We start from the raw sequence: 55,625 nt of genomic DNA, 5'->3' as shown, positions 1-55,625 counted from the left end.
GTTGACGATCGCGCCGCCGCGGCCGCCACGGTCGGTGGCCAGCCGGCGCGCGGCTTCGCGCGCGCACAGATAGGCGCCGAGCACGTTGGTATCGAACATCCGCCGCAGCCGGTCGACCGGCATGTCGGCGAGCGGCATCGACGGCGCGACGATGCCTGCATTGTTGACCAGCGCGTCGAGGCGCCCGAATTCGGCGGCAACGGTGTCGAACATCGCGACGACGTCCGCCTCGTTCGCGACGTCGCCCGCGACGATGCACGCGCGGCCGCCCGCGTCGCGCACGGCCTGCGCGGTCCGTTCGGCCGTCGCCGCGTCGCGCGCGTAGTTGATGCCGACGTCCCAGCCGCGTTCGGCCGCGAGCACGGCGGTCGCGCGGCCGATGCCACGGCTCGCGCCGGTGATGAGGACGGCCTTGCGCTCGGACGGTGCGGTCATCGCGTGCGGGTTCCGGTGAGGATTACTTCGCGGCGTCGGATGCCCACTTGTCGCGGGCGGGCGGCTGGTAGCGGCGCAGCCGCTCGATCAGCCCGGCGGGTTCCGATTCGACGCACAGCGCGTCGAAATAGGCCGGCCGCATGAAGCCTTCGTCGACCGTATGGCGCAACAGCGCGATCAGCGGATCGTAGAACGAATCGATGTTGTAGAGCGCGACGGGCTTGCGGTGATAGCCGAGCTGCGCCCACGTGTAGACCTCGAAGAGCTCCTCGAGCGTGCCGGCGCCGCCGGGCATCGCGACGAACGCATCGGAGAGGTCGGCCATCATCTTCTTGCGATGGTGCATGTCGGGCACGACGTGCAGTTCCGACAGCCCCGTATGGCCGACTTCCTTGTCGACGAGCAATTCGGGGATCACGCCGACCGCACGGCCGCCGGCCGCCATCACTTCGTCGGCGATCACGCCCATCAGGCCGACGCGGCCGCCGCCGTACACGAGCGTGAGGCCTGCATCGACGAGCGCGCGGCCGAAGGCGCGCGCGGCATCGGCATAGACGGGCCGCACGCCGGACGACGAGCCGCAGTAAACGCAGACTGCCTTCATTGCTTGGCGTCCTTGGCCGGGGGCTGCCCAACGGTGACCGGCCCGCCGGCGGGGCGCGGCGAACCGTCGCGCGGCGGCAGGTAGTCGGTGAACTGGCGCTTGGGCAGCTTGCCGGAGACCAGATCGTCGAACAGCTGGCGCGAACGGCCGCGCAGGTACGGGGCCATCACCGAGATCACGTGCATGCTGACCTGGTGCAGCTCTTCGCGAATCGCGTCCTGGTCGTTGTATTTGCGCGGGTGCATCACGTACTGGTACGACAGCCAGTACGTCGAGATCACCGCCATGTTGGTCGCGATGACCTCGATCTCGGCGGGCGTCGCGACCATTTCGGCATCGGACACGAGCAGCTCGCACATGTCGTGCGCGAAGCGCACCTTGTGGCTGATGATCTGCTTGAAGTGCGTCTCGAGCGTGCGGTTGCGGGCGAGCAGGTCGTTGAGGTCGCGATACAGGAACCGGTAAGTCCACATGAAGTCGGCCATGTACTGCAGGTACGACCAGGTTTCGTCGATCGTCGGACGATGATCTTCGGGGAAGCGCAGCCGCCGTTCGATCTGCTGCTCGAACTGCGCGAAGATGCTGTTGATGATGTCGTCCTTGTTGCGGAAATGGTAGTACAGGTTGCCTGGACTGATTTCCATTTCCTCGGCGATCGTCGTGGTGGTGACGTTCGGCTCGCCGATCTCGTTGAAGAGTTTCAACGACAACTCGAGAATCCGTTCGCGGGTGCGGCGGGGAGGTTTCGCTTCCATGTCGTCCGGCCCTGTGTGTGCCGGACTGGCGGGCGCTGCAATCGATGCTGCGTGATTCGTCCGGCGCGGGTTGCTGTTCTATGTCTAGCGGACGATTATAAACCGGGGTTTCGCCACATCGGGGCATTTCGTGATCGCGGCCCCGCGCGGCGCATGGTGCAGCGCCGCACGCGGGCGGCGGGGCGGGCGCCCGGGGAGTGCCTAGGGCCAGCGCAAGCCCGTTATTGGCGTGAACAGGCCCTAGAAGCCGAGCCAGCGTGCGACGACCGGGCCGAGCACGAAGCCCCAGGTCGTCACGCACGCGAACAGCGCGACCGTCACGGCCGCGCTGCCGAGGTCCTTCGCGCGCTTCGAGAGTTCGTGGCGCTCGAGCGAGATGCGGTCGATCGCGGCTTCGACGCTCGAGTTCAGCAGCTCGACGATCAGCACCAGCAGCACCGACGCGATCAGCAGCGCGCGCGACGGGGCCGGCACCGGCGCGAATGCGCCGATCGGCAGCATCAGCGCGGCGAGCGTGAGCTCCTGGCGAAACGCGCTTTCCTCGCGGATCGCGACGCGAAAGCCGTTCAGCGAATGCTTGAGCGCGAACCACGCGCGCGTGATGCCGCGGTGGCGCTTGTACGGGTTCGGCGGCAGCGGCGTCAGCTGATCGTCCGGGCCGAGCGGCTCGTGCGGATGCGCGTCCGTTTCGGCGTGCGACTCTTCCTCGTCGAACGGGTGGTGCCGTGGCGGCGTTGCGGCGGGGGGCGGGATCTTGTCGTTCAGGTCTCGTTTCAAACGGCGGCACCTTCGGCGGGCGAGTACGCGGTCTTCGGCAGCGGCTTCAGATGCGACGCGAACTGCTCGGATGCCGCGCGCCACGAGAAGCGTTCCGCCCACGCGCGCGCAGTCGTGCGTTCGATCTTCAGCGCCTCGAGGCAGGCTTCCTGCAGGTCCTCGTGCATCGCGCCGGCGTCGCCTCCGCTGAGCACGTCGATCGGGCCCGTGACGGGATACGCGGCCACCGGCGTGCCGCAGGCGAGCGCCTCGAGCAGCACGAGGCCGAACGTGTCGGTGCGACTCGGGAACACGAACACGTCGGCCGCAGCATACACCTTCGCGAGCTCGGCCTGCGACAGCACGCCGAGATAGTTCGCCTCCGGGTAGCGCGACTTCAGTTCCGCGAGCGCGGGGCCTTCGCCCGCGACCCACTTCGAGCCGGGCAGATCGAGGCGCAGGAACGCCTCGACGTTCTTCTCGATCGCGACGCGGCCCACGTACAGGAAGATCGGCCGCGCGGTATTGAGCACCTTCGACTCCATCGGCCGGAAGATGTCGAGATCGACGCCGCGGGTCCACAGCACCACGTTCGTGAAGCCGAATTTCTCGAGGTCCTCCTTGACGACCGGCGTCGGCGCCATCACCGCGAGCGACGGGCCGTGGAACCAGTGCAGGAAGCGGTAGGTCGCGGCGAGCGGAATGCCGAAGCGCGCCTGCACGTATTCCGGAAAGCGCGTGTGATAGGCGGTCGTGTACGGCAGCTTGTGCGCGCGCGCATAGCGCCGGGCGGCCATGCCGAGCGGGCCTTCGGTCGCGATGTGCAGCGCGTCGGGTGCGAACGCATCGATCCGCGCGCGCAGCTTGCGGTACGGCAGGATCGACAGGCGGATCTCGGGGTAGGTCGGGCAGGGCACCGTGCGGAATTCCAGCGGCGTCAGCAGTTCGACACGGTGGCCGAGCGCCGTGAGTTCGCGCGACGTGCTCTTCAGCGTGCGCACGACGCCGTTGACCTGCGGTTCCCACGCGTCGGTGACAATCATGATCTTCATCGCGGCATGTCCTGGAAATAGGGTTGAGTCAGGCAGTGGCCTTGGCCTTGCGCGACGTGATCTCCGACGGTGCGGAGCGCATCACCGTCCAGTAGACGATCTTCAGTTCGCCTTCCATCGTTTCGACGAGCGCGGACAGGCTTTCGACCCAGTCGCCGTCGTTGCAGTACAGCACACCGTCGATGTCGCGGATCTCGGCCTTGTGGATGTGGCCGCACACGACGCCGTCGCAGCCGCGGCGGCGGGCCTCGTCGGTCATCACGGTCTCGAACTGCGAGATGAAGTTGACTGCGTTCTTCACCTGGTGCTTCAGGTACTGCGACAGCGACCAGTACTGGAAGCCCAGCCGGCTGCGGATCCGGTTGAACCAGCGGTTCAGCACGAGGATCAGCGTGTAGAGCGTGTCGCCGAGGTACGCGAGCCATTTCGCGTGCTGGATCACGCCGTCGAACAGGTCGCCGTGCACGATCCACAAACGTTTGCCTGCAAGCGTCGTGTGGAATGCCTCGCCGCGCACCTGGATGTCGCCGAACGCGAGATCGCAGAACTGCCGCGCGCCTTCGTCGTGGTTGCCGGGGATGTAGACCACCTGCGTGCCCTTGCGCGCCTTGCGCAGGATTTTCTGCACGACGTCGTTGTGCGCCTGCGGCCAGTACCAGCCTTTCTTCAACTGCCAGCCGTCGATGATGTCGCCGACGAGGTACAGGTATTCCGAGTCGTTGTGACGCAGGAAATCCAGCAGGTAGGGCGCCTGGCAGCCGCTCGAGCCGAGGTGGATGTCGGACAGCCAGATGGTGCGGTAGCGATGGGCGGACGGCTCGGGGTCCTCGTGCTGCGTGGTGTGCGCGACGGGCGGTTTTTGCGACACCACGCCGTCGGTTGCCCCCGAGCCGGACAGGAACGCAGTGGCGGCGCGAGCGCCGATGGGATGACGAAACAGTGAGGTCGCGGACGTTTTCTGGCCCATGCATGACTCGCGCCGGTTGACAGTACCGGCATTGCGCCATGCGGGCGTGACTGTGCCATGACAGTCACGAGACGTTCTTATTACGACCGTTGAAGGGTGTTTAGCAGTGAATGGACAAGTGTTGAGTAACCTGCCGCACTGAACGGTCGTCGCTTGTCCGGCAAGGCCATCCGGGTCGACGAGGGCGCGCCGAACGTGCGGCTTTCGTCTGGCGAAAGCCGCGCGTCAGCGCGGGATCGCGACGACGCGCGTGCGCGCGATCCGGTCGTGCGGGAACTGGCGATCGGCGTGCAAGCGGGAGGCACCGGCCCACGCGACGATCCATGCGGCGGTGAGCGCGAGCGTGACGGGTACCGACAGGCCGACGAGCGGGTGCAGCGCGAGCGGCGGCAGGAACCACAGCCAGCCGAGCACGTAGCGGACGAGCGCGTGGCCGGCGCTCAGCGGCCGGCCGCTCGACGATTCGAGCCGTAGCCGCCAGGTTTTCATCGGCAGCGTCTGGCCGCCGTGCGTCCAGAACCACACGAAATACGCGCCGACGACGAGCGCGATCCACGCGGCGAGCAGGTTGTGATGGACGAGGCCGTTGCGTTGCTGGGTCGCGAGGCTGAACGCGAGCCCGGCGAAGAACACGACGCCGAACAGCAGCACGCCTTCGTAGAGCAGCGCGGCGAGGCGCCGCCGTACGGACGGCGCGGCGGCCTGGGTCTCGGGCGCGCGGGCGTTCGCCACGGCCGCTCAGGAGCCCTTGAACAGCGAAGGCGCGTCGGCGGGCGACACCGGCGCCACGGCGGCCGGTGCGGATGCGGTGCCGGAGGTCGACGACGCGGGCACCGGCTGCGCGGCGGCGCCGGCCGACGCGGGCGCCGGGGCAGCGGCCGCGCCGCTCGCCGGGTGTTCGTGCGCGTTGACGAGGCGGCGCACGTCACGGTCGGCGACGGTCGGCGGCGCACTGACGACACTCGGCTTGCGGCGGCGCTCGGCGGCGGCAAGCCGTTCCTTCTGCTCCTCGGGGAGTTGCTGGTAGGCCTTCCAGGCGCGCTCGCGCGCCTGCGCGGACAGTTCCTTCGCGCTCTGGTAGTTCTCGCGCGCGACGCGGCGCTGCTCGGGCGTCATCTTCGCCCATTCGGTCATCCGCTCCTGCAGCCGCTTCTGGTCATCCGGCGACAACTTCGCGAAACGCGATGCGATCTTCAGCCATTTGCGCTTTCGGGCGTCGCTGAAGCCGTCCCACTGGTCGGCGAACGGCGCGAGGGCCGCGTGCTGCGCCGGCGTGAGGCGCGCCCACGACAGCGGGCCGGCGGCGGCCGGCAGCGGCAGGGGCAGCGGAGGGAGTTCGGTGGTCAGCCCGGTCGCGGTCGACGCGGGCGCGGCGGTGCTGGTGGTCGCGACGGGAGCCGTTGCGGGGGCCGGGTGGAATCGGGGATACGTGGCGACGTACGAAACGGCGATCGCGATCACGCATCCGAAAAATACGGCCAGGCCGCGCTTCTGACTCACCCGTACGATCCCCTCGTTATTGTCTGTTAGTGAGCGCGCGAAAGATACGCGTTGAACCCGTGGTCGAGATACGCATTGAGCGGCAGGTCGTCGCTGAGCATCGCCGCGTCGATGTCGGCGAGTTCGGCGGTGCGCTGCATGTCTTCCCAGTACGCGATGCCGACGAGCCCCGCGAGCAGCAACGCGAGCGGCCATGCGCGCAGCAGCCGGCGCGCGAGCGACGCGTGCGGGCGGCCGGTCGGCGCGTGGTTCGCGGGCGTCAGGCCGTAAGCGCCGGCCGCGCCGGCGAAGGCCGGCACGAACACCGGCGCGGTCGCGGCTTCGGGCTTCTTGCGCGCGAGCGCGGCCCGGCGGGCGACGGCCAGCCGATCGGTGGTCGCGGCAGGCAGGGCGGCCGCGCGCTCGTCCAGCGCGCGGCGCACCTTCAGCGCGAATTCGTGTTCTCGGTTTGCGGGAGCGGAGCTCATAGCGTGATTCCTTTGGCCTTGAGCGCTTGCGCCAGAGTGTGGGTGGCTCGCGAGCAGTGCGTCTTGACGCTGCCCTCGGAGCACCCCATCGCGGCGGCAGTCTCGGCGACATCCATATCTTCCCAATAACGCATCAGGAACGCTTCCCGTTGACGCGTCGGAAGTTTCTGGATTTCTTCGTCGATCAGGGCCAGAACCTGCTCTCTCTCGAGGCGGTGCTCGCTGCTCTCGACGCCCGCGTTGTCGTCCGCGGATTCGAGCGTTTCGAGCGGGTCGAAGTCGTCGTCGTCGGTGTTGTTCAGCGACGAGAAGAGCGTCACCCACGTGTTGCGGACCTTCTGCCGGCGGAACCAGTCGTGGATCGCGTTCTGCAGGATCCGCTGAAAAAGCAGCGGCAGCTCGGCCGCCGGCCGGTCGCCGTATTTTTCAGCGAGCTTGATCATCGCGTCCTGCACGATGTCGAGCGATGCATCGTCGTCACGTACGGCGTACGCAGCCTGCTTGAACGCGCGCCTTTCGACGCCCGCCAGAAAGTCGGCGAGTTCCTTGTCTGATGCCATTCCGTGAAGGTATGCGCTGCGGCCCGCTGCGTGGTGTAAAAGGTCGAAAAATTTCGTAAAACCCGCGGATGCTATCAAATTTTCGTCCGACTTGGCAGCGGGTCGGGCGCCGCACGTTGCGCGCGGACCGCGCCGGCGGGGCGCCGGGCGGCGCGCATGATGCGCTGCGGGATATTTTGCTTGACGGCTCAATCGTGAGCCGCTATCGTCGGCGGTTCGCAACATGAAGTGATGGTCTCATTTGAGGCTGGCCCAAGAAGCCCGCCCTTCAAACTGGACGCGCCGCTTGAACCCGAGCCACAAGCCCGGCAGAGAGCACCCGATCAATTTTTTGCCGAAAATTCGAAAGGTCAAAATGAACATGCCCAGCGCGGAATTCTCCACGTCGGAACCCCTTTCCCCTCCCGATAGCGACTCCATCGGCGGTACCGTGCTCATGAAGGCACTGGCCGACGAAAACGTCGAATTCATCTGGGGCTATCCCGGCGGCTCGGTTCTCTACATCTACGACGAGCTGTACAAGCAGGACAAGATTCAGCACGTGCTGGTGCGCCATGAACAGGCGGCCGTGCACGCAGCCGATGCGTATGCGCGCTCCACCGGCAATGTCGGCGTCTGCCTCGTGACGTCGGGCCCCGGTGTCACCAACGCGGTGACCGGCATCGCAACGGCCTACATGGATTCGATCCCGATGGTCGTGATCAGCGGCCAGGTGCCGACGGCCGCGATCGGTCAGGATGCGTTCCAGGAATGCGACACCGTCGGCATCACGCGTCCGTGCGTGAAGCACAACTTCCTCGTGAAGGACGTGCGCGACCTCGCGGAAACCGTCAAGAAGGCGTTCTATATCGCCCGCACCGGCCGTCCGGGCCCGGTGCTGATCGACATCCCGAAGGACATCTCGAAGACGCCGTGCCAGTACGAGCCGATCAAGAGCGTATCGCTGCGTTCGTACAACCCCGTCACGAAGGGCCATTCGGGCCAGATCCGCAAGGCCGTGTCGCTGCTGCTGACGGCGAAGCGCCCGTACATCTACACGGGTGGCGGCATCATCCTCGCCGACGCGTCGCGTGAACTGAACCAGTTCGCGGACCTGCTCGGCTACCCGGTCACGAACACGCTGATGGGCCTCGGCGGCTATCGCGCGTCGGACAGGAAATTCCTCGGCATGCTCGGCATGCACGGCACCTACGAAGCGAACATGGCGATGCAGCACTGCGACGTGCTGATCGCGATCGGCGCCCGCTTCGACGACCGCGTGATCGGCGACCCGGCGCACTTCGCGTCGCGCCCGCGCAAGATCATTCACATCGACATCGACCCGTCGTCGATCTCGAAGCGCGTGAAGGTCGACATCCCGATCGTCGGCGACGTGAAGGAAGTGCTGAAGGAACTCATCGAACAACTGCAGACGGCCGAGCATGGCCCCGACACCGAGGCGCTCGCGCAATGGTGGAAGGACATCGAAGGCTGGCGCGCGAAGGACTGCCTGAAGTTCGACCGCGAAAGCGAGATCATCAAGCCGCAGTACGTGGTCGAGAAGGCGTGGGAGCTGACGGACGGCAATGCGTTCGTGTGCTCGGACGTTGGCCAGCACCAGATGTGGGCCGCGCAGTTCTACCGCTTCAACAAGCCGCGTCGCTGGATCAACTCCGGCGGCCTCGGCACGATGGGCTTCGGCCTGCCGGCGGCGATGGGCGTCAAGATGGCCCATCCGGACGACGACGTGCTGTGCATCACGGGCGAAGGCTCGATCCAGATGTGCATCCAGGAACTGTCGACCTGCCTGCAGTACGACACGCCCGTGAAGATCATTTCGCTGAACAACCGCTACCTCGGCATGGTCCGCCAGTGGCAGCAGATCGAATACAGCAAGCGCTATTCGCATTCGTACATGGATGCGCTGCCCGATTTCGTGAAGCTCGCCGAAGCGTACGGCCATGTCGGCATGCGGATCGAAAAGACTTCGGATGTGGAGCCGGCGCTGAAGGAAGCGCTGCGCCTGAAGGACCGCACCGTGTTTCTCGACTTCCAGACCGATCCGACCGAAAACGTCTGGCCGATGGTACAGGCCGGCAAGGGCATCACCGAGATGCTGCTCGGATCGGAAGATCTGTAACGGCGCGACGCGCGCCCGGCCCGATGCGGCCGCCTTCACGAAGGGCGGTGCGGCACGCGGCGGCGCGCGGCGCGAGTGAATCGACACGGACACATTCTGGAAGAAGCGAACATGAGACACATCATTTCCGTCCTGCTGGAGAACGAACCGGGCGCGCTGTCGCGCGTGGTCGGCCTGTTTTCCGCACGCGGCTACAACATCGAAACCTTGACGGTGGCGCCGACCGAAGACCAATCGCTGTCGCGGCTCACCATCGTTTCCATTGGCTCCGACGACGTGATCGAACAGATCACGAAGCATCTGAACCGCCTGATCGAGGTGGTGAAAGTGGTGGACCTGACCGACGGTGCACACATCGAACGCGAGCTGATGCTGATCAAGGTACGTGCAGTGGGCAAGGAGCGCGAAGAAATGAAGCGGATGTCGGACATTTTCCGCGGCCGCATCATCGACGTGACCGAAAAGACCTACACGATCGAATTGACGGGCGCGAGCGACAAGCTCGACGCATTCATCCAGGGGCTGGACGCCAGCGCGATCCTCGAGACCGTGCGTACCGGCAGCTCCGGCATCGGACGCGGCGAGCGCATCCTGAAGGTGTGATGCCGAAATTGCCAATGAGGCACGCCGGGTGCGCCGTCATGTCCCGGCCCGCAGTACTCCATCCGAACGAATTGTTGAATTTTTGAATTAGCGAAGGAACCATCATGAACGTTTTCTACGACAAAGACGCCGACCTCTCCCTCATCAAGGGCAAGCAAGTCACCATCATCGGCTACGGCTCGCAAGGCCACGCGCACGCACTGAACCTGAAGGACAGCGGCGTGAACGTGACGGTCGGCCTTCGCAAGGACGGCGCGTCGTGGAGCAAGGCCGAGAACGCCGGCCTGTCGGTCAAGGAAGTCGCGGAAGCGGTGAAGGGCGCGGACGTCGTCATGATGCTGCTGCCGGACGAGCAGATCGCCGACGTCTACGCGAAGGAAGTGCACGCGAACATCAAGCAGGGCGCGGCGCTGGCATTCGCACACGGCTTCAACGTCCACTACGGCCAGGTGATCCCGCGCGCCGACCTCGACGTGATCATGATCGCGCCGAAGGCCCCGGGCCACACCGTGCGCGGCACGTATGCACAAGGCGGCGGCGTGCCGCACCTGATCGCGGTTGCGCAGAACAAGTCGGGCGCGGCACGCGACATCGCGCTGTCGTACGCGGCGGCCAACGGCGGCGGTCGTGCCGGCATCATCGAGACGAACTTCCGTGAAGAAACCGAAACCGACCTGTTCGGCGAGCAGGCCGTGCTGTGCGGCGGTACCGTCGAGCTGATCAAGGCGGGTTTCGAGACGCTGGTCGAAGCCGGCTACGCGCCGGAAATGGCGTACTTCGAGTGCCTGCACGAACTGAAGCTGATCGTCGACCTGATCTACGAAGGCGGCATCGCGAACATGAACTACTCGATCTCGAACAACGCCGAGTACGGCGAGTACGTGACCGGCCCGCGCGTCGTCACGGAAGAGACGAAGAAGGCGATGAAGCAGTGCCTGACCGACATCCAGACGGGCGAGTACGCGAAGAGCTTCATTCTCGAGAACAAGGCAGGCGCGCCGACGCTGCAGTCGCGCCGCCGCCTGACGGCCGAGCACCAGATCGAGCAGGTTGGCGCGAAGCTGCGTGCGATGATGCCGTGGATCGCGAAGAACAAGCTCGTCGACCAGACGAAGAACTAAGCACCACGTGCTGTTCCGGCCCTTCGAACGGAGGGCCGGCATCAAAAAGCCGTCCGAAGGCAGCAGTGCCCCGGGCGGCTTTTGTTATGCTACGGGCTTTGCAATTCACCGAACACAGAACGAATCCATGAACTATCCTCATCCGATCATCGCGCGCGAAGGCTGGCCGTTCATCGCGATTGCAGCCGTCATCGCGTTGTTGATCCATGCCGTCGGGGGCTTCGGCTTCGCGTGGCCGTTCTGGCTGCTGCTCGCCTTCGTCGTCCAGTTCTTCCGCGATCCGCAGCGCCCGATCCCGGCGCAGCCGAACGCGGTGCTGTGCCCGGCGGACGGCCGCATCGTCGCGGTCGAGACCGCGCAGGATCCGTACGCGAACCGCGAAGCGCTGAAGATCAGCGTGTTCATGAATGTCTTCAACGTCCATTCGCAGCGTTCGCCGGTCGATGGCGCGATCAGCAAGGTCGAGTATTTCCCGGGCGCGTTCCTGAACGCGGCGATCGACAAGGCGTCGACCGAGAACGAGCGCAATGCGGTCGTGATCCAGACGGCGAGCGGCAAGACCGTCACCGCCGTGCAGATCGCGGGCCTCGTCGCGCGCCGGATTCTCTGCTACGTCCGTGCCGGCGAGCCGCTGTCGCGCGGCCAGCGCTACGGTTTCATCCGCTTCGGTTCGCGCGTCGACGTGTACCTGCCGCTCGGCAGCCGCGCGAAGGTGTCGATCGGCGAGAAGGTCTACGCGTCGTCGACGATCCTCGCCGAGCTCGAGCAGTAAGGGGCGGGGCGCACGATGGCCGCATTCAAACCGCGTCGGCCGCGCAACGGCTCCAGCCAGACGCCACGCCCGTTCCGCCGCAACAAGATAATGGCGCCCGATCAGGCGCCGCTCGAAAGCCGCCGCGCCGCGCGCCAGCGGTTCCTGAAGACGCGCGGCATCTACCTGCTGCCGAATGCATTCACGACCGCCGCGCTGTTCTGCGGCTTCTTCGCGGTCGTGCAGGCGATGAACGTGCGCTTCGAGATCGCGGCGATCGCGATTTTCGTCGCGATGGTGCTCGACGGGATGGACGGGCGCGTTGCGCGCATGACGCATACGCAGAGCGCGTTCGGCGAGCAGTTCGACAGCCTGTCGGACATGGTGTCGTTCGGCGTCGCGCCCGCGCTCGTGATGTACGAGTGGGTGCTGAAGGATCTCGGCCGCTGGGGCTGGCTCGCCGCGTTCGTCTACTGCTCGGGCGCCGCGCTGCGCCTCGCGCGCTTCAACACGAACATCGGCGTGGTCGACAAGCGCTTCTTCCAGGGGCTGCCGAGCCCGGCCGCCGCCGCGCTGATCGCGGGCTTCGTGTGGCTTGCCACCGACAACCGCGTGCCGATGAAGCTCGGCTGGCTGCCGTGGGTCGCGTTCGTGCTGACGATCTACGCAGGCGTGACGATGGTGTCGAACGCGCCGTTCTACAGCGGCAAGGCGCTCGACGTGCGGCACCGCGTGCCGTTCGCGGCGATCCTGCTCGTCGTCGTCGCGTTCGTGCTCGTGTCGTCCGATCCGCCGCTGATGCTGTTCTGCCTGTTCGTGCTGTACGGGCTGTCCGGCTACGTGTTCTGGGCCTACATGGCCGTGCGCGGGCGCGCGAATCCGGCGCGCTCGTCGCAGCGCGATCACTGACGCCCGCGCGCGATTTGCCCGGAAACGGCGGCCTCGCGGCCGCCGTTTTCATTTGCCCCTTTTTCGAGCCGGGCCGCGTCGATTCCGGGGTGCCGTCCGATTGCGCGGCCAGCGGAATGTCGCTATAGTCTTTGGCATGACTGCATTTCCCCGCCTCCCCCTCCTTCTAGCCGGTGCGCCGCTACGCGCGCTAGCTTTGGCGCGCCTGCCGCGCTGACCGTTCTCGCCCTCCGTCTCAAGCCTCGTCTGTTGTTGAACGTCGCCAGCGGTGGCGCGATCTCGTTACGTTTGACTTCCGTATAAAAGAGCCCTGGAGCCCCCCATGACAGACAAGCTGATCATTTTCGATACGACGTTGCGTGACGGCGAGCAATCGCCCGGCGCGTCGATGACGAAGGAAGAGAAAATCCGCATCGCGAAGCATCTCGAGCGGATGAAGGTCGACGTGATCGAGGCCGGCTTCGCCGCCAGCTCGAACGGCGACTTCGACGCGATCCACACGATCGCTGGTCTCGTGAAGGACAGCACGATCTGTTCGCTGGCGCGGGCCAACGACAAGGACATCCAGCGCGCGGCCGATGCGCTGAAGCCGGCCGAGAGCTTCCGGATCCACACGTTCATCGCGACGTCGCCGCTGCACATGGAGAAGAAGCTGCGGATGACGCCCGACCAGGTGTTCGAGCAGGCGCGCCTCGCGGTGCGTTTCGCGCGCAAGTTCACCGACAACGTCGAGTTCTCGCCGGAAGACGGCAGCCGCTCCGACCTGGATTTCCTCTGCCGCGTGCTGGAGGCCGTGATCGCCGAAGGCGCGACGACGATCAACATCGCCGACACGGTCGGCTACGGCGTGCCGGAGCTCTACGGCAACCTCGTGAAGACGCTGCGCGAGCGCATTCCGAACTCGGACAAGGCGATCTTCTCGGTGCACTGCCATAACGACCTCGGGATGGCGGTCGCGAACTCGCTCGCCGGCGTGAAGATCGGCGGCGCACGCCAGATCGAGTGCACGATCAACGGCCTCGGCGAGCGCGCGGGCAACACGTCGCTCGAGGAAATCGTGATGGCGGTGAAGACGCGCAAGGACTACTTCGGCCTCGACGTCGGTATCGATACCACGCAGATCGTGCCCACCTCGAAGCTCGTGTCGCAGATCACCGGCTTCGTCGTGCAGCCGAACAAGGCGGTGGTCGGCGCGAACGCGTTCGCGCACGCGTCGGGCATTCACCAGGACGGCGTGCTGAAGGCGCGCGACACCTACGAGATCATGCGCGCGGAAGACGTGGGCTGGACCGCGAACAAGATCGTGCTCGGCAAGCTGTCGGGCCGCAACGCGTTCAAGCAGCGCCTGCAGGAGCTCGGCGTATCGCTCGACAGCGAAGCGGAATTGAACGCCGCGTTCATGCGCTTCAAGGATCTGGCCGACCGCAAGGCGGAGATCTTCGACGAGGACATCATCGCGATCGTGTCCGAGGAGTCGGCGCTCGCGCAGGAGCAGGAGCACTTCAAGTTCGTGTCGCTGTCGCAGCGTTCGGAAACGGGCGAGCAGCCGCAGGCGAAGGTCGTGTTCGCGGTCGAAGGCAAGGAAGTGACCGGCGAGGCGCGCGGCAACGGTCCGGTCGATGCGACGTTCAATGCGATCGAGGGCGAAGTCGGCAGCGGGTCCGAGCTGCTGCTGTACTCGGTGAACGCGATCACGACCGGCACGCAGGCGCAGGGCGAAGTGACCGTCCGGCTGTCGAAGAGCGGGCGGATCGTCAACGGCGTCGGCACCGATCCGGATATCGTCGCCGCCTCCGCGAAAGCGTACATTTCCGCGCTGAACAAGCTGCATTCGAAGGACGACAAGGTCAACCCGCAGCGCTCGTAAGCGCCGCGCGTCGCGCAGCCTCGAAACGCCCCGTGCGGCCTTGCGCCGCCGGGGCGTTTTTTCATGCTTCGCTCATTCGGCGGCCGGCGCGCGGAACAGCCAGCGGCGCGAGGCCGGGCGGGGCGCCGGATTGCGCCGGCGGAACTCGACCGAGATCCCGCGCCGCGGCGCATCGGCGACGAACGCATCGAGCAGTTCGAGCACGTCGTGATCGATGTAGTCGGCGCGCGTCGCGTCGATGATCACCGCCGCCCGGTCCGGAATGTGCCGCAGGTGGTGCTTGACCTGCACCTTGCCGATGAACGACACGTCCTTGCGGAACGACAGCAGGAAGTGGTCGTCGTGCTGCGCGAGCGTGACGGGGCTCTTCAGGTTCGCGAAGGCGACGGCCAGCACGCTGCACGCGAGGCCGAGCGCGATGCCGAACAGCAGGTCGACCGTCAGCACGCCGGCGATCGTCGCGGCGAACGGCACGAACGCGGCCGGCCCCTGTTTCATCACCGAGCGGAACAGCGCCGGCTTCGCCAGCTTGAAGCCCGTGTGGATCAGGATCGCGGCCAGGCTCGCGAGCGGGATCAGGTTGATCAGCCCCGTGAGCGCGAACACGCTGGCGAGCAGCAGCACCCCGTGGACGATCGCCGACATCCGGCTTTGCGCGCCCGCGTTGACGTTCACCGAGCTGCGCACGATCACCGACGTGATCGGCAGGCCGCCGACCGCACCTGCGACGAGGTTACCGACGCCTTGGGCCTTCAGTTCGCGATCGGGCTGCACCGGTCGGCGCTTGGGGTCGATCTGCTCGACCGCTTCGAGGCTCAGCAGCGTCTCGAGGCTGGCGACGACCGCGAGCGTGATCGCGACGCGCCATACGTCGGGATTGACGAGCTGCGCGAAGTTCGGGCCGAGCTCCGCGTGCTTGAGCGATGCGGCGAATGCGGTGAACGATCCGAGTTCGGGCAGCGTGACGCGATGGGCGGCGCCCGGCGCGACCGCGGGCGCGACGAAGCCCAGCACGAGCGTCGCGCCGATCCCGAGCACGACCACCGCAAGCGGCGCCGGCACCGAGCGCACCAGCGCGAAGCGGCGCAGCGCGGGGGTGTCCCATGCCACGAGCAGCGCGAGCGAAACGAGCGCGATGGCCGTGGCGGCCCATGCGACGGGCAGGCCCGGCCAATTCGCAAACGATTGCGCGGCCGGCCCGCCAATGCTGAATGCGAACGGAATCTGCTTCACGATCAGCAGCAGCCCGATCGCGGCGAGCATGCCCTTGATGACGGGCGACGGCACGTACGCGGCGAAGCGGCCCGCGCGCAGCATGCCGAAGCCGAACTGGAGCACGCCGGACAGCAGCACCGCGAGCAGGAACGCGGAGAAGCTGCCGAGTTGCGCGATCCCTTCGACGACGATCACGACGAGGCCGGCGGCCGGCCCGCTGACGGACAGCGACGAGCCGCTCAGCAGCGCGACGACGATGCCGCCGACGATGCCGGACACGAGCCCGGCGAACGGCTCGACGCCGGACGCGTTGGCGATGCCGAGACAGAGCGGTAGCGCGACGAGGAAAACGACGATGCCGGCGACGATGTCGCGCGGCAGGGTGGACAGGCGCTCGTTCAGTTTCATGGTTGGGGGTAGTTTCGTTGGCGTGGAGGGCGGCGCGCGGGTCAACCGAGCGCGGCGGCGGTCGCGGCAGGTTCGGGCTCGGACTCGGGCTCGGCTTCGGCCGGCGACGCCGTATAGCCGGAATCGAGCTCCTTCAGGCGGCCGTCGGCGAGCGAAAAGATCCAGCCGTGCACGAGCGGCGGCCGTTCGCGGCCGCGTACGATCGGCGACGCGCGCAGCAGCCGTACCTGTTCGAGCACGTTCAGCTCGGCGAGGCGGTCGGCGGCGGCCAGGTCGTCGAGCCCGTCGAGCGTGTCGCGATGGCGCCGCGCGAGCGCGCAGAGCGGCGCGATGCGGCGCGCGACGTGCGGCAGGTCGGCGGGCGGCGGCAGCAGCGACGCACGGACCCCGCCGCACCCGTAGTGCCCGCACACGATCACGTGGTCGACCTTCAGCACCCGCACCGCGTACTCGAGCACGCTGGCGGAATTGTCGTCGTCGGGATGGAACAGGTTCGCGATGTTGCGATGGACGAACAGCTCGCCGGGCGCGCAGTGCGTGATGGTTTCGGCCGGCACGCGGCTGTCGGCGCAGCCGATCCACAGTACGCGCGGGTTCTGGCCGCGCGCGAGCGCGTCGAAGAAGCCGGGCGTGTGTTCGCGCGTCTCGCGGGCCCAGGCAATGTTGGCGACCAGCATGCTCTTGGGGCGGTTCATGAGGACTCCTTTGTGATAAAGGCAAATAAATATCGAACGAAATGGCGTAATCGCATGCTTTCTAAATTGAAAGGTTTGATTTGGACTGATATTAGGGGTATGCCCTAGCACTCAGGGTGGGTTGAAACAAATTGTTTCAAATTGATTGCCGGTAGTGCATTGCATGCACCAATGCGACGCGTGACATGCACTGTCCATGCCTGTTTACGCGCAACGGCCCGCATGACGGGACGTTCAGCGTATTGCCATCGCAATGTCATCGTTCGGAAAAGTTTTCCGTCTTATTCTTTGAATTAAATAAGGCGACGGAAAAAATGAAATGGCCATTCACGCAATAATTCGTGAATGGCCATTGCGACAATTGCGCGTAAATGCGCAATCGGTCAGAACAGGTTGCGGCGATCGGGATCGTGCAGCGGGTCCGGCGTTTTCTGCGTGGTGCGCAGGATGCCCTGCGGATCGAAGTAGAAGCTGTACATCATGTACCAGACGTTGTCCTCGAGATACCGGTACGTCCATACCTCGCGCTTCATCAGCGGAAAGTAGGAGGTCTCGACCGGGCGTCCGAAATTGACGAGGACGTCGGTCTTCGTCCACTTGCCGATCTCCGCGCGATAGAACTCGCTCGGCTGCAGCACCTGGCGCACGTTGACGATCCGGTGGGCTGCATCGACGTCGGCCGCGACCGTGATTTCGCCCATCGGCTGGGTCGGCCACATCAGGCGTTTGCCGCCGCCGGGCAGGTCGTAGATCTCGCGCGGCGGCCCCATGCGCGCGACGATCGCCGACTCGTCCTGGCCGGCCTGGTATTGCTGCCACGGTTGCGCGCAACCGGCCAGCAGCGCGGCGGCGCAGGCGGCGAGCACCGGCAGGCGCGCGGGAATGCGAATGCGCATCGGATTCTCCAGAGCACGGAAACAAGTCCCGTTTTATCACGGACGGCGCATGATCGCGCATCGCGCGGAAAAAATCGGTGCGGATCGCGCGCTGCCGTGCTTGCAGGCGGTTGCCGCGGCGGCCTATGATCCGCGCTTCTCGGGCGGATTGAAGGGCAGGTGGCCGATGCAGGGATGGAAGCGATGCGCGCTCGCGTGGAGCGCGGGGTGGATGCTGGTGTCGTCCGCATTTGCCGGCGGCGAGCCGGTGCGGATCGCACTGATCGAAGGGATGTCGGGCCCGTTCGCGAATGCGGGCGCGGCGGTGGAGCGCAATCTGCGCTTCGGCGTCGAGCAGGTCAACGCGGCGGGCGGCGTGAAGCTGCGCGACGGCGCGCACCCGCTCGAACTCGTCGTGCTCGACAGCAAGGGCAGCCCGGAGGAGGCGCTCGTGCAGTTGCGCGCGGCCGCCGACCGCCATATCGGCTTCGTCGCGCAGGGCAACAGCTCGGCCGTCGCGGCCGCGCTCGTCGCCGCGCTCGACAAGCTGAACGCGCGCGATCCGGACAACCGGATGCTGTTCCTGAACTATTCGGCCGACGATCCGGCGCTGACCGGCGCGCGCTGCAGTTTCTGGCATTTCCGCTTCGACGCGCATGCCGGCATGCGGATGGCCGCGCTCGCGGACGTGATGGCGCGCGATCGCGCGCTGCGCAAGGTCTATCTGTTGAACCAGGACTACAGCTTCGGCCACGACGTCAGCGCTCTTGCGCGGCAGGCGCTGGCCGCGCGGCGCCCGGACGTGACGATCGCCGGCGACGAATTCCACCCGATCGGCCGGATCAAGGATTTCTCGCCGTATATCGCGAAGATCCGCGCGAGCGGCGCGGACGCCGTCGTGACCGGCAACTGGGGCAACGACCTCACGCTGCTCGTGAAGGCGGCGCGCGAACAGGGGCTCGATGCGAAGTTCTATACGTTCTACGGCAACAGCCTCGGCGCGCCGGCGGCCCTGGGCGACGCGGGCGTCGGTCATGTCCTGGCCGTCGCGGACTGGCACCCGAACGCGGGCGGCGCCAAATCCGACGCGTTCTACCGCGCGTTCCGGGCCCGTTTTCCGGCCGTGCAGGACGACTATCCGGTGCGGCGGATGAGCCAGATGATCGAAATGCTGGCCGCCACGATGACCCGCGCGGGTTCGGCCGACCCGGTCGCGGTCGCGCGTGCGCTCGAGGGTCTGTCGTTCGACGACGGCTTCCACGCGTCGCGGATGCGCGCGCAGGATCACCAGCTGATCCAACCCCTTTACGTAATGGAAATGGACAAGGTCGGCACGCCGGGCGTGCGCTTCGACAACGAAGGGTCGGGCTACGGCTTCCGGACGGTGCTCGCGGTGCCGGCGCCGCGTACGGAAATGCCGTCGACGTGCTCGATGACGCGCCCGTGACAGGAGACGGTAAGAACGGCATCGAGTTGTGCTACAATGCGCGCCGGTTGTAAGTCACGGCACGGCCATTCTTCCGTGTCCGCCTGTTCAGTTAGAAAGGAAATCACATGTCTGTTGCAGATATCAAGAAGTCGGAAGTCGTTGCTCAGTTCGCCCGCGGTACCAACGACACGGGCTCGCCCGAAGTCCAGGTCGCACTGCTGACCGCACGTATCGTCGAACTGACGGGTCACTTCAAGACCCACGCGAAGGATCACCACAGCCGCCGCGGTCTGCTGCGCATGGTGAGCCGCCGCCGCAAGCTGCTCGACTACCTCAAGGGCAAGGATGCCGACCGTTACCGCGCACTGATCGAGAAGCTGGGTCTGCGTAAGTAATCGAGGCGATTGCCGCCAGCAAGATGCCTGTGTCAGTCCGCTGATACAGGCATTTTGTTTTTGCGCGGTGCGTAGCGTCACACGCATCGCAGGCTGTCCGGCACGTTCGTGCGGGGCCGCCGCCACGACCGATACCGGGGCGGGATTTGTGTCATTCCAGCGCGTCGCTGCATGAGCGCCGCGCTGGAATGGCATAAAAAACACACCTTGCTCCGGGTGATTCGGTCGGGACGCCGCCGCGCGGGATCGCCGGCGCGGCGAATGAAATGCATGAATACAAAGGAGCAACCATGTCCATGTTCAACAAGGTCGTGAAGGAATTCCAGTGGGGCCAGCACAAGGTGCGCCTCGAAACCGGTGAAGTCGCTCGCCAGGCAAGCGGCGCCGTGATCGTCGACGTCGAAGACACCGTCGTGCTGGCAACCGTCGTCGGCGCGAAGTCGGCGAAGCCGGGCCAGGATTTCTTCCCGCTGACCGTCGACTACCTCGAGAAGACCTACTCGGCCGGCAAGATCCCGGGTGGCTTCTTCCGCCGCGAAGGCCGTCCGTCGGAGCACGAGACGCTGACGTCGCGCCTGATCGACCGTCCGCTGCGCCCGCTGTTCCCGGAAGGCTTCTACAACGAAGTGCAGGTCGTGATCCACGTACTGTCCGTGAACCCGGAAATCCCGGCGGACATCCCCGCGCTGATCGGTGCATCGGCTGCGCTCGCCGTGTCGGGCCTGCCGTTCAACGGCCCGGTCGGTGCCGCGCGCGTGGCGTACATCGACAACGCGTACGTGCTGAACCCGACGCGTGACCAGCTCAAGGCGTCGAGCCTCGACCTCGTCGTCGCGGGTACGGAGCGCGCCGTGCTGATGGTCGAGTCGGAAGCCGATCAACTGACGGAAGACGTGATGCTGGGCGCCGTGGTGTTCGGCCACGAGCAGATGCAGGTCGCGATCGACGCGATCCACGAGCTGGTCCGCGACGGCGGCAAGCCCGAGTGGGACTGGCAGCCGGCGCCGAAGAACGAGGCGCTGATCGCACGCGTGACCGAGCTGGCGCAGAACGATCTGCTCGCCGCTTACCAACTGCGCGACAAGCAGGCGCGTTCGGCGAAGCTGAAGGAAGTCTACGCGGCGACGTCGGCGAAGCTCGAGGCAGACGCGCTGGCGGCCGGTACGGTCGCGGCCGACAAGGCCACGGTCGGCAACGTGCTGTTCGACATCGAAGCGAAGATCGTCCGTTCGCAGATCCTGAACGGCGAGCCGCGTATCGACGGCCGCGACACGCGCACCGTGCGCCCGATCGAGATCCGCACCGGCGTGCTGCCGCGCACTCACGGCTCGGCGCTGTTCACGCGCGGCGAGACGCAGGCGCTGGTCGTCGCGACGCTCGGCACGAAGGGTGACGAGCAGATCATCGACGCGCTCGAAGGCGAATACCGCGAGCGCTTCATGCTCCACTACAACATGCCCCCGTTCGCGACCGGCGAAACGGGCCGCGTCGGCTCGCCGAAGCGCCGCGAAGTCGGTCACGGCCGCCTCGCGAAGCGCGCGCTGGTCAAGTGCCTGCCGAGCGCCGACGAATTCGGCTACTCGATCCGCGTCGTGTCGGAAATCACCGAATCGAACGGTTCGTCGTCGATGGCATCGGTGTGCGGCGGCTGCCTCGCCCTGATGGACGCCGGCGTGCCGATGAAGGCGCACGTCGCGGGTATCGCGATGGGCCTGATCCTCGAAGGCAACAAGTTCGCGGTGCTGACCGACATCCTCGGCGACGAGGATCACCTCGGCGACATGGACTTCAAGGTGGCCGGCACGGAGCAAGGCGTGACGGCGCTGCAGATGGACATCAAGATCCAGGGCATCACGAAGGAAATCATGCAGGTCGCGCTCGCGCAGGCGAAGGAAGGCCGCATGCACATCCTCGGCAAGATGACGTCGGCGGTGTCGGGTGCGAACACGCAACTGTCGGAATTCGCGCCGCGCATGATCACGGTCAAGATCAACCCGGAAAAGATCCGCGACGTGATCGGCAAGGGCGGTTCGGTGATCCGCGCGCTGACGGAAGAAACGGGCACGACCATCGACATTTCGGACGACGGCGTCGTGACGATCGCGAGCACGAACAGCGAAGGCATGGCCGAAGCGAAGAAGCGCATCGAGCAGATCACCGCTGAAATCGAAGTCGGCCAGGTGTACGAAGGCACGGTGCTCAAGCTGCTCGATTTCGGCGCGATCGTGAACCTGCTGCCGGGCAAGGACGGCCTGCTGCACATCTCGGAAATCGTCAACGAGCGCGTGAAGGACATCAACGACTACCTGAAGGAAGGCCAGCAGGTGAAGGTCAAGGTGATCCAGACGGACGAGAAGGGTCGCGTGCGTCTGTCGGCCAAGGCGCTGCTGAACGAAGCAGCGGCGGCAGCGCAGTCGGATACGCCGCCGCAGCAGTAAGCGGACGGGCGGACCAACGGCCGGCAGTGCGAAAGCGTGCCGGCCGTTTTTTCTGTAGCATCGTTGTGCGGCGCAGCAGCGCCGGCGAGGCGCCCGCGCCGTGCGCACGGGCGTGCCATCCGATTCCGATCCTGGAGCGACTCTCACCATGAAAGCCATCGAAATCACCGAATTCGGCGCCCCCGACGTGCTGAAGCTCGCGGAGCGTCCGCGCCCCGAACCGAAGCGCGGCGAGGTGCTGATCAAGGTGGCGGCTTCCGGCGTGAACCGGCCCGACGTGTTCCAGCGAAAGGGCGCCTATGCGCCGCCGCCGGGTGCGTCGGATCTGCCGGGCCTCGAGGTCGCGGGCGAGATCGTCGGCGGCGATTTGTCAGACTCGGCGCTGAACCCGTTCGGCCTGAAGCTCGGCGATCGCGTATGCGCGCTGCTCGCGGGCGGCGGCTATGCCGAATATGCGGTCGCGCCGCTGCCGCAGTGCCTGCCGGTGCCCGACGGCCTCACCGATATCGAGGCTGCATCGTTGCCCGAAACGTTCTTCACCGTGTGGAGCAACGTGTTCGACCGTGCGCAGCTCGGCGCGGGCGAGGGCGGCGAGCAGGAGACGCTGCTCGTGCAGGGCGGCTCGAGCGGCATCGGCGTGACGGCGATCCAGATCGCGCATGCGCTCGGCTTTCGCGTGTTCGCGACGGCCGGCACCGCCGACAAGTGCCGTGCGTGCGAGGCGCTCGGCGCCGAGCGCGCGATCGACTACAAGACCGAAGACTTCGTCGAAGTCGTGAAGTCGCTGACGCACGATCGCGGTGTCGACGTGATCCTCGACATGGTGGCGGGCTCGTACGTGCCGCGCGAGCTGTCCGCGCTCGCGGACGGCGGCCGTCTCGTGCTGATCGCGCTGCTCGGCGGCGCGAAGGCCGAGGTCAACCTGAACGAGATCCTGCGCCGCCGGCTGACGGTGACGGGCTCGACGCTGCGCCCGCGCCCGGTCGAGTTCAAGGCGCGCATCGCCGCGCAGTTGAAGGCACGCGTGTGGCCGCTGCTGGCCGACGCTCGCATCAAGCCCGTGATCTATCGTGTGCTGCCGGCCGGCGAGGCCGCGCAGGCGCATGCGCTGATGGAGAGCGGCGAGCACATCGGCAAGATCGTGCTGGATTGGGGCGCGAACGCGTGACGGCCCGCGCGGCGGGCTTGACATACGCGGTTTGACCGGTTCAAGCCGCGCGCAGTAAAATCGCGGGTTTGCTTCGCCAGATCCAACCTGACGGCCGGGTTCCGGCACGTTAATGACAAGATAGTGACGAGACGGACACGATGTCGAAACAACGAACAAAGCGAGTGATCGGCAACTGGAAGATGCACGGCCGGCTGGCCGGCAACCAGGTGCTGCTGAACGAAGTGGTGCAGGGTGCGGGCGCGGTGGCGGCTGAAATGTCGATCGGCGTGTGCGTGCCGTTTCCGTATCTCGCGCAGGTTCAGGCGCAGCTCGGCGGCGGCCGCGTCGCGTTCGGCGCGCAGGACGTGTCCGCGCACGAGCAAGGTGCGTTCACCGGTGAGGTGGCGGCTGCGATGGTGGCGGAGTTCGGCGCGCAGTATGTGATCGTCGGCCATTCGGAGCGTCGCGCGTATCACGGCGAAAGCAACGAGACGGTCGCCGCGAAGACGCAACGCGCGCTTGCCGCGGGCCTCACGCCGGTCGTGTGCGTCGGCGAGACGCTCGACGAGCGCGAGTCGGGGGCGACCGAGCGGGTCGTCGGTGCGCAGCTCGATGCGGTGCTGGTCGCGCTGACGGCTGACGAAGCCGCCCGCATCGTCGTCGCGTACGAGCCGGTCTGGGCGATCGGCACGGGCAAGAGCGCGACGTCGGCGCAGGCACAGGACGTGCACGCGTTCCTGCGTGCGCGTCTCGCGGCGAAGGGTGCGGCGGACGTGTCCGTGCTGTACGGCGGCAGCGTGAAGCCGGACAACGCGGAAGAGCTGTTCGCGCAGCCGGACATCGACGGCGGCCTGATCGGCGGCGCGTCGCTGAAGGCGGAAGATTTCCTGGCGATCTGCCGGGCCGCGCGTTGAGCGGTCCGAGATCGAATTGAACCATGACGGCGGCCGGTCGGTCCGGTCGCCCGACCAATCGGGTGGGTGTGATGCTGTTATTCAAGACGCTGATTATTGTCGTGCAGGTGCTGTCCGCACTTGGTGTGATTGGGCTCGTGCTGCTGCAGCATGGCAAGGGCGCCGACATGGGCGCCGCATTCGGCAGCGGCGCGTCGGGTAGCCTGTTCGGGGCGACGGGCTCGGCGAACTTCCTGTCGCGCACGACGGGCATTCTCGCGACGATCTTCTTCATCGCGACGCTCGCGCTGACGTACCTCGGTTCGTACAAGTCGACGCCATCGGCAGGCGTGCTCGGCGCGGCAGTGACCGCACCGGCGTCAGCCCCCGCGGCATCGACGCCGGCCGTCGCGGCGTCCGCTGCCGCCGGTTCGGCCGCAAGCGCGCCGGGCCAGGATGTCCCGAAATAAAAAGTTAATTTTTTTGCGGTTGTGCGTTGAACAAATCCAGAACTCGGGTTAGAATTTAATTCTTGAAGCGATTCGCGGGAACAAGCAGCACAACCCGAGTTGCATGCAGTGCCGACGTGGTGAAATTGGTAGACACGCTATCTTGAGGGGGTAGTGGCGAAAGCTGTGCGAGTTCGAGTCTCGCCGTCGGCACCAAAGTTACTCAATGCCAGCCGCTTCTAGTGGCTGGCATTTTTCATTTGTGGGGTGTGCTTGCGGTTGTCTTGCGATCGCCTGTACTCCGAAATGATTCCTTCCTCCGGAAGTGGTATTCTCCGGACGCTCAGAACCAACCGATAGAGGATTGCCTTGAACCTCGCAGCCTATTACCCCGTCTTGTTGTTCCTCCTCGTGGGCACTGGTTTAGGTATAGCGCTGGTCAGCATCGGCAAGCTCCTTGGTCCCAACAAGCCGGACGTCGAGAAGAACGCACCGTACGAGTGCGGCTTCGAAGCCTTTGAAGACGCCCGGATGAAATTCGACGTTCGGTATTACCTCGTCGCCATCCTGTTCATCATCTTCGATCTCGAAACCGCATTCCTGTTTCCGTGGGGCGTCGCGCTCCGGGACATCGGCTGGCCGGGTTTCATCGCAATGATGATTTTTCTGCTCGAATTCCTGCTGGGCTTTGCCTATATCTGGAAGAAAGGCGGCCTCGACTGGGAGTGATGGGTTAATCGCCGGTTTGCATGGGCGGCCACGCTCGGTCGCTCCTCTGGAGTGGAAAGCAAATGAGTATCGAAGGGGTCTTGAAGGAAGGGTTTGTCACCACGACGGCTGACAAGCTGATCAACTGGACGCGTACCGGCTCGCTGTGGCCGATGACGTTCGGGCTCGCGTGTTGCGCCGTCGAGATGATGCATGCGGGCGCGGCCCGTTACGATCTGGATCGGTTCGGCGTCGTGTTTCGTCCGAGCCCGCGTCAATCGGACGTGATGATCGTCGCCGGCACGCTGTGCAACAAGATGGCGCCCGCGCTGCGCCGCGTGTACGACCAGATGGCCGAGCCGCGCTGGGTGATCTCGATGGGGTCGTGCGCCAACGGCGGTGGTTACTACCACTACTCGTACTCGGTGGTCCGCGGCTGCGACCGGATCGTGCCGGTCGACGTCTACGTGCCGGGCTGTCCGCCTACGGCCGAGGCGCTGGTCTACGGCGTGATCCAGCTTCAGGCGAAGATCCGCCGCACCAATACCATCGCCCGTCAATAAAGCCCCGAGCGTCCCCTCAATATGGCAAGCAAAATCGAGACCCTCAAGGCAAACCTGGAAGCCGCGCTCGGCGCGCGCGTGGTGAGCCTCACCGAAGCGATCGGTGAACTGACGCTCGTCGTGAAGGCGAGCGATTACCTCGAAGTCGCAAAGACGCTGCGCGACGATCCGAAGCTCCGTTTCGAGCAACTGATCGACCTCTGCGGCGTCGACTACCAGACCTTCGGCGACGGTGCCTACGACGGCCCGCGCTTCGCGGCCGTGTCGCACCTGCTGTCGGTCACGAACAACTGGCGCCTGCGCCTGCGCGCGTTCGCACCGGACGACGATCTGCCGATCGTGGCGTCGCTGGTCGACATCTGGACCTCGGCGAACTGGTACGAGCGAGAAGCGTTCGACCTGTACGGCATCGTGTTCGAAGGCCACCCCGACCTGCGCCGCATCCTCACCGACTACGGCTTCATCGGTCACCCGTTCCGCAAGGACTTCCCGGTGTCGGGCTACGTCGAAATGCGTTACGACCCGGAAGAGAAGCGGGTCGTGTACCAGCCGGTGACGATCGAGCCGCGCGAAATCACGCCGCGCGTGATCCGCGAGGATCGCTATGGCGGTCTGAAACATTAAGGGGGCGTCATGGCAGAAATCAAGAACTACACGCTCAACTTCGGCCCGCAGCACCCGGCAGCGCACGGCGTGCTGCGCCTCGTGCTCGAGCTCGACGGCGAAGTCATCCAGCGTGCCGATCCGCACATCGGCCTGCTGCACCGTGCGACGGAAAAGCTCGCGGAATCCAAGACCTTCATCCAGTCCGTGCCGTACATGGACCGTCTCGACTACGTGTCGATGATGGTCAACGAGCACGGCTACGTGCTCGCGATCGAAAAGCTGCTCGGCATCGACGTGCCGGAGCGCGCGCAGTACATCCGCGTGCTGTTCGACGAAATCACGCGCGTGCTGAACCACCTGATGTGGATCGGCGCGCATGCGCTCGACGTCGGCGCGATGGCCGTGTTCCTGTACGCGTTCCGCGAACGCGAAGATCTGATGGACGTGTACGAAGCGGTGTCCGGCGCCCGGATGCACGCGGCGTACTATCGTCCGGGCGGCGTCTATCGCGATCTGCCTGACGTCATGCCGCAATACAAGGCGTCGAAGATTCGCAACGAGAAGGCGCTCGCGAGGATGAACGAAGCGCGCAGCGGCTCGGTGCTCGACTTCATCGACGATTTCTTCACGCGCTTCCCGAAGTGCGTCGACGAATATGAAACGCTGCTGACCGACAACCGGATCTGGAAACAGCGTCTGGTCGGGATCGGCGTGGTGAGCCCCGAACGTGCGCTGCAGATGGGCCTGACGGGCCCGATGCTGCGCGGCTCGGGCATCGCGTGGGACCTGCGCAAGAAGCAGCCCTACGAAGTGTACGATCGGATGGATTTCGACGTGCCGGTCGGCGTGAACGGCGATTGCTACGACCGCTATCTGGTGCGCGTCGAGGAAATGCGCCAGTCGATCCGCATCGCGAAACAGTGTATTGAGTGGCTCCGCAAGAATCCGGGCCCGGTGATGACGGACAATCACAAGGTTGCCCCGCCGTCGCGCGTCGGCATGAAGACCAACATGGAAGACTTGATTCACCACTTCAAGCTCTTCACTGAAGGTTTCCACGTGCCGGAAGGCGAAGCGTACGCGGCGGTCGAGCATCCGAAGGGTGAGTTCGGTATCTACCTCGTGTCCGATGGCGCCAACAAGCCGTATCGCCTCAAGATTCGCGCGCCGGGTTTCGCGCACCTGGCGTCGCTCGACGAAATGGCGCGCGGTCACATGATCGCCGACGCCGTCACGATCATCGGTACGCAGGACATCGTGTTCGGCGAAATCGATCGCTAATGGTTGCGCCGCCCGCGAGCGCGGGCGGCGAGCAGTCAGTCGCACGCGAAGTCACATGCGGTATGCGCCGAATCGGCGCGGCTTCGCAAGCTGTCAACAGAGTGAGCGCCAGGTCTGCCGTCCATGCACCCCGATGTGCGGCAGGTTGTTCGTTCGGTAGGAATTGAAAGAGTCGTGTCTGAAAATGATCTCAGCTGAAGGCCTGAAGGAAATCGATCGAGCGTTGACGAAGTATCCCGCCGATCAGAAACAGTCCGCCGTGATGTCGGCGTTGGCCGTTGCTCAGGAAGAGCACGGCTGGCTGTCGCCCGAACTGATGCAGTTCGTCGCGGACTATCTCGGCATGCCGGCCGTTGCCGTGCAGGAAGTCGCGACGTTCTACACGATGTACGAGCTCAAACCGGTCGGCAAGCACAAGATCACGCTCTGCACGAACCTGCCGTGCCAGCTCGGCCCGCACGGCGGCGCGGAAGCGGCTGCCGACTACCTGAAACAGAAGCTGGGCATCGGCTTCGGCGAGACCACGCCTGACGGCAAGTTCACGCTGAAGGAAGGCGAATGCATGGGCTCGTGCGGCGATGCGCCGGTGCTGCTGGTGAACAATCACAGAATGTGCAGCTTCATGAGCCGCGAGAAGATCGACCAGCTGCTTGAGGAGCTCTCGAAATGACGTCCCTCCACGACCGTCACATCAAACCGCTGATCCTCGCTGGTCTGAACGGCGAGAACTGGCACCTCGAAGACTACGTTGCGCGCGGCGGCTACAAGCAGCTGCGCCGCATTCTCGAAGAAAAGATTTCGCCCGAGCAGGTGATCGCCGACGTGAAGGCGTCGGGCCTGCGCGGCCGCGGCGGTGCGGGTTTCCCGACCGGCCTGAAATGGAGCTTCATGCCGCGCCAGTTCCCGGGGCAGAAGTATCTCGTCTGCAATTCGGACGAAGGCGAGCCGGGCACGTTCAAGGATCGCGACATCCTGCGCTGGAACCCGCACGCGCTGATCGAAGGCATGGCCATCGGCGCGTACGCGATGGGCATCACCGTCGGCTACAACTACATCCACGGCGAAATCTTCGAAGTGTATCGACGCTTCGAAGCCGCGCTCGATGAAGCGCGCGCGGCCGGGTTCCTCGGCGACAACATCATGGGCTCGGAATTCTCGTTCCAGCTGCACGCGCACCACGGTTACGGCGCGTACATCTGCGGCGAGGAAACGGCGCTGCTCGAGTCGCTCGAAGGCAAGAAGGGCCAGCCGCGCTTCAAGCCGCCGTTCCCGGCGAGCTTCGGCGTGTACGGCAAGCCGACCACGATCAACAACACCGAGACGTTCGCGGCGGTGCCGTTCCTGCTGTCCATCGGGCCGCAGAATTACCTCGAGATCGGCAAGCCGAACAACGGCGGCACGAAGATTTTCTCGGTGTCGGGCGACGTCGAGCGTCCGGGCAACTACGAAGTGCCGCTCGGCACGCCGTTCGCGACGCTGATGGAGCTCGCCGGCGGGATGCGCGGCGGCAGGAAGATCAAGGCCGTGATTCCGGGCGGTTCGTCGGCGCCGGTGATCCCGGGCGACATCATGATGCAGACCGATCTCGACTACGACGCGATCGCGAAGGCGGGCTCGATGCTCGGTTCCGGCGCGGTGATCGTGATGGACGAGACGCGCTGCATGGTGCGCTCGCTGCTGCGCCTGTCGTACTTCTACTACGAGGAATCGTGCGGTCAGTGCACGCCGTGCCGCGAAGGCACCGGCTGGCTGTATCGCGTCGTGAACCGTATCGAGCACGGCGAAGGGCGTCAGGAAGATCTGGACCTGCTGAACTCGGTGGCCGAGAACATCATGGGCCGCACGATCTGTGCGCTCGGCGATGCGGCGGCGATGCCGGTGCGCGGGATGCTCAAGCACTACTGGGACGAATTCGCGTACCACGTCGAGCACAAGCACTGCATGGTCGGCGGCCACGCGCACGCGGCGGCGGCCTGAAGCGAACCCGATTGCGGAATTTGAGCGCACGGTCGGGCGAAGGCGCGAACGGGCGGAAATAGGTTAAGGACCATTCACCATCATGGTTGAACTTGAAATAGACGGCAAGAAGGTCGAGGTGCCCGAAGGCAGCATGGTGATCCAGGCTGCGCACAAGGCGGATACGTACATTCCTCACTTCTGCTATCACAAGAAACTGTCGGTTGCGGCCAACTGCCGGATGTGTCTCGTCGAAGTCGAGAAGATGCCGAAGGCCGTGCCTGCCTGCGCGACCCCCGTGTCGGCCGGCATGATCGTCCGCACGCAGTCCGACAAGGCTGTGAAGGCGCAGCAGTCGGTGATGGAATTCCTCCTCATCAATCACCCGCTCGATTGCCCGATCTGCGATCAGGGCGGCGAATGCCAGCTGCAGGATCTGGCGGTCGGCTACGGCAAGTCGTCGTCGCGCTACTCGGAAGAAAAGCGCGTGGTGTTCCACAAGAACGTGGGCCCGCTGATCTCGATGGAAGAAATGTCGCGCTGCATCCACTGCACGCGCTGCGTCCGCTTCGGCCAGGAAATTGCCGGCGTGATGGAGTTCGGCATGCTGGGCCGCGGCGAGCATTCGGAAATCACGACGTTCGTCGGCAAGACGGTCGACTCCGAAATGTCGGGCAACATGATCGACCTGTGCCCGGTCGGCGCGCTGACCAGCAAGCCGTTCCGCTACAGCGCCCGTACGTGGGAACTGTCGCGCCGCAGGTCGGTGAGCCCGCACGATTCCGTCGGCGCGAACCTCGTCGTGCAGGTGAAGAACAATCGCGTGATGCGCGTGCTGCCGTTCGAGAACGAAGCAATCAACGAGTGCTGGATCTCGGACAAGGACCGCTTCTCGTATGAAGGCCTCAACAGCGAAGAGCGCCTGACGAAGCCGATGCTGAAGCAGGGCGGCCAGTGGATCGAGACCGACTGGCAGACCGCGCTCGAATACGTCGCGAAGGGCCTGAAGGGCATCGCCGCGGATCACGGCGCGAACGCGCTGGCGATGCTCGCGAGCGCGCACAGCACCGCGGAAGAGCTGTTCCTCGTGAAGCAGCTCGCCAACGAACTGAAGACGCCGAACGTCGACTTCCGTCTGCGTCAGCAGGATTTCTCGGCGCCGGTCCAGGGCGCGCCGTGGCTCGGCATGCCGATCGCCGACCTGTCGAACGTGGACGCCGCGTTCGTCGTCGGTTCGTTCCTGCGCCGCGACCACCCGCTGTTCGCAGCGCGCCTGCGTCAGGCTGCGAAGAACGGCGCGAAGCTGCACTTCCTGCACGCGACCGGTGACGATTCGCTGATCCCGAGCGCGCAACGCATCGTCGCCGCGCCGTCCGCATGGCTCGACGAGCTGGCCGGCATCGCCGCGGCCGTCGCGCAACTGCGCGGCGTCGCGCTGCCCGACGCGCTCGCAGGCGTCGCCGCATCGCCGGCCGCGCAAGCCGTCGCGCAGTCGCTCGCGAACGGCGAACGCCGCGCGGTGCTGCTCGGCAACGTCGCGGTCCGTCATCCGCAATTCGCGAAGCTGCACGCCGTCGCCCAGTGGATCGCCGACAACACCGGCGCCACGTTCGGCTTCCTGACGGAAGCGGCGAACACGGTCGGCGCGCACGTCGTCGGCGCACTGCCGGGCGAAGGCGGCCTGAACGCACGCGAAGCGTTCGCGCAGCCGCGCAAGGGCTACGTGCTGCTGAACGTCGAACCTGAATTCGACACCGCCGATCCGGCGCAGGCACTGGCCGCGCTGAACCAGGCGGAGATGGTCGTCGTGATGTCGCCGTTCAAGCACGGCCTCGACTACGCCGACGTGCTGCTGCCGGTGGCGCCGTTCACGGAAACGGCCGGTACGTTCGTCAACGCCGAAGGCACCGTGCAGGGCTTCAACGGCGTCGTGCGCCCGCTGGGCGACACGCGTCCGGGCTGGAAGGTGTTGCGCGTGCTCGGCAGCCTGCTCGGCCTGCCGAACTTCGAATACGAGACCGCGGAAGAAGTGCGGGTCGCCGCGCTCGGCGACGCCGGCGTCGCGGGCCGTCTGTCGAACCGGACGTCGGTCGCGCCGGCTCGTGCCGCGGCGAATGCCGCGAACGGCGGTTTCGAGCGCCTGGCCGACGTGCCGATCTATCACGCCGACGCGCTCGTGCGCCGCGCAGGTGCACTGCACCTGACGGCCGCCGCGAAGGCGGCGAACGCCGCAGCCCTGCCGGCCGCGCTGTTCGACAAGCTGGGCTTGAAGGAAGGCGACGCCGTGCGCGTGCGCCAGGGCGAGCGTGCGGTGCAGTTGCCGGCCGTGCGCGACGCGAATCTTGCGGAGACGGTCGTTCGCGTGTCGGCGGCGACGCCTGCCGGCGCAGCGCTCGGCAGCCTGTCCGGTGAACTGGTGGTGGAGAAGGCGTAAATGAGCTTGTTCGATACGATCAACGCGGGCGGGGCCGAGCTTCTCGGCTTCGCGTGGCCGACGGTGTGGGCAGTCGTGCGCATCCTCGTCGTCTCCGTCGTCATCCTGCTGTGCGTCGCGTACCTGATTCTGTGGGAACGCAAGCTGATCGGCTGGATGCACGTGCGTCTCGGCCCGAACCGCGTCGGCCCCGGTGGCCTGCTGCAGCCGATCGCCGACGTGCTGAAGCTGCTGCTGAAGGAAGTCATTCAGCCGAGCGCCGCCAGCCGCTGGCTGTACCTGATTGCGCCGGTCATGACCGTCGTGCCGGCGTTCGCCGTGTGGGCCGTGATTCCGTTCCAGGCCGAGGCCGTTCTCGCGAACGTGAACGCGGGCCTGCTGTACGCGATGGCGATCTCGTCGATCGGCGTGTACGCGGTGATTCTCGCGGGCTGGGCGTCGAACTCGAAGTACGCGTTCCTCGGCGCGATGCGCGCCGCGGCACAGATGGTGTCGTACGAAATCTCGATGGGCTTCGCGCTGGTGCTCGTGCTGATGACCGCCGGCAGCCTGAACCTGTCGGAAATCGTCGGTTCGCAACAGCACGGCTTCTTCGCCGGCCACGGCGTGAATTTCCTGTCGTGGAACTGGCTGCCGCTCCTGCCGGCGTTCGTCGTCTACTTCATCTCGGGCATCGCCGAAACGAACCGTCACCCGTTCGACGTGGTGGAAGGGGAGTCGGAGATCGTCGCGGGTCACATGATCGATTACTCGGGCATGGCGTTCGCGCTGTTCTTCCTCGCCGAGTACATCAACATGATCGTGATCTCGGCGCTGGCGGCGACGCTGTTCCTCGGCGGCTGGGACGCGCCGTTCGAATTCCTGTCGTTCATTCCGGGCATCTTCTGGCTGGTGCTGAAGGTCTTCGCGCTGCTGTCGGTGTTCATCTGGGTGCGCGCGACGTTCCCGCGCTACCGTTACGACCAGATCATGCGTCTGGGCTGGAAGATGTTCCTGCCCGTCACGGTGGTCTGGGTGATCGTGGTCGGCTTCTGGATGATGTCGCCGCTGAACATCTGGGCGAAGTAAAGATCGGACGAAATCATGACGGCTATCCAACACTTCTTTAAGACTTTCTTCCTGACCGAGCTGCTGAAGGGGCTCGCGCTGACCGGTCGTTACACGTTCAAGCGCAAGTTCACCGTGCAGTTCCCGGAAGAGAAGACCCCGATCTCGCCGCGTTTCCGCGGGCTGCATGCACTGCGCCGCTACGAGAACGGCGAAGAGCGCTGCATCGCGTGCAAGCTGTGCGAGGCCGTGTGCCCCGCGCTGGCGATCACGATCGAATCGGAAACGCGCGCGGACAACACGCGCCGCACGACGCGCTACGACATCGACCTGACGAAGTGCATCTTCTGCGGTTTCTGCGAAGAAAGCTGCCCGGTCGATTCGATCGTCGAGACGCAGATTCTCGAGTACCACGGCGAAAAGCGCGGCGACCTGTATTTCACGAAGGAAATGCTGCTCGCGGTGGGCGATCGCTACGAGAAGGACATCGCCGCGGCGAAGGCTGCCGACGCGCCGTATCGTTGATTGTGTTTGCAGTGCCGGCCCGGCATGAACGGGCCGAGCCGCCGCGACGGGTGCGGGCGTCCCGCAAGCCGCGCCTGACTATGGCCTAACGATGAACCGGTAATCATGGAATTCACGACCGTACTGTTCTACATCTTCGCGCTGCTCCTGGTGGTATCAGGGCTGAAGGTGATCACTTCGCGCAACCCGGTGGCGTCTGCGCTTTTCCTTGTGCTGGCGTTCTTCAACGCCGCCGCGATCTGGATGCTGCTGGAAGCGGAATTCCTCGCGATCCTGCTGGTTCTGGTCTACGTGGGCGCGGTGATGGTGCTGTTCCTGTTCGTCGTGATGATGCTGGACATCAACATCGACTACCTGCGCCGCGACTTCAAGCGCTTCGTGCCGATGGCAACCGTGGTCGGCGCGATCATCGTGATCGAAACCGCGCTGATCCTGTGGCGCGGTTACGGCGACACGCACACCGTGCATGCGATGGCGACGGGCGAGATGGCCAACTGGTCGAATACGCGCCTGATCGGCAAGGTGATCTACACCGACTACATCTTCGCGTTCGAAATCGCCGGCCTCGTGCTGCTGGTCGCGATCATTGCCGCGATCGGGCTGACCGAGCGCAAGGGCAAGGACAGCAAGCGCCAGCGCGTGTCGGATCAGGTCAAGGTGCGCCGCAACGACCGCGTGCGCCTCGTGAAGATGGAAGCGGACAAGCCGGAGCCGGAAACGGCGCAAAGCGAACCCGGTTCGGGCACCAACGGCTAAGCGGAGGAAAAGAAAACCATGCTGACTCTTGCTCACTACCTTGTGCTCGGCGCGATCCTGTTCGCGATCGCGATCGTCGGGATCTTCCTGAACCGCCGTAACGTCATCATCATCCTGATGTCGATCGAACTGATGCTGCTGGCGGTGAACACCAACTTCGTCGCGTTCTCGCATTACCTCGGCGACGTGCACGGCCAGATCTTCGTGTTCTTCGTGCTGACCGTCGCCGCAGCGGAAGCCGCGATCGGTCTCGCCATTCTGGTGACCCTGTTCCGTAAGCTCGACACGATCAATGTCGAGGATCTCGATCAGCTCAAAGGTTAATTTCAGGCAACGCTGTTATGTCAACGACACTCAATGAAAACCTGCTGCTGGCGATTCCGCTCGCTCCGCTGGCCGGCTCGCTGATTGCGGGGCTGTTCGGGAACGCAGTCGGGCGCAAGGGCGCACATCGGATCACGATCCTCGGCGTATTGATCGCGTTCCTCCTGTCGGCGAAAGTCTTCTTCGACGTGATGGGCGGCGCAAGCTTCAACGCGACCGTCTACGAATGGATGAACGTCGGCTCGCTGAAGCTCGAAGTCGGCTTCCTCGTCGATTCGCTGACCGCGATGATGATGGTCGTCGTGACCTTCGTCTCGCTGATGGTGCACGTGTACACGATCGGCTACATGGCGGAGGAAGACGGCTACCAGCGCTTCTTCTCGTACATCTCGCTGTTCACGTTCTCGATGCTGATGCTCGTGATGAGCAACAACTTCCTGCAGCTGTTCTTCGGCTGGGAAGCGGTGGGTCTGGTGTCGTACCTGCTGATCGGCTTCTACTTCACGCGTGAGAGCGCGATCTACGCGAACATGAAGGCGTTCCTCGTGAACCGCGTGGGCGACTTCGGCTTCCTGCTCGGCATCGGCCTGCTGCTCGCGTTCGCCGGCTCGATGAACTACGGCGAAGTGTTCGCGAAGCGCGCGGAGCTCGCGAGCCTGCACTTCCCGGGCACCGACTGGGGCCTGCTGACCGTTGCCTGTATCTGCCTGTTCATCGGCGCGATGGGCAAGTCGGCGCAGTTCCCGCTGCACGTGTGGCTGCCGGACTCGATGGAAGGCCCGACCCCGATCTCGGCGCTGATTCACGCGGCGACGATGGTGACGGCCGGCATCTTCATGGTGTCGCGCATGTCGCCGCTGTTCGAACTGTCGGATACCGCGCTGTCGTTCATCACGGTGATCGGCGCGATCACGGCGCTCTTCATGGGCTTCCTCGGCATCGTCCAGAACGACATCAAGCGCGTGGTCGCGTACTCGACGCTGTCGCAGCTCGGCTACATGACCGTCGCGCTCGGCGTGTCCGCCTATCCGGTCGCCGTGTTCCACCTGATGACGCACGCGTTCTTCAAGGCGCTGCTGTTCCTCGGCGCCGGCTCGGTCATCATGGGCATGCACCACGACCAGGACATGCGCAACATGGGCGGCCTGCGCAAGTACATGCCGATCACGTGGATCACGTCGCTCGTCGGTTCGCTCGCGCTGATCGGTACGCCGTTCTTCTCGGGTTTCTACTCGAAGGACTCGATCATCGACGCGGTGAAGCTGTCGCACCTGCCGGGTTCGGGCTTCGCGTACTTCGCGGTCGTCGCGAGCGTGTTCGTCACGGCGCTGTACTCGTTCCGCATGTACTTCCTGGTGTTCCACGGCGAAGAGCGCTTCCGCAATCCGAAGCATCCGGAATCGCCGATGGGCATGGCGGCCGCGCACGGCCACGACGATCACGGCCATGGCCACGGTCATGACGACCACGCGCACGAGCCGCACGAGACCCCGTGGGTCGTGTGGGTGCCGCTGGTCCTGCTGGCGATCCCGTCGGTGATCATCGGCGCGATCGCGGTCAGCCCGATGCTGTTCGGCGACTTCTTCCAGCACGGCGTCGCATTCGACAAGGTGATCTTCATCGGCGAAAACCATCCGGCGCTCGCCGAGATGGCCGAAGAGTTCCATGGCTGGGTCGGCATGGGCCTGCACTCGGTGTCGGGCCTGCCGGTGTGGCTGGCGCTCGCCGGTGTCGTCGTCGCGTGGTTCCTGTATCTGAAGCGTCCGGAGCTGCCGGCGTCGATCCGCCGCGCGTTCGGCCCGATCTACACGCTGCTGGACAACAAGTACTACATGGACAAGATCAACGAAGTGGTGTTCGCCCGCGGTTCGGTGGCGATCGGCCGCGGCCTGTGGAAGGAGGGCGACGTCGTGGTGATCGACGGCCTCGTCAACGGCAGCGCCCGGTTCATCGGCTGGTTCGCCGGCGTGATCCGCTTCCTCCAATCCGGTTACATCTATCACTACGCGTTCGCCATGATCATCGGCATGCTGGGGCTCCTGACCCTGTTTGTAACGCTCGGCGGCAAATAAGGCGGGGGGACAACACTAATGCACGCTTTTCCGATTCTCAGTACCGCGATCTGGCTGCCGATCGTTTTCGGCCTCCTCGTGCTTGCGGTGGGTAACGACAAAAATCCGGGGACGGCCCGCTGGGTCGCGCTGATCGGTGCGCTGCTCGGCCTCGCGGTCACGCTCCCGCTGGTCACGGGCTTCGATTCGAGCACGGCGGCGCTGCAGTTCGTCGAGAAGTCGACCTGGATCGAACGCTTCGATATCTCGTATCACCTCGGCGTCGACGGCATCTCGATGTGGTTCGTCGTGCTGACCGCGCTGATCACGGTGATCGTCGTGATCGCCGCATGGGAAGTGATCACCGAGAACGTCGCGCAGTACCTCGCGGCGTTCCTGATCCTGTCCGGGATCATGATCGGCGTGTTCTCGGCGGCCGACGGCCTGCTGTTCTACGTGTTCTTCGAGGCGACCCTGATCCCGATGTACATCATCATCGGCGTGTGGGGCGGCCCGAACCGCGTGTATGCGGCGTTCAAGTTCTTCCTGTACACGCTGGCCGGTTCGCTGCTGATGCTGGTCGCGCTGATCTACCTGTACACGGAAACGCACTCGTTCGACCTCGCGACGTGGCAGAACGCGAAGATCGCGATGACGCCACAGATCCTGCTGTTCATCGCGTTCTTCCTCGCGTTCGCGGTGAAGGTGCCGATGTGGCCGGTGCACACGTGGTTGCCGGACGCGCACGTGGAAGCGCCGACGGGCGGCTCGGTCGTGCTGGCCGCGATCATGCTGAAGCTCGGCGCATACGGTTTCCTGCGCTTCTCGCTGCCGATCACGCCTGACGCGAGCCATTTCCTGGCGCCCGTCGTGATCACGCTGTCGCTGATCGCGGTGATCTACATCGGCCTCGTCGCGATGGTGCAGGCCGACATGAAGAAGCTGGTCGCGTATTCGTCGATCGCGCACATGGGCTTCGTCACGCTCGGCTTCTTCATCTTCAACCAGCTCGGCGTCGAAGGCGCGATCATCCAGATGATCTCGCACGGCTTCGTGTCGGGCGCGATGTTTCTCTGCATCGGCGTGCTGTACGACCGCGTGCACTCGCGCCAGATCGCCGATTACGGCGGTGTCGTGAACGTGATGCCGAAGTTCGCGGCATTCGCGATGCTGTTCTCGATGGCCAACTGCGGCCTGCCGGGTACGTCGGGTTTCGTCGGCGAGTTCATGGTGATCCTCGCGGCCGTCCAGTACAACTTCTGGATCGCATTCGGTGCGGCGTTCACGCTGATCCTCGGTGCGGCCTACACGCTGTGGATGTACAAGCGCGTGTATTTCGGCGCGGTGGCGAACGATCACGTTGCCAAGCTGAAGGACATCGGCCGTCGCGAATTCCTGATGCTGGCCGTGCTCGCCGCGTTCACGCTGCTGATGGGCCTGTATCCGAAGCCTTTCACCGACGTGATGCACGTTTCCGTGGAAAACCTCCTCTCCCACGTCGCGCAGTCGAAGCTGCCGCTGGCCCAGTAATCGCGAGCGGAGGAACTCAAGATCATGCAAAACGCCTCTATGAATGTCCTGTTGCCTGACGCGCTGGTGATGGCCGCCATCGTCGTCGCATGGCTGAACGACACCTTTACCGGTGCTTCCGGCCGCCGCCTGACCTATCTGATCGCGGTCGTTTCGTCGGTCGTCGCCGGCGCGTGGTTCGCGGTCCAGGCGCTCGACCCGCAGCAGTACTACTTCTTCTCGAAGATGGTCGTCGTCGACTCGTTCGCGAGCATGATGAAGGCCGTCGTGTCGTTCGGTTTCGCGGTCTCGCTCGTCTATTCGCGCAAGTACCTCGAAGACCGCGACATGTTCCGCGGCGACGTGTTCCTGCTCGGCATGTTCTCGCTGCTCGGCCAGCTGGTCATGGTGTCGGGCAACAACTTCCTGACGCTGTACCTCGGCCTCGAGCTGATGTCGCTGTCGCTGTACGCGGTCATCGCGCTGCGTCGCGATGCAGCGCAGTCGAGCGAAGCCGCGATGAAGTACTACGTGCTGGGCGCGCTCGCGTCGGGTTTCGTGCTGTACGGCATCTCGATGCTCTACGGCGCGACCGGCTCGCTCGAGCTCGGCGAAGTGTACAAGGCGGTCGGCGGCAACACCGACGCGGCCGTGCTGATGTTCGGCGTGGTCTTCATCGTCGCCGGTATCGCGTTCAAGCTCGGCGCCGTGCCGTTCCACATGTGGGTGCCGGACGTCTACCAGGGCGCACCGACCGCGATGACGCTGTTCGTCGGCGGCGGCCCGAAGGTTGCCGCGTTCGCGTGGGGCCTGCGCTTCCTGGTAATGGGCCTGCTGCCGCTCGCGCAGAACTGGCAGACCGCGCTCGTGATCCTCGCCGCGCTGTCGCTGATCGTCGGCAACATCACCGGTATCGTCCAGCGCAACATCAAGCGGATGCTCGCGTACTCGGCGATCTCGAACATGGGCTTCGTGCTGCTCGGCCTGCTCGCGGGCATCGTGAAGGGCGACGCGGCGGCACCGGCGAACGCGTACAGCTCGGCGATGTTCTACGCGATCGTCTACCTGATCACGACGCTCGGCTCGTTCGGCGTGGTGATGCTGCTCGCACGCCGCGATTTCGAAGCCGAAACGATCGACGACTTCAAGGGCCTCAACAAGCGCAGCCCGGTGTTCGCGTTCGTGATGATGGTCATGATGTTCTCGCTGGCCGGCATCCCGCCGACCGTCGGCTTCTACGCGAAGCTCGCCGTGCTCGAGGCGACCGTCAATGCGGGTCTCACGTGGCTCGCCGTGCTGGCCGTGATCACGTCGCTGTTCGGCGCGTTCTACTACCTGCGCATCGTCAAGCTGATGTACTTCGATGCCCCGCAGGATTCGACGCCGATCTCGGGCGATTTCTGCAAGCGCACGATCCTCGTGCTGAATGGCCTGGCGGTCGTCGTGCTCGGCCTGATCCCGAGCCCGCTGCTGACCGCCTGCCTGCAGGCAATCCGTCACACGCTGCCGCTGTAATGTCGGCAGCCGGCTGGTTCATCGTGCTGTTGGCGCTCGTATGCGCCAACCTGCCGTTCCTGAACCAACGCCTCTTCGCCGTCGTGCCGTTCGGCGCGACGAAGAAGAATGCGTGGGTGCGGATCGGCGAGCTGATCGTGCTGTACTTCGTCGTCGGCGCGCTCGGCTTCTGGCTCGAGTCGCGCGCCGGCAACCGCTTCGAACAGGGCTGGCAGTTTTACGCGATCACGTTCAGTCTCTTCGTCGTGTTCGCGTTTCCCGGCTTCACGTTCCAGTATCTCGTCAAACGACGCTGACGGCTCCGGCCGTCCGTCGTGCTCATTCAGGAGCCGCCGATGGCCGAACTTCCCAATCACGACGCCGCACTGACCGAAACCTGCCTCGAGAGCGAGGCGATTTTCGAAGGCGCATTCCTCAAGCTCAAGCGCGACACCGTCCGTCTGCCGGACGGCAAGAAGGCCACGCGCGAATACGTGCAGCACCCGGGTGCGGTGATGGTGATCCCGCTGTTCGACGACGGCCGCGTGCTGATGGAAAGCCAGTTCCGCTATCCGATCGGCAAGGTGATGGCCGAATTTCCGGCCGGCAAGCTCGATCCGAACGAAGGCGCGCTCGCGTGCGCGGTGCGCGAGTTGCGCGAGGAAACGGGCTACACGGCGCGCGAATACGTGTTCCTGGCCCGCATTCATCCGATCATTTCCTATTCGACCGAATTCATCGACCTGTATCTCGCGCGCGGGCTGACGGCCGGCGAACGCAAGCTCGACGAAGGCGAATTCCTTGAAACCTTCACCGCGACGCTGGCCGACCTGCAGGAATGGGTGCGCACGGGCCAGATCACCGACGTGAAGACGATCATCGGCACGATGTGGCTCGACAAGGTGCTGTCCGGCACGTGGCCGCTCGGGCCGGTCGTCACGCCCTGAGCACGGCGTCGGCGGCGGCCGGAGCGCCGCGTTACAATTCCATGACGCGGCGCGCCCGTGCCGCGCGATCCGGATTTAGCACGATCGTTCACAAAACCGCTTTTTGCGCTACACTCGTCACACGCCCTGATTCAGCATGAAGGTCCTCGATTTACAGTGTCCGCACGGTCATCGGTTCGAAGGCTGGTTCGCTTCCGCCGATGAATTCGAAGCGCAGTTGTCCCGCAAGCTGGTCGAATGTCCGGTGTGCGGAACGACGGAGGTCAACCGTCTGCCGTCGGCGCCGCGCCTGAACCTGTCGGGCGCGACGCAGGCGCAGCCGGCCGATCCGCGTGCGCTGCAGGCGCAGGTGATGCGCGCGCTGCGCGAGGTGCTGGAGAAGACCGAGAACGTGGGCGAGCGCTTCGCCGAGGAAGCGCGGCGCATCCATTACAACGAGGCGCCGGCACGCAGCATTCGCGGCGTCACGACGCCGGAGGATGCGCAGTCCTTGGTCGAGGAAGGCATCGACGTGATGCCGCTGCCGATTCCAGCCGCGCTGAAAGAACCGCTGCAATAGCGTACGCAGTGTGTCCTTGCCGGGCCGGACGGTCGCGGCAAGCCTTGCATGGGATCAGTGTAGGCGCTGACGCGCCAACGCTGATCGACCGCGAAGCATGGGACCGGAGCAAGTGCTAAAGCACTCACTCCGGCCGACCGCGAAGCATGGGACCAGAGTAAGCGCTAAAGCGCTAACTCTGGTCGACAGGAGACACTGCGCATGGATCTGGATTATTCCCCCGCCGACGACGCGTTCCGCGCCGACGTCCGCGCCTGGCTCGAGGCCAACTTGCCTCACGCACTGCGCGCCAAGGTACTCGATCACAAACGACTCGACCGCGAGGATTTCGCGAGCTGGCACCGGATTCTCGGCCAGCGCGGCTGGTCCGCGCCTGCCTGGCCGGTCGAATATGGCGGGCCGGGCTGGAACGCGACGCAGCGGCACATCTGGGACGAGGAGTGCGCGCGGATCGGTGCGCCGACCGTGCTGCCGTTCGGGGTGTCGATGGTCGCGCCGGTCCTGATGAAATACGGCAGCGAAGCGCAGAAGCGCCACTATCTGCCGCGTATTCTCGACGGCTCGGACTGGTGGTGCCAGGGTTATTCGGAGCCGGGTTCCGGGTCCGACCTCGCGTCGCTGCGCACGCGCGCCGAGCGCCACGGCGATCACTACGTCGTCAACGGCCAGAAGACCTGGACCACGCTCGGCCAGTACGCCGACATGATGTTCTGCCTCGTGCGCACCGATCCGGCCGCGAAGAAGCAGGAGGGCATCTCGTTCCTGCTGATCGACATGAAGACGCCCGGCATCACCGTGCGCCCGATCGTGATGCTCGACGAGGACCACGAGGTCAACGAGGTGTTCTTCGAGGACGTGAAGGTGCCGGTCGAGAACCTCGTCGGCGACGAGAACCGCGGCTGGACCTACGCGAAATACCTGCTCGGCCACGAGCGCACCGGCATCGCGCGCGTCGGCGCGTCGAAGCGGGAGCTCGCGTTCCTGAAGCGGGTGGCGTCGAACCAGCGCAAGAACGGCAAGCCGTTGCTCGCCGATCCCGTGTTCGCCGCGAAGGTCGCGGCGCTCGAAGTCGAGTTGATGGCGCTGGAGGTGACGGTGCTGCGCGTCGTCAGCCGCGAGACGAGCGGCAAGGGGCCCGGCCCCGAGGCGTCGATGCTGAAGATCAAGGGCACCGAGGTGCAGCAGGCGCTCACCGAGCTGATGGTCGAAGCGATCGGCCCGCTGGCCGCTCCGTTCGACGTGCCGTTCCTCGACGGCGAGCGCGAACACAGCGTCGCGGGCGACGACGATGCGGCGCCGCTCGCCGCGTACTACTTCAATTACCGGAAGACGTCGATCTACGGCGGTTCGAACGAGATCCAGAAGAACATCATCGCGCAGATGATTCTGGGGCTGTGATCAGGGAACGGAGACAACCATGGATTTCAGCTTTACCGATGAGCAGCAGCAGTTCGCCGACGCGCTGCGCCGGTATCTCGGCGAGCAATACGGCTTCGAAACGCGTCAGGCGATCGTGCGCAGCGATGCCGGCGTGTCGGATGCGCAGTGGAGCGCATTCACCGAACTGGGATTGACCGCGTTGCCCGTGCCCGATGCCCAGGGCGGCTTCGGCGGCGGCCCGGTCGACATGCTGGTCGTGATGCAGGAGCTCGGCCGCGCGCTCGTGATCGAGCCGTACTGGGCCACGGCGGTCGGCGTCGAAGCACTGCGGATCGCCGGCTCCGGCGCAGGCGCCGACGCCGCGCTGCTGGAGGCGGTCGCGCAAGGCCAAAAGCGCTTGGCGGTCGCGTTCCACGAACCGCAGGCGCGCTACGACCTGTACGAACTCGACACGCACGCGCGGGAGCAGGGCGGCACGTACCGGCTGACCGGCACCAAGTCGGTGGTTCAGCACGGCGCCCAGGCGCATGCGTGGATCGTGCCCGCGCGGGTCGACGGCGGCGGCATCGGCCTCTTTGTCGTCGAACGCGATGCGGCCAACGCGAAGGTGGTCGACTACCGGACCATCGACGGCCAGCGTGCCGCGACGCTCGCGTTCGACGACACGCCGGCCCGACTGCTGACGGGCGGTGCGCGCGACGCGGCGGCACTCGAGCAGATCGCCGATTACGCGACCTTCCTGCTGTGTGCGGAAGCGGTCGGCGCGCTCGACGAACTGAATCGCGCGACGGTCGAATACACGAAGACGCGCGAGCAGTTCGGCGTGCCGATCGCGCGTTTTCAGGCGCTGCAGCACCGGATGGTCGACATGCTCATTCATGCCGAGCAGGCGCGTTCGCTGACCTATCTCGCGGCGGTGCGCTACGCGAACGGCGATGCCGATGCGCGACGCAAGGCCGTGTCGGCCGCGAAGGCGCGGGTCGGTGCGGCCGCGCGCTTCGTCGGCCAGCAGGCCGTCCAGTTGCACGGCGGCATGGGCGTGACCAACGAGGTGGCCGCCGCGCACCTGTTCAAGCGGCTGTCGATCATCGAGACGACGCTCGGCGATACCGATCATCACCTCGCCCGCATCGCGGCGCTGCCCGATTTCGCGCAGACCGACGTAGCATGACGGCGACGCGCGAGCGCGCCAGACAAGGAGACTTATCAGTGGGTATCAGTTACGAAGACCTGGTGGTCGGCAGTACGACCGAAGTGGGCCGCTACACGTTCGAGGCCGACGACATCAAGACGTTCGCGAAGCGCTACGATCCGCAGCCGTTCCATATCGACGAGGAAGCGGGGAAGGCATCGCATTTCGGCGGCCTCGTCGCGAGCGGCTGGCATACGTGCTCGGTGTTCATGAGCCTGCTGGTCAAGAAGCTCGGGCCGGATTCGACCAGCATGGGCTCGCCGGGCATCGATTCGATCCGCTGGCTGAAGCCGGTCCGCGCCGGCGATACGATCACGATGTACCAGAAGGTGCACGACAAGCGCGTGTCGGAGAGCAAGCCCGATCGCGGCATCGTGTCGACCGAATGGATCGGCATGAACGAAGCCGGCGAGACGGTGATCAGCGTGCATACCAAGGTGATTTTCGGGCTGCGCCGTCCGGAGGGCGCGAACTCATGACGGACGTCACCTTGCCGCTGATCGCATCGGCGCAGGCGTTGCGGGAGCGGGTCGGCGGGGAGCCGCTCGCGAGCGGCTGGATCGAGATCGACCAGCCGCGCGTCGACGGTTTCGCCGACGCGACCGGCGATCATCAGTGGATTCACGTCGACCCCGAGCGCGCGCGGCGCGAGTCGCCGTTCGGCGGGCCGATCGCGCACGGGTTCCTGACGCTGTCGCTGATTCCTGCGTTGATGACCGACGCCATGCGCTTCGAGCAAAAGATGGGCGTGAACTACGGGTTGAACCGCGTGCGGTTTTTGAAGCCGGTGCCGGTCGGCACGCGTGTGCGTGCGCTGTTCGCGGTGAAGGAAATCGCAGACGCCGCGCGCGGCGGCATCCAGGTGACGTGGTCGGTATCGATGCAGATCGAGCGCCCCGACGCGCCGCTGCCGGTATGCGCGGCGGAGTTCATCACGCTGCATTACTTCTGAAGCACGGAGCGGCATGCACGGATGCCGCTCCGCTCGTCATGCGCTTGTCAGCGTTTCGCGTATTGCGTTGCGCCGAACAGCACCTCGCGTGCCTTGTCGTCCTGCAGCGCCTTGCGCATCGACGCGAGCACCTCGACGCCGCGCTGCACGGCCGCTCGCGCGGCGATCGCCTCGTGCCAGCGCTTCACGTTCGGCAACGCGTCGAGCACGATGCCCTGGTTCTGCCACGAGCGCGTCCACGGGAACGTCGCGATGTCCGCGATCGTGTACGTGTCGCCCGCGAGATACTCGGATTCGCCGAGGCGCTTTTCCATCACGTTGTACAGGCGCTTCGCTTCGTTCGTGTAGCGGTCGACCGCATACTCGATCTTCTCCGGCGCATACAGGCGGAAGTGGTGCGCCTGCCCGAGCATCGGGCCGACGCCGCCCATCTGGAACATCAGCCACTCGAGCGTCGCATAGCGCGCGGCCGGATCGGTCGGCAGGAACTTGCCGGTCTTCTCCGCGAGGTAGATCAGGATCGCGCCCGATTCGAACAGCGAGATCGGTTGTCCGCCGGGGCCGTCCGGATCGACGATCGCGGGGATCTTGTTGTTCGGGCTGATCTTCAGGAACTCGGGCTCGAACTGGTCGCCCGCGCCGATATCGACCGGATGCGCGCGATACGCGAGGCCCGTTTCCTCGAGCATGATGTGCACCTTGTGGCCGTTCGGGGTCGCCCAGCTATAGACGTCGATCATCGTCAACTCCTGTATGGCATGCGCGAAAACGGCGCCGTCGGCGCCGCGACAGGCGGTCATTAGAGCATGGATCGACGCGGGCTGCTGGCGACGGAAGCGCGCGTGCCGCGGGCATGCGCGGCCGGGCCGCGGATCGTCGCGACGTTGCGCGCGGCGGCGACGAGCCGCATCGGATGGACGCGGCGGCGTGGGTCGGTTCGAAGGCCGACGCGGCGGATCAGCGCTTGTAGCGCGGCTGGCGTTTCTCGAGAAAGGCGGTGATGCCTTCGAGGCCGTCCGCATGATGCAGCGACGCGACGAAATGATCGCGCTCGGTGCCGAGGTGCGCATCCAGCGGTTGCGCGCTCGCGTCGTCGAGCAGCGACTTGATGCGCGTGAGCGCATTCGGCGAGATGCCGGCGAGCACGTCGGCCCATGCCAGTGCGTCGCTCAATGCCGTGCCGGGCGCGGCGAGCCGGTTGACGACGCCGAGCGCATGCAGGCGTTCGGCGGCGACCGGCTTGCCTTCGAACAGGATCTCGGCCGCGATCGCACGCGGCAGCGCGCGGGCGAGAAACCATGAGCCGCCGCCGTCGGGCGTCAGGCCGACGCGCGCATACGACATCACGAATTTTGCTTCATGTGCGGCGACGATCAGGTCGCACGCGAGTGCGAGCGAGAAGCCCGCGCCGGCCGCGGCGCCTTCGACGGCCGCGATCACCGGCTTCGTCGACGCGCGGATCGCCGTTACCCATGCCGCGAGCTGATCGATGCTGTCGGCCTGGAAGGACGGATCCTTCGAGCGATTCTCGAGCAGCCGGTTCAGGTTGCCGCCTGCGCAGAAGAAACGATCGGCACCCGTCAGCACGACGGCGCGAATCGCCGGATCGCGCTCGGCGGTGGCGAGCGCTTCGATGCCGGCCGCGTACATGTCGGGATGCAGCGCGTTGCGCGCGCCGGGATTGGACAGCGTGAGGACGAGCGTCGATTCGCTCTCGGGCGGACGCGAGGCCAGCAGTTCAGCACTCATGCGAGCATGTCTCCATCGGGTGGCGCGGCGGCGACGCCGCACGTGTCGTTCGGACAGACGGAGATGACGCCGCAGCGGAGGTAATGTCGTCATGACGAACGCACGACTTGCTTTAGACTAGCACGAACGTGCTTTTCAGCGTGATGAATCCCGATGCGGCCGGCATCGATGCGGCCGCGCTTCAGCAAGGAAGGAGACCCTGATGCTACAGCTGTGCGGTATTCCGTTGTCCAACTACTACAACAAGGTGAAGTTCGTCCTGCTCGAGCACGATATTCCGTTCGAGGAAGTGACGTGCGGTTTGCCGATCAGCGATCCGGTCCGGCTCGCCGATTCGCCGCTCGGCAAGATTCCGTTTCTGAAGACCGAAGAGGGCGCGCTGTTCGAGTCGCAGGTGATCATCGAATATCTGGCGGCGCGCTATCCCGAGAAAGGCATTTTGCCCGCGAGTCCATTCGCGGCGGCGAAGGTGCGCGAACTGGTCGAGACGCTCGAGCTGTATCTCGAGTGGATGGCGCGCGAGGTGTACACGGAAGCGTTTTTCGGCGGCAAGGTCAGCGACGGGACGAAGGCGCACGTCGAGAAGCGCCTGCCGCGCGCGATCGATGCATTCAAGCAGATGACGCAGTTTTCGCCGTATGTGCTCGGCGAATCGTTCGGCCTCGCGGACATCGCCTCGTGGGTCCATTTGCCGGTCATCGGCATGGCGACGAAGGCCATCTTCGGCCGCGACTTCCTGCTCGATGCAGGCATCGACTGGAAGGCGCACGCGAAGACGGTGAGTGAACGCCCGGCCGCGCAACGCGTGGCGGCCGAGCGCAAGGAGTATGTCGAAGCGGCGAAGGTCGTGCGTTCGTAAGCGCGGTTTCCCAAGGGCGGCGTGCGGGGTCTTACAGGCGCGCGAGCCGTTCGAGCGCGGACGCGAGCGTGCTTTCCTGCTTCGCGAAGCAGAAGCGGACGACGCCCGATTCGTGCGGCTCGTGATAGAACGCCGACACCGGAATGGCGGCCACGCCGATTTCCGACGTGAGCCACTTCGAGAATTCCGCTTCGGGCAGGTCGCTGATCGCCGAGTAATCGACGCACTGGAAGTACGTGCCCGTGCACGGCAGCAGCTTGAAGCGCGTGCGTTCGAGGCCGGCCCGGAAGAAGTCGCGCTTTTGCTGATAGAAGCCCGCGAGCGACAGGTACGGCGCCGGGTCGCGTAGGTAGTCGGCGAGCCCGATCTGCATCGGCGTGTTCACCGTGAACACGTTGAATTGATGGACCTTTCGGAACTCCGCGGTCAGCGCGGCAGGCGCCGCGACGTAGCCGACCTTCCAGCCCGTCACGTGGTAGGTCTTGCCGAAGCTCGACACGATGAAGCTGCGCGCGGCGAGCTCCGGGTAGCGCGCGACGCTCTCGTGGCGGGCACCGTCGTAGACCATGTGTTCGTAGACCTCGTCGGACAGGATCAGCACGTTGGTGCCGCGCACGATGTCCTCGAGCTTGCGCATGTCCGCCTCGCGCCACACGGTACCCGTCGGGTTGTGCGGCGTGTTGATCAGGATCATCCGCGTTTTCGGCGTGATCGCGGCCGCGAGACGGTCGAACGGGATCGCGTAGTCGGGCGCCTCCAGCGTGACGAACACGGGCTTGCCGCCGGCGAGCTCGATCGAGGGCAGGTAGCTGTCGTAGGTCGGCTCGACGACGATCACTTCGTCGCCCGGATGCACCGTGCACAGGATCGCCGTCAGCAGCGCCTGCGTCGCGCCGGCCGTCACGGTGATTTCGGTGGCCGGATCGTAATGCCGGCCGTATACCTGCGCGATCTTGGCGGCGATCGCGTCGCGCAGCGGCGCGACGCCGGCCATCGGCGGATACTGGTTGTGCCCGTTGCGCATCGCGGTTGCGACCGCATCGACGATGCGCGGATCGCAATCGAAATCAGGAAAACCCTGGCCGAGATTTACCGCGCCTTTTTCGGCGGCAAGCGCGCTCATGACCGTGAAGATCGTTGTGCCGACGTTCGGCAGGCGCGAGGGGAAAACGGGCGTCGTTGGCATATCTGAAGGAGCGTTCATCGATACGGTCGAATGCGGATGGGGGGCGTCAGGCGGGCGTCGCCGCGGCGGGCGGCGCGGCGTCGAGTGCGCAGGCCTCCACGAACGGCGCGGGTTGCGCGATCCGGAAACCGAAGTCGCGTGCGGTGCGCTTCGCGAGCTTCAGCAGCGCGCGGTCTTTCGACACGAGCCACTCGGCCTGTGCGGCGCGGGCGAGTTCGAGAAATTTCTGATCGTCGCGGTCCTTGCACTTCGGCAGCGGCGGCGCGTCGGCGTCGACGGGCGGCGGTTCGACGAGGCTCGCGAGCCGGGCGACCGTGGCGAGGGCGGCAGCCTTGTCGATCGCACGCGACTGGAACTGCGGATAGTCGAGCACGTATTCGAGTTCGGTCAGGCAGCGGCCGTCGATCACGGCGGCAAGCATGCCGTGCTCCAGCGCGGCACGGATCGGTCGCGTAGCGGGGTCGTCGAATACGAGGATGTCGATCCAGACGTTCGAGTCGAGCACGACGCGGTGTGCGGCATGCGGGGCGAGAGAGCGGGTCATTCGTTACAATCGGTGGTTTTCGTCTGACCGCAAGGCACGGCGTGCCAGCGAGCCTCTATGATAATCGTTCTCTCTCCCGCCAAATCCCTCGACTACGATACGCCCCCGCACGTCCTGTCTTACACGAAGCCTGCATTCGTCGACGACGCGTCGGAGCTGATCGACGGCCTGCGCAAGCTGTCGCCGCAGGACATCGCGACGCTGATGGATATCTCCGATCCGCTCGCGCGCCTGAACTTCCAGCGCTACGCCGACTGGTCGCCGACTTTCACGCCGGCCAACGCGAAGCAGGCCGTGCTTGCGTTCAATGGCGACGTCTACGAAGGTTTCGACGCGAAATCGCTGTCGTCCACCGATCTCGACTATGCGCAGCAGCACGTGCGCGTGTTGTCGGGCCTGTACGGGCTGCTGCGTCCGCTCGATCTGCTGCAGCCGTACCGGCTCGAGATGGGCACGCGGTTCGCGAACGCGCGCGGCAAGGATCTGTACGCGTTCTGGGGCGACCGCATCACGCGAGCGCTGAACGAGCAGCTCGAGACGCGCAGCGGCGCCGCGCGCGTGCTCGTCAACTGCGCGTCGACCGAATACTTCAAGTCGGTCAAGCCGAAGCTGCTGGCCGCACCGGTCGTCACGCCGGTATTCGAGGACTGGAAGGGCGGCCGCTACAAGATCATCAGCTTCCATGCAAAACGCGCGCGCGGCCTGATGGCGCGTTTTGTCGTCGAGAACCGGATCGCCGACCCGAAGGCGTTGAAGGCATTCGCGACCGACGGCTATGCGTTCGATGCGGCTGCGTCGAACGATTCGACTTACGTATATCGCCGGCGCGTCGGCGAGTGACCGTGCCGGCCGTTCACGAGACGGCCGGTGCATGCATGAGGCCGGAGTAAGCGCTAAAGCGCTAACACCGGTCGACAGCTTTGCATGAGGCCGGAGTAAGCGCTAAAGCGCCAACTCCGATCGACAGCTTTGCATGGGACCGGAGTAAGCGCTAAAGCGCTAACTCCGATCGACAAAGGAGAGATAGATGGCCGTTTCGATTACCAGTAATTTCGATGCAGGTGCAATCGACGTCGTGTCGTGCGACAGCCCCGACGCGATCCGGCTGCGCGTGCGCGGCGACAATCGTTCGGAGTTCGCGCAATGGTTTTACTACCGCTTGACGGGTGCGCGCGGCGAGCGGTGCGTGATGACGTTCGAGAACGCAGCCGAATGCGCGTATCCGTCCGGCTGGCGCAACTACCACGCGGTGGCGAGCTACGACCGGGTCGACTGGTTCCGCGTGCCGACGACGTTCGACGGCAAGACGATGACCATCGACCATACGCCGGAGTTCGACAGCATCTACTACGCGTATTTCGAACCGTACTCGGAAGAGCGCCACGCGGCGTTTCTCGGCGCGGTCCAGCAGTTGCCGCAGGCGAGCGTCGTCGAGCTCGGCCGCACGGTCGAAGGCCGTCCGATGTCGCTGCTGACGCTCGGCACGCCGGAAACCGATGGTGCGCCGAAGAAGAAGGTGTGGGTCATCGCGCGCCAGCATCCGGGTGAGTCGATGGCCGAGTGGTTCGTCGAAGGCCTGGTCAAGCGGCTGGCCGGATGGGGCGACTGGGCCGGCGATCCGGTTGCGCGCAAGCTCTACGATCGCGTGATGTTCTACATCGTCCCGAATATGAACCCGGACGGCAGCGTGCACGGTAACCTGCGCACCAATGCGGCCGGCGCGAACCTGAACCGGGAGTGGATGGCGCCAGACGCCGAGCGCAGCCCTGAGGTGCTGGCCGTGCGCGACGCCATCCACGCGATCGGCTGCGACATGTTCTTCGACATTCACGGCGACGAGGATCTGCCGTACGTGTTCGTCGCCGGCTCGGAGATGCTGCCGAGCTTTACCGAGCAGCAGGGCAAGGAGCAGGCCGCGTTCATCGACGCGTTCAAGGTCGCGAGCCCCGACTTCCAGACCGAGCACGGCTACGCGGCGAGCAAGTACAAGGAAGATGCGTTGAAGCTCGCGTCGAAGTACATCGGCCACCAGTTCGGCTGTCTGTCGCTGACGCTCGAAATGCCGTTCAAGGACAACGCGAACCTCCCCGACGAGCGCGTCGGCTGGAACGGCGAGCGCAGCGCGGCGCTCGGCGCGGCGATGCTGGCCGCGATCCTGGTGCACGTCGACACGTTCGCGTAAGCGCAGCCGTCGTCGCATGAAAAAAGCCGGCGCATCTCGCGATGCACCGGCTTTTTTTGCTGCTGTCGCTGCCGCTCCGTCGTATCAGGACTTCTTCGCGGTTTTTTTCTTCACGGCTTTGTTCTGGCCGCTCGACTTCTTCGTTGCGACGGCCTTCTTGCTGCCGGTGCGGCCCGATGCCTTCGCCTTGGCCTTGCCGCGGTGCGACTTGCCCTTGAACTTCTTCGTCGAAGACGACGAGCGTTCGACGCGCGGCTTCAGCGGCGGAACCGGGTCGTTCCAGCTGAACGCGAGCATCTGCTGGCCGACATAGCCGCAACGGAATTTCAGCGGCGTCGGATCGCCGCCGTTGCTGTGGATGCCGAGCCCGTCGACGGTGACGATATTGTCGACTTTCACGCGCTGCTTGCCTTGGTCGAACGAGTCGTTCCACGGCGTGATCGTCGCGTTGCCGCTGTCGAATGCGTTCGGTGCGAAGTCGACGCGGTCGAAGGCCGTCGACGTGCTGGCGATGAAGCTGCCGTGCGCCGCACAATCGGCGACGAGCGGATCGGCATGCATCTCGTTGACGAATTTGTTGATCAGTTCGGAGCGCTGGTCGAGCAGGTCGGCGAATACCGGAGCGGGAAGCGCAAGCGACAGGCCCGCGATACAGGCTGCCAGCTTGCCGAGCGCCCGGAAAATCCGGAGCGAGGCAGGTGAGCTGTCCATCTGGTTATTGGTGAGGAGCGAAGGAGACATCGGGCACGTATAGATGCCCGATGAAGAACAGGAGTTCAATCTTAGCGTAAAAAAGTTGTGCGGCAGTAGGTGGCGTATTCGACGCGCGCCGCGGGAGGGCCGCCGGTACGCGTGTGCACCGAGCCGATCCGGAGGAAATTCAGGCGCGCGGGCCGCCGAGGCGGTAGCGCCGGACGTCGAAGGTCGTGACCCACGCAGGGCGATAGACGGCGATGAGTGCCGTTGCCATGCCGGTGAACCATGCTTCGCCGAGCGCGAGCAGCGCGGTGTTCAGCAGATAGCCGGCCGGAATCACGACGGGCACGCCGTCCGCGAGCGCGAGCTGGACGCCGGCCGCCGCGGCGGCGACCGCGACGATCGCGATGGCTGGCGACAGGAAGCCCTGCCCGGTGATGAACGACGCGAGGTTGTGCGGCAGCCAGGCGAGGGCGGCGCGCTGCAGCAACGCCGACACGCCGACAGGCAGCGCACCGTAGATCAGATAGGTCAGCCCGATGCCTTGCCACGGCGCGTCGAAGATGACTGCGGCAATCGCCGTGACGACGCCCATCGCGATCAGGGCGAGTGTCCAGTCGAACAGCGTGACGAGCAACGTTGCGCCGAGCAGATGCATGACGATGCCATCCTCGAGCCATGCGTTCGAGGCCCACAGGACCGTGATCGCAGTGACGAGTGCAAGCCACACGTGCTGAAGCGTGGCGTCTTGCAGGCGTACGAAGGGGCGCTTCCAGATCGCGAGCGTGAGCAGGGCCACGGCGGCGATCCAGCCACCGATGCCAATCCAGAGCGGAAGCGGTGTGAAAAGAAAACCCATGCGTTCATATTACTCGTTGAGCATCAAAGGTGGGAGCCTGCACATGCCCGACCGTCGCAATATCGAGACTGTTTGCCTAGCGCTCGCGCCGGAACCGTGCCGGCGGCTCGGCGGCGAGCGGCAGGTCCTGCGTGCCGGCATTCGCGGTGGGCAACGGGTATGGACGGTCGTGCCGTTGTGTACGTAGGGGCGCCGGGCCGTGTTCTCCTATGGCCGGTTTGCGGGCGCGGTTACGGTTCGCCAGCAGCACCTCGAGATGGGGCGACAGCCAGCCGTTGTAGATCGCGACCGCGGCGGCCCGGTTCGCGGCGCCGAGTTGCTGGAAGATGCTCGCGAGGTGGATCTTCACGGTGCCTTCGCTGATGCCGAGCGTACGCGCGATCATCTTGTTCGTGCTGCCCATGTGGACGAACCGCATGATCTGCGCTTGGCGCGGCGACAGGAGGCCGCTCGGCGGCCGCCGGGGCAGCGAGCCGGCGAGCGTCTGGAAATGGGCGTCGTGGCGCGCCGTCGTCGCCGTGGACGGCAGCAGGCTGAGGGCGATCGGCGGAATGTAGTGTCCGCCCAGCAGGACGATCTCGAGCGCTCGCACGATCAGGTGCGGCCGCGTGGAATGCGGGATCACGCCCGCGACGCCGTAGTTGAAGAAGCGCTGGATGGCTTCGGGCGAGGTGTCGTCGACCAGGACGGCGACCGGTGTCGGCGAGCACGCATTGCCGAGTGCCTGAAGCTCGCTGAGCCGGCCCACGTCCAGCCAGTCGATCGCGACGAGGTCGAAACGCTGGTTGCGCAGCAGCCGGCGCGCCTGGAAACCGTCAGGCGCATCGTTGATGCTGGCGTGCCGGTCGATCTGCCGCAACAGGGTCTTCAGTCCGTCACGCCGTTCGGCGTCTGAGTTAAGTATCAAGAACCGCATATTCAACCTCCGTAAAGTGAGTCATTGCCTGCTGTCGGGTATTGGCTGGCCCCGATAATGACAAAGACCTTACACGCTGTCTGCTTGTCTGAAAGGCTTAGGAAAAGTTCGAAATTTTGGGCGACCGGCGTCGGATAAGAAAAAAGCCGCTTCGGCGGGCACCGGAAGCGGCTTTGGGCAGGGCAGGCTGTCGAGGCCTGCGGGGTAGGTCAGTGGAAGTGCGGCTGGGCGGGTGACGCGTCTTCCGGCATTTCCGCATGGACGATTTCGCCGAGCGGATCGGCGTAAAGCGGCACGCCGCAGTCGTCGCAATATTCGGGCTCGAAGCGGCCCGCGTGCCGGCGGACGTCGGTTACGCCGCATTCCTTCAGCAGGCTCACGATTTCCTCGAGCGGTCCTTCCATCGGCGCTTCGCCTTCGAGCGTCGCGTTGTCGATCGATACGTCGCCGTTTTCACGGCCGTAGAGCGGCCACACGACGCCGTAGATCACGTCGTTGCTGGCACGCCGCGTGAAGCCGACGCGATACTCGTCGATACGACGTTCGCCGAAGCCGGCGACCACCGCGCGCAATTCCTGCGGCGCCGCACCAAGTGTGTCGAATAGATAACGAATGGCCGTTCGGACGGTGTGCGGACGCACGCGTTCGTCCGCATCGCGACAGGCCGAGTAGTACGCGTCCGGAAGCAGGCATTCGAACTCGCAGCCGGGCAACGCGATCGACAGGTTCGGGCCGCCTTGGGCCGTCCATTGTTCGAGGCACTGGCCGCGCTCGATCCGACTGCCGTTTTCTTCTTCCTGCCAGCGGAACAGCGGCGAGCCGGCGGGGGCCGCGACGACCGCCAGCAGGAAGCGCGGATCGGCCAGGATCGGCGAGGTTTCCGGCAGGTCGCCGAAGCTCAGCTTCGGGGTGTTCTGGCCGATTGCCGCATGGGCGAGTTGCTGGGCCAGCCGGTAGGTTTCCACGTGGTGCCGCGGCAACTGGTCGATGCTGTAGAGGAACGGTGCGAGCCCGACGAGGGTGCCGTTCGCGAGCACGTGAGCCTGCAGGTGCGTTCGCAGCGCGTCGGCAACGTCGCTCTTGAGCGGGCCCGACGGAATCATGTAGCGCGTCCAGGCGAGAACCGGGACGGCGACCAGCAGCGCATCGTACGGTTGGCCGTCGTGTTCGATCACCATCGACTCGCTGTGTGTCTCGGCCATGTCGGCGAGCGCACCGTAGGCGTCGGGATGATTCTGCTGAAGATGGTCGAGCGCGGCATCGAGCGTGGTCTGATTGCCGTTGCGGACAATCTTGGCGAGCAGCGCATCGAGCTTCGCTTCCCAGAAGCGATCCTCGATGCGGCTGCCCGACGCGAAGAGCGCAAGCGACAGACCGACCAGTTTGTCGGCATCGGGGGGGAGGCGTTTGGCGATTCGCTGGCGCATATTAAAGACGTATATAGAAAGAGGCGAAGAACCTCACATTCTAGTCCGTTCTTTGCACCATAAGCGGCATCGTGCCCAGACACGGCCGGACGGCCGAGTTGCGACGTTTGTAAAAAAGTTGCTTCAAGCCCCTTGCGCTCACGGCGTGAGCTGCTTAGAATCACGCCTCTTTCGCGCTAACGGAAACGAGGCGCGGGAGGAAGGGAAGCGGTGCTGGTGAGGTTCGGTGGTAACGAGCCTTGGCGGTGCAGGAAGATGGACCCCGCAGTCGCAACGAAGCAGTTAGAAAGTTGTTGACGAGCTGCGAAACACGGTTCATAATCTCGCTTCTCTGCTGCTGAAAACGCAGCGCTGCCAGGAAACCTCAGGTTCCTCGCAGAAATGCTCTTTAAAAATTAACAGCCGATAAGTGTGGGCGCTTGATGGAAGCGAGCTGATCCTCGGATCAGAAAGCGAAAGTATCAAGAGTCTCACACTAAAGTAAGTCAGGTTTATGAAGTGATTCATATT

Annotated in this window: 57 protein-coding genes and 1 tRNA gene (1 of these 58 running past the window's edge); 37 read left to right on the top strand and 21 right to left on the bottom strand. The window is 65.2% G+C overall.

From position 1 onward, the window contains the following. The 10 genes from C4B30_RS24035 to C4B30_RS23990 form a co-directional block, all read right to left on the bottom strand. Positions 1–435: the 5' portion of an SDR family oxidoreductase gene (locus tag C4B30_RS24035; RefSeq protein WP_027785007.1), read on the bottom strand. It extends 327 nt beyond the left edge of the window; only the first 435 of its 762 coding nucleotides appear in the window; the start codon lies at positions 433–435; its stop codon lies beyond the left edge, outside the window. 22 nt (positions 436–457) lie between these two features. After that, a complete protein-coding gene (locus C4B30_RS24030) occupies positions 458–1,039 on the bottom strand; it encodes a TIGR00730 family Rossman fold protein (protein WP_027785006.1) in 582 nt (193 codons plus the stop codon). Beyond that, entirely contained in the window at positions 1,036–1,794 is a 759-nt protein-coding gene (locus C4B30_RS24025; protein ID WP_027785005.1) for a TetR/AcrR family transcriptional regulator, read from the bottom strand. The genes C4B30_RS24030 and C4B30_RS24025 overlap by 4 nt, the downstream gene beginning before the upstream one ends. A 240-nt stretch (positions 1,795–2,034) precedes the next feature. Further along, on the bottom strand, positions 2,035–2,571 hold the full coding sequence (locus C4B30_RS24020; RefSeq protein ID WP_027785004.1) for a diacylglycerol kinase: 537 nt from the start codon (positions 2,569–2,571) through the stop codon (positions 2,035–2,037). Next, positions 2,568–3,602, bottom strand: coding sequence for a glycosyltransferase family 4 protein (locus tag C4B30_RS24015; protein WP_027785003.1), 1,035 nt, complete (start codon positions 3,600–3,602; stop codon positions 2,568–2,570). The genes C4B30_RS24020 and C4B30_RS24015 overlap by 4 nt, the downstream gene beginning before the upstream one ends. Before the next feature lie 28 nt (positions 3,603–3,630). Further along, positions 3,631–4,569: a UDP-2,3-diacylglucosamine diphosphatase gene (locus C4B30_RS24010; protein WP_089500463.1), complete on the bottom strand. Its 939-nt coding sequence runs from the start codon at positions 4,567–4,569 to the stop codon at positions 3,631–3,633. A 225-nt stretch (positions 4,570–4,794) separates the two neighbouring features. After that, positions 4,795–5,301 (bottom strand): RDD family protein, encoded by a 507-nt coding sequence (locus tag C4B30_RS24005; RefSeq protein WP_027785001.1) that lies wholly within the window; start codon positions 5,299–5,301, stop codon positions 4,795–4,797. A 6-nt stretch (positions 5,302–5,307) separates the two neighbouring features. After that, positions 5,308–6,069, bottom strand: a complete 762-nt coding sequence (locus tag C4B30_RS24000; protein WP_027785000.1) for a DUF3106 domain-containing protein — start codon at positions 6,067–6,069, stop codon at positions 5,308–5,310. 26 nt (positions 6,070–6,095) lie between these two features. After that, positions 6,096–6,536 (bottom strand): DUF3619 family protein, encoded by a 441-nt coding sequence (locus C4B30_RS23995; protein ID WP_027784999.1) that lies wholly within the window; start codon positions 6,534–6,536, stop codon positions 6,096–6,098. Continuing rightward, positions 6,533–7,096 (bottom strand): RNA polymerase sigma factor, encoded by a 564-nt coding sequence (locus C4B30_RS23990; RefSeq protein ID WP_027784998.1) that lies wholly within the window; start codon positions 7,094–7,096, stop codon positions 6,533–6,535. The genes C4B30_RS23995 and C4B30_RS23990 overlap by 4 nt, the downstream gene beginning before the upstream one ends. Positions 7,097–7,451: 355 nt before the next feature. Here C4B30_RS23990 and C4B30_RS23985 point away from each other — a divergent pair, with 355 nt between their 5' ends. From C4B30_RS23985 to C4B30_RS23955, 6 genes are all read left to right on the top strand, one after another. Next, positions 7,452–9,215 carry an acetolactate synthase 3 catalytic subunit gene (locus C4B30_RS23985; protein WP_027784997.1) on the top strand — a complete coding sequence of 588 codons (1,764 nt, stop codon included), beginning with the start codon at positions 7,452–7,454 and terminating at the stop codon, positions 9,213–9,215. A 111-nt stretch (positions 9,216–9,326) separates the two neighbouring features. Continuing rightward, a complete protein-coding gene (gene ilvN / locus C4B30_RS23980) occupies positions 9,327–9,818 on the top strand; it encodes an acetolactate synthase small subunit (protein WP_006750445.1) in 492 nt (163 codons plus the stop codon). A 104-nt stretch (positions 9,819–9,922) separates the two neighbouring features. Then, positions 9,923–10,939, top strand: coding sequence for a ketol-acid reductoisomerase (ilvC, locus tag C4B30_RS23975; RefSeq protein ID WP_027784996.1), 1,017 nt, complete (start codon positions 9,923–9,925; stop codon positions 10,937–10,939). Positions 10,940–11,066: 127 nt separating this feature from the next. Beyond that, positions 11,067–11,711 (top strand): phosphatidylserine decarboxylase, encoded by a 645-nt coding sequence (locus C4B30_RS23970; protein WP_027784995.1) that lies wholly within the window; start codon positions 11,067–11,069, stop codon positions 11,709–11,711. Between the two features lie 15 nt (positions 11,712–11,726). Then, the gene (gene pssA, locus C4B30_RS23965) at positions 11,727–12,599 is read left to right on the top strand and encodes a CDP-diacylglycerol--serine O-phosphatidyltransferase (RefSeq protein ID WP_027784994.1); all 873 of its coding nucleotides are present in this window, start codon (positions 11,727–11,729) and stop codon (positions 12,597–12,599) included. Positions 12,600–12,921: 322 nt separating this feature from the next. Further along, complete coding sequence (locus C4B30_RS23955; protein ID WP_027784993.1) at positions 12,922–14,466, top strand: 2-isopropylmalate synthase; 1,545 nt, start codon at positions 12,922–12,924, stop codon at positions 14,464–14,466. A gap of 72 nt (positions 14,467–14,538) precedes the next feature. On the opposite strand, the gene C4B30_RS23950 is transcribed toward C4B30_RS23955, so the two are convergent. The 3 genes from C4B30_RS23950 to C4B30_RS23940 all read right to left on the bottom strand — a co-directional run bounded on the left by C4B30_RS23950 (position 14,539) and on the right by C4B30_RS23940 (position 17,680). After that, on the bottom strand, positions 14,539–16,089 hold the full coding sequence (locus tag C4B30_RS23950) for a SulP family inorganic anion transporter (RefSeq protein WP_027784992.1): 1,551 nt from the start codon (positions 16,087–16,089) through the stop codon (positions 14,539–14,541). Between the two features lie 41 nt (positions 16,090–16,130). Next, positions 16,131–16,784 carry a carbonic anhydrase gene (locus C4B30_RS23945; RefSeq protein ID WP_027784991.1) on the bottom strand — a complete coding sequence of 218 codons (654 nt, stop codon included), beginning with the start codon at positions 16,782–16,784 and terminating at the stop codon, positions 16,131–16,133. A gap of 383 nt (positions 16,785–17,167) precedes the next feature. Continuing rightward, on the bottom strand, positions 17,168–17,680 hold the full coding sequence (locus tag C4B30_RS23940) for a hypothetical protein (RefSeq protein WP_027784990.1): 513 nt from the start codon (positions 17,678–17,680) through the stop codon (positions 17,168–17,170). Positions 17,681–17,846: 166 nt separating this feature from the next. Here C4B30_RS23940 and C4B30_RS23935 point away from each other — a divergent pair, with 166 nt between their 5' ends. The 28 genes from C4B30_RS23935 (at position 17,847) to C4B30_RS23790 (ending at position 44,697) form a co-directional block, all read left to right on the top strand. Next, the gene (locus C4B30_RS23935; protein WP_027784989.1) at positions 17,847–19,106 is read left to right on the top strand and encodes a branched-chain amino acid ABC transporter substrate-binding protein; all 1,260 of its coding nucleotides are present in this window, start codon (positions 17,847–17,849) and stop codon (positions 19,104–19,106) included. A 107-nt stretch (positions 19,107–19,213) separates the two neighbouring features. Beyond that, positions 19,214–19,483: a 30S ribosomal protein S15 gene (rpsO, locus tag C4B30_RS23930; RefSeq protein WP_006398792.1), complete on the top strand. Its 270-nt coding sequence runs from the start codon at positions 19,214–19,216 to the stop codon at positions 19,481–19,483. A 290-nt stretch (positions 19,484–19,773) separates the two neighbouring features. Next, complete coding sequence (gene pnp / locus C4B30_RS23920; RefSeq protein ID WP_027784988.1) at positions 19,774–21,921, top strand: polyribonucleotide nucleotidyltransferase; 2,148 nt, start codon at positions 19,774–19,776, stop codon at positions 21,919–21,921. Between the two features lie 148 nt (positions 21,922–22,069). After that, positions 22,070–23,089 (top strand): NAD(P)H-quinone oxidoreductase, encoded by a 1,020-nt coding sequence (locus C4B30_RS23915; protein WP_027784987.1) that lies wholly within the window; start codon positions 22,070–22,072, stop codon positions 23,087–23,089. A 140-nt stretch (positions 23,090–23,229) separates the two neighbouring features. Continuing rightward, positions 23,230–23,985, top strand: a complete 756-nt coding sequence (gene tpiA / locus C4B30_RS23910) for a triose-phosphate isomerase (protein WP_027784986.1) — start codon at positions 23,230–23,232, stop codon at positions 23,983–23,985. Between the two features lie 71 nt (positions 23,986–24,056). After that, entirely contained in the window at positions 24,057–24,434 is a 378-nt protein-coding gene (secG, locus tag C4B30_RS23905) for a preprotein translocase subunit SecG (protein ID WP_027784985.1), read from the top strand. A 110-nt stretch (positions 24,435–24,544) separates the two neighbouring features. Continuing rightward, positions 24,545–24,629: transfer RNA gene (locus C4B30_RS23900), tRNA-Leu, on the top strand. A 153-nt stretch (positions 24,630–24,782) separates the two neighbouring features. After that, a complete protein-coding gene (locus tag C4B30_RS23895; RefSeq protein ID WP_006398798.1) occupies positions 24,783–25,142 on the top strand; it encodes an NADH-quinone oxidoreductase subunit A in 360 nt (119 codons plus the stop codon). A 62-nt stretch (positions 25,143–25,204) separates the two neighbouring features. Beyond that, positions 25,205–25,684: a NuoB/complex I 20 kDa subunit family protein gene (locus C4B30_RS23890; protein ID WP_006398799.1), complete on the top strand. Its 480-nt coding sequence runs from the start codon at positions 25,205–25,207 to the stop codon at positions 25,682–25,684. A gap of 21 nt (positions 25,685–25,705) precedes the next feature. Beyond that, positions 25,706–26,308: an NADH-quinone oxidoreductase subunit C gene (locus C4B30_RS23885; protein WP_006478264.1), complete on the top strand. Its 603-nt coding sequence runs from the start codon at positions 25,706–25,708 to the stop codon at positions 26,306–26,308. A gap of 9 nt (positions 26,309–26,317) precedes the next feature. Continuing rightward, on the top strand, positions 26,318–27,571 hold the full coding sequence (locus C4B30_RS23880; RefSeq protein ID WP_027784984.1) for an NADH-quinone oxidoreductase subunit D: 1,254 nt from the start codon (positions 26,318–26,320) through the stop codon (positions 27,569–27,571). A gap of 184 nt (positions 27,572–27,755) precedes the next feature. Beyond that, the gene (nuoE, locus tag C4B30_RS23875) at positions 27,756–28,241 is read left to right on the top strand and encodes an NADH-quinone oxidoreductase subunit NuoE (RefSeq protein ID WP_027784983.1); all 486 of its coding nucleotides are present in this window, start codon (positions 27,756–27,758) and stop codon (positions 28,239–28,241) included. Further along, complete coding sequence (gene nuoF / locus C4B30_RS23870) at positions 28,238–29,548, top strand: NADH-quinone oxidoreductase subunit NuoF (protein ID WP_027784982.1); 1,311 nt, start codon at positions 28,238–28,240, stop codon at positions 29,546–29,548. The genes nuoE and nuoF overlap by 4 nt, the downstream gene beginning before the upstream one ends. An 82-nt stretch (positions 29,549–29,630) precedes the next feature. After that, positions 29,631–31,961: an NADH-quinone oxidoreductase subunit NuoG gene (gene nuoG / locus C4B30_RS23865; protein ID WP_027784981.1), complete on the top strand. Its 2,331-nt coding sequence runs from the start codon at positions 29,631–29,633 to the stop codon at positions 31,959–31,961. After that, positions 31,962–33,029 carry an NADH-quinone oxidoreductase subunit NuoH gene (nuoH, locus tag C4B30_RS23860; RefSeq protein ID WP_027784980.1) on the top strand — a complete coding sequence of 356 codons (1,068 nt, stop codon included), beginning with the start codon at positions 31,962–31,964 and terminating at the stop codon, positions 33,027–33,029. It abuts the gene before it with no gap. Between the two features lie 15 nt (positions 33,030–33,044). Continuing rightward, positions 33,045–33,533: an NADH-quinone oxidoreductase subunit NuoI gene (nuoI, locus tag C4B30_RS23855; RefSeq protein ID WP_006478270.1), complete on the top strand. Its 489-nt coding sequence runs from the start codon at positions 33,045–33,047 to the stop codon at positions 33,531–33,533. A 105-nt stretch (positions 33,534–33,638) separates the two neighbouring features. Then, a complete protein-coding gene (locus C4B30_RS23850) occupies positions 33,639–34,289 on the top strand; it encodes an NADH-quinone oxidoreductase subunit J (RefSeq protein ID WP_027784979.1) in 651 nt (216 codons plus the stop codon). A gap of 18 nt (positions 34,290–34,307) precedes the next feature. Continuing rightward, positions 34,308–34,613, top strand: coding sequence for an NADH-quinone oxidoreductase subunit NuoK (gene nuoK / locus C4B30_RS23845; RefSeq protein ID WP_006478272.1), 306 nt, complete (start codon positions 34,308–34,310; stop codon positions 34,611–34,613). A gap of 17 nt (positions 34,614–34,630) precedes the next feature. Next, positions 34,631–36,685: an NADH-quinone oxidoreductase subunit L gene (gene nuoL, locus C4B30_RS23840; protein WP_027784978.1), complete on the top strand. Its 2,055-nt coding sequence runs from the start codon at positions 34,631–34,633 to the stop codon at positions 36,683–36,685. A gap of 18 nt (positions 36,686–36,703) precedes the next feature. Beyond that, on the top strand, positions 36,704–38,194 hold the full coding sequence (locus tag C4B30_RS23835; RefSeq protein ID WP_027784977.1) for an NADH-quinone oxidoreductase subunit M: 1,491 nt from the start codon (positions 36,704–36,706) through the stop codon (positions 38,192–38,194). Positions 38,195–38,233: 39 nt separating this feature from the next. Next, positions 38,234–39,688, top strand: a complete 1,455-nt coding sequence (gene nuoN / locus C4B30_RS23830) for an NADH-quinone oxidoreductase subunit NuoN (RefSeq protein WP_027784976.1) — start codon at positions 38,234–38,236, stop codon at positions 39,686–39,688. Next, the gene (locus C4B30_RS23825) at positions 39,688–39,984 is read left to right on the top strand and encodes a DUF2818 family protein (RefSeq protein ID WP_006478276.1); all 297 of its coding nucleotides are present in this window, start codon (positions 39,688–39,690) and stop codon (positions 39,982–39,984) included. Before nuoN ends, C4B30_RS23825 begins: the two co-directional genes overlap by 1 nt. A gap of 39 nt (positions 39,985–40,023) precedes the next feature. After that, positions 40,024–40,614 (top strand): NUDIX domain-containing protein, encoded by a 591-nt coding sequence (locus C4B30_RS23820; RefSeq protein WP_027784975.1) that lies wholly within the window; start codon positions 40,024–40,026, stop codon positions 40,612–40,614. Between the two features lie 136 nt (positions 40,615–40,750). Continuing rightward, positions 40,751–41,173: a DUF1178 family protein gene (locus tag C4B30_RS23815; protein WP_006478278.1), complete on the top strand. Its 423-nt coding sequence runs from the start codon at positions 40,751–40,753 to the stop codon at positions 41,171–41,173. 201 nt (positions 41,174–41,374) lie between these two features. Then, the gene (locus C4B30_RS23805; protein WP_027784974.1) at positions 41,375–42,571 is read left to right on the top strand and encodes an acyl-CoA dehydrogenase family protein; all 1,197 of its coding nucleotides are present in this window, start codon (positions 41,375–41,377) and stop codon (positions 42,569–42,571) included. 19 nt (positions 42,572–42,590) lie between these two features. After that, complete coding sequence (locus tag C4B30_RS23800; RefSeq protein ID WP_027784973.1) at positions 42,591–43,724, top strand: acyl-CoA dehydrogenase family protein; 1,134 nt, start codon at positions 42,591–42,593, stop codon at positions 43,722–43,724. A gap of 38 nt (positions 43,725–43,762) precedes the next feature. Then, on the top strand, positions 43,763–44,224 hold the full coding sequence (locus C4B30_RS23795) for a MaoC family dehydratase (RefSeq protein WP_027784972.1): 462 nt from the start codon (positions 43,763–43,765) through the stop codon (positions 44,222–44,224). After that, positions 44,221–44,697, top strand: a complete 477-nt coding sequence (locus C4B30_RS23790; RefSeq protein ID WP_027784971.1) for a MaoC family dehydratase — start codon at positions 44,221–44,223, stop codon at positions 44,695–44,697. The genes C4B30_RS23795 and C4B30_RS23790 overlap by 4 nt, the downstream gene beginning before the upstream one ends. A 47-nt stretch (positions 44,698–44,744) precedes the next feature. Here the strand turns inward: C4B30_RS23790 and C4B30_RS23785 are convergent, their stop codons facing one another. Both C4B30_RS23785 and C4B30_RS23780 read right to left on the bottom strand, forming a co-directional pair. Then, on the bottom strand, positions 44,745–45,437 hold the full coding sequence (locus C4B30_RS23785; RefSeq protein ID WP_027784970.1) for a glutathione binding-like protein: 693 nt from the start codon (positions 45,435–45,437) through the stop codon (positions 44,745–44,747). Positions 45,438–45,654: 217 nt separating this feature from the next. Further along, on the bottom strand, positions 45,655–46,446 hold the full coding sequence (locus tag C4B30_RS23780; RefSeq protein ID WP_027784969.1) for an oxepin-CoA hydrolase, alternative type: 792 nt from the start codon (positions 46,444–46,446) through the stop codon (positions 45,655–45,657). Positions 46,447–46,648: 202 nt separating this feature from the next. Here C4B30_RS23780 and C4B30_RS23775 point away from each other — a divergent pair, with 202 nt between their 5' ends. After that, complete coding sequence (locus C4B30_RS23775; RefSeq protein ID WP_027784968.1) at positions 46,649–47,305, top strand: glutathione S-transferase family protein; 657 nt, start codon at positions 46,649–46,651, stop codon at positions 47,303–47,305. 31 nt (positions 47,306–47,336) lie between these two features. Here C4B30_RS23775 and C4B30_RS23770 read toward each other — a convergent pair whose 3' ends face one another. Continuing rightward, positions 47,337–48,509, bottom strand: coding sequence for a pyridoxal phosphate-dependent aminotransferase (locus C4B30_RS23770; protein WP_027784967.1), 1,173 nt, complete (start codon positions 48,507–48,509; stop codon positions 47,337–47,339). 28 nt (positions 48,510–48,537) lie between these two features. Then, positions 48,538–49,035 (bottom strand): putative toxin-antitoxin system toxin component, PIN family, encoded by a 498-nt coding sequence (locus C4B30_RS23765; protein ID WP_027784966.1) that lies wholly within the window; start codon positions 49,033–49,035, stop codon positions 48,538–48,540. A 57-nt stretch (positions 49,036–49,092) separates the two neighbouring features. Between C4B30_RS23765 and yaaA the strand changes: the two genes are divergently transcribed. Then, a complete protein-coding gene (gene yaaA / locus C4B30_RS23760) occupies positions 49,093–49,875 on the top strand; it encodes a peroxide stress protein YaaA (protein ID WP_027784965.1) in 783 nt (260 codons plus the stop codon). A gap of 187 nt (positions 49,876–50,062) precedes the next feature. Next, entirely contained in the window at positions 50,063–51,217 is a 1,155-nt protein-coding gene (locus C4B30_RS23750) for a M14 family metallopeptidase (RefSeq protein ID WP_027784964.1), read from the top strand. Between the two features lie 84 nt (positions 51,218–51,301). Here the strand turns inward: C4B30_RS23750 and C4B30_RS23745 are convergent, their stop codons facing one another. The 4 genes from C4B30_RS23745 to C4B30_RS23730 all read right to left on the bottom strand — a co-directional run bounded on the left by C4B30_RS23745 (position 51,302) and on the right by C4B30_RS23730 (position 55,115). Next, the gene (locus C4B30_RS23745; protein WP_027784963.1) at positions 51,302–51,958 is read right to left on the bottom strand and encodes a BspC domain-containing protein; all 657 of its coding nucleotides are present in this window, start codon (positions 51,956–51,958) and stop codon (positions 51,302–51,304) included. A 139-nt stretch (positions 51,959–52,097) separates the two neighbouring features. Further along, positions 52,098–52,772 (bottom strand): energy-coupling factor ABC transporter permease, encoded by a 675-nt coding sequence (locus C4B30_RS23740; protein WP_027784962.1) that lies wholly within the window; start codon positions 52,770–52,772, stop codon positions 52,098–52,100. Between the two features lie 76 nt (positions 52,773–52,848). Continuing rightward, the gene (locus C4B30_RS23735) at positions 52,849–53,688 is read right to left on the bottom strand and encodes a LuxR C-terminal-related transcriptional regulator (RefSeq protein WP_027784961.1); all 840 of its coding nucleotides are present in this window, start codon (positions 53,686–53,688) and stop codon (positions 52,849–52,851) included. A 209-nt stretch (positions 53,689–53,897) separates the two neighbouring features. Next, positions 53,898–55,115, bottom strand: a complete 1,218-nt coding sequence (locus tag C4B30_RS23730) for a DUF2863 family protein (protein ID WP_027784960.1) — start codon at positions 55,113–55,115, stop codon at positions 53,898–53,900. Positions 55,116–55,625: the final 510 nt, after the last annotated feature.

It is taken from the genome of Burkholderia sp. BE12, assembly GCF_002959955.1.
Taxonomy (GTDB): Bacteria; Pseudomonadota; Gammaproteobacteria; order Burkholderiales; family Burkholderiaceae; genus Burkholderia.
The sequence above is the reverse complement of the archived record's forward strand: the minus strand, read 5'-3'. Positions and strand labels throughout refer to the sequence as shown.

What these genes read in the sequence shown, in the direction of transcription:
- C4B30_RS24030 (WP_027785006.1), bottom strand. Translation starts at nt 1,039, where the DNA reads ATGAAGGCAGTCTGCGTTTACTGCGGCTCGTCGTCCGGCGTGCGGCCC.
- C4B30_RS24025 (WP_027785005.1), bottom strand. Translation starts at nt 1,794, where the DNA reads ATGGAAGCGAAACCTCCCCGCCGCACCCGCGAACGGATTCTCGAGTTG.
- C4B30_RS24015 (WP_027785003.1), bottom strand. Translation starts at nt 3,602, where the DNA reads ATGAAGATCATGATTGTCACCGACGCGTGGGAACCGCAGGTCAACGGC.
- C4B30_RS24010 (WP_089500463.1), bottom strand. Translation starts at nt 4,569, where the DNA reads ATGGGCCAGAAAACGTCCGCGACCTCACTGTTTCGTCATCCCATCGGC.
- C4B30_RS23995 (WP_027784999.1), bottom strand. Translation starts at nt 6,536, where the DNA reads ATGAGCTCCGCTCCCGCAAACCGAGAACACGAATTCGCGCTGAAGGTG.
- C4B30_RS23990 (WP_027784998.1), bottom strand. Translation starts at nt 7,096, where the DNA reads ATGGCATCAGACAAGGAACTCGCCGACTTTCTGGCGGGCGTCGAAAGG.
- C4B30_RS23985 (WP_027784997.1), top strand. Translation starts at nt 7,452, where the DNA reads ATGAACATGCCCAGCGCGGAATTCTCCACGTCGGAACCCCTTTCCCCT.
- ilvN (WP_006750445.1), top strand. Translation starts at nt 9,327, where the DNA reads ATGAGACACATCATTTCCGTCCTGCTGGAGAACGAACCGGGCGCGCTG.
- ilvC (WP_027784996.1), top strand. Translation starts at nt 9,923, where the DNA reads ATGAACGTTTTCTACGACAAAGACGCCGACCTCTCCCTCATCAAGGGC.
- C4B30_RS23970 (WP_027784995.1), top strand. Translation starts at nt 11,067, where the DNA reads ATGAACTATCCTCATCCGATCATCGCGCGCGAAGGCTGGCCGTTCATC.
- pssA (WP_027784994.1), top strand. Translation starts at nt 11,727, where the DNA reads ATGGCCGCATTCAAACCGCGTCGGCCGCGCAACGGCTCCAGCCAGACG.
- C4B30_RS23955 (WP_027784993.1), top strand. Translation starts at nt 12,922, where the DNA reads ATGACAGACAAGCTGATCATTTTCGATACGACGTTGCGTGACGGCGAG.
- C4B30_RS23950 (WP_027784992.1), bottom strand. Translation starts at nt 16,089, where the DNA reads ATGAAACTGAACGAGCGCCTGTCCACCCTGCCGCGCGACATCGTCGCC.
- C4B30_RS23945 (WP_027784991.1), bottom strand. Translation starts at nt 16,784, where the DNA reads ATGAACCGCCCCAAGAGCATGCTGGTCGCCAACATTGCCTGGGCCCGC.
- C4B30_RS23940 (WP_027784990.1), bottom strand. Translation starts at nt 17,680, where the DNA reads ATGCGCATTCGCATTCCCGCGCGCCTGCCGGTGCTCGCCGCCTGCGCC.
- C4B30_RS23935 (WP_027784989.1), top strand. Translation starts at nt 17,847, where the DNA reads ATGCAGGGATGGAAGCGATGCGCGCTCGCGTGGAGCGCGGGGTGGATG.
- rpsO (WP_006398792.1), top strand. Translation starts at nt 19,214, where the DNA reads ATGTCTGTTGCAGATATCAAGAAGTCGGAAGTCGTTGCTCAGTTCGCC.
- pnp (WP_027784988.1), top strand. Translation starts at nt 19,774, where the DNA reads ATGTCCATGTTCAACAAGGTCGTGAAGGAATTCCAGTGGGGCCAGCAC.
- C4B30_RS23915 (WP_027784987.1), top strand. Translation starts at nt 22,070, where the DNA reads ATGAAAGCCATCGAAATCACCGAATTCGGCGCCCCCGACGTGCTGAAG.
- tpiA (WP_027784986.1), top strand. Translation starts at nt 23,230, where the DNA reads ATGTCGAAACAACGAACAAAGCGAGTGATCGGCAACTGGAAGATGCAC.
- secG (WP_027784985.1), top strand. Translation starts at nt 24,057, where the DNA reads ATGCTGTTATTCAAGACGCTGATTATTGTCGTGCAGGTGCTGTCCGCA.
- C4B30_RS23890 (WP_006398799.1), top strand. Translation starts at nt 25,205, where the DNA reads ATGAGTATCGAAGGGGTCTTGAAGGAAGGGTTTGTCACCACGACGGCT.
- C4B30_RS23885 (WP_006478264.1), top strand. Translation starts at nt 25,706, where the DNA reads ATGGCAAGCAAAATCGAGACCCTCAAGGCAAACCTGGAAGCCGCGCTC.
- C4B30_RS23880 (WP_027784984.1), top strand. Translation starts at nt 26,318, where the DNA reads ATGGCAGAAATCAAGAACTACACGCTCAACTTCGGCCCGCAGCACCCG.
- nuoE (WP_027784983.1), top strand. Translation starts at nt 27,756, where the DNA reads ATGATCTCAGCTGAAGGCCTGAAGGAAATCGATCGAGCGTTGACGAAG.
- nuoF (WP_027784982.1), top strand. Translation starts at nt 28,238, where the DNA reads ATGACGTCCCTCCACGACCGTCACATCAAACCGCTGATCCTCGCTGGT.
- nuoG (WP_027784981.1), top strand. Translation starts at nt 29,631, where the DNA reads ATGGTTGAACTTGAAATAGACGGCAAGAAGGTCGAGGTGCCCGAAGGC.
- nuoH (WP_027784980.1), top strand. Translation starts at nt 31,962, where the DNA reads ATGAGCTTGTTCGATACGATCAACGCGGGCGGGGCCGAGCTTCTCGGC.
- nuoI (WP_006478270.1), top strand. Translation starts at nt 33,045, where the DNA reads ATGACGGCTATCCAACACTTCTTTAAGACTTTCTTCCTGACCGAGCTG.
- C4B30_RS23850 (WP_027784979.1), top strand. Translation starts at nt 33,639, where the DNA reads ATGGAATTCACGACCGTACTGTTCTACATCTTCGCGCTGCTCCTGGTG.
- nuoK (WP_006478272.1), top strand. Translation starts at nt 34,308, where the DNA reads ATGCTGACTCTTGCTCACTACCTTGTGCTCGGCGCGATCCTGTTCGCG.
- nuoL (WP_027784978.1), top strand. Translation starts at nt 34,631, where the DNA reads ATGTCAACGACACTCAATGAAAACCTGCTGCTGGCGATTCCGCTCGCT.
- C4B30_RS23835 (WP_027784977.1), top strand. Translation starts at nt 36,704, where the DNA reads ATGCACGCTTTTCCGATTCTCAGTACCGCGATCTGGCTGCCGATCGTT.
- nuoN (WP_027784976.1), top strand. Translation starts at nt 38,234, where the DNA reads ATGAATGTCCTGTTGCCTGACGCGCTGGTGATGGCCGCCATCGTCGTC.
- C4B30_RS23825 (WP_006478276.1), top strand. Translation starts at nt 39,688, where the DNA reads ATGTCGGCAGCCGGCTGGTTCATCGTGCTGTTGGCGCTCGTATGCGCC.
- C4B30_RS23820 (WP_027784975.1), top strand. Translation starts at nt 40,024, where the DNA reads ATGGCCGAACTTCCCAATCACGACGCCGCACTGACCGAAACCTGCCTC.
- C4B30_RS23815 (WP_006478278.1), top strand. Translation starts at nt 40,751, where the DNA reads ATGAAGGTCCTCGATTTACAGTGTCCGCACGGTCATCGGTTCGAAGGC.
- C4B30_RS23805 (WP_027784974.1), top strand. Translation starts at nt 41,375, where the DNA reads ATGGATCTGGATTATTCCCCCGCCGACGACGCGTTCCGCGCCGACGTC.
- C4B30_RS23800 (WP_027784973.1), top strand. Translation starts at nt 42,591, where the DNA reads ATGGATTTCAGCTTTACCGATGAGCAGCAGCAGTTCGCCGACGCGCTG.
- C4B30_RS23790 (WP_027784971.1), top strand. Translation starts at nt 44,221, where the DNA reads ATGACGGACGTCACCTTGCCGCTGATCGCATCGGCGCAGGCGTTGCGG.
- C4B30_RS23785 (WP_027784970.1), bottom strand. Translation starts at nt 45,437, where the DNA reads ATGATCGACGTCTATAGCTGGGCGACCCCGAACGGCCACAAGGTGCAC.
- C4B30_RS23780 (WP_027784969.1), bottom strand. Translation starts at nt 46,446, where the DNA reads ATGAGTGCTGAACTGCTGGCCTCGCGTCCGCCCGAGAGCGAATCGACG.
- C4B30_RS23775 (WP_027784968.1), top strand. Translation starts at nt 46,649, where the DNA reads ATGCTACAGCTGTGCGGTATTCCGTTGTCCAACTACTACAACAAGGTG.
- C4B30_RS23770 (WP_027784967.1), bottom strand. Translation starts at nt 48,509, where the DNA reads ATGAACGCTCCTTCAGATATGCCAACGACGCCCGTTTTCCCCTCGCGC.
- C4B30_RS23765 (WP_027784966.1), bottom strand. Translation starts at nt 49,035, where the DNA reads ATGACCCGCTCTCTCGCCCCGCATGCCGCACACCGCGTCGTGCTCGAC.
- yaaA (WP_027784965.1), top strand. Translation starts at nt 49,093, where the DNA reads ATGATAATCGTTCTCTCTCCCGCCAAATCCCTCGACTACGATACGCCC.
- C4B30_RS23750 (WP_027784964.1), top strand. Translation starts at nt 50,063, where the DNA reads ATGGCCGTTTCGATTACCAGTAATTTCGATGCAGGTGCAATCGACGTC.
- C4B30_RS23745 (WP_027784963.1), bottom strand. Translation starts at nt 51,958, where the DNA reads ATGTCTCCTTCGCTCCTCACCAATAACCAGATGGACAGCTCACCTGCC.
- C4B30_RS23740 (WP_027784962.1), bottom strand. Translation starts at nt 52,772, where the DNA reads ATGGGTTTTCTTTTCACACCGCTTCCGCTCTGGATTGGCATCGGTGGC.
- C4B30_RS23735 (WP_027784961.1), bottom strand. Translation starts at nt 53,688, where the DNA reads ATGCGGTTCTTGATACTTAACTCAGACGCCGAACGGCGTGACGGACTG.
- C4B30_RS23730 (WP_027784960.1), bottom strand. Translation starts at nt 55,115, where the DNA reads ATGCGCCAGCGAATCGCCAAACGCCTCCCCCCCGATGCCGACAAACTG.